Source organism: Trueperella bialowiezensis, from assembly GCF_900637955.1.
Taxonomy (GTDB): domain Bacteria; phylum Actinomycetota; class Actinomycetes; order Actinomycetales; family Actinomycetaceae; genus Trueperella; species Trueperella bialowiezensis.
The window spans coordinates 1726788-1784458 of record NZ_LR134476.1 but is presented as its reverse complement, the minus strand read 5'-3'; the positions used below and the strand labels follow the sequence as shown (position 1 = coordinate 1784458).

General features: G+C 56.9%; 46 protein-coding genes and 3 rRNA genes (2 of these 49 cut by a window edge). 22 read left to right on the top strand and 27 right to left on the bottom strand.

Annotation, left to right across the window (positions count from 1 at the left end; translation table 11 throughout):
• The 8 genes from EL234_RS08075 to EL234_RS08040 all read right to left on the bottom strand — a co-directional run.
• Positions 1-1418 carry the 5' portion of an acyl-CoA carboxylase subunit beta gene (locus EL234_RS08075; RefSeq protein ID WP_126416969.1) on the bottom strand. Its footprint begins 175 nt before the window's first position, so only the first 1418 of its 1593 coding nucleotides appear in the window; its start codon is at positions 1416-1418; its stop codon lies beyond the left edge, outside the window.
• Positions 1415-3214 (bottom strand): acetyl/propionyl/methylcrotonyl-CoA carboxylase subunit alpha, encoded by a 1800-nt coding sequence (locus EL234_RS08070; protein WP_277870826.1) that lies wholly within the window; start codon positions 3212-3214, stop codon positions 1415-1417. Before EL234_RS08070 ends, EL234_RS08075 begins: the two co-directional genes overlap by 4 nt.
• A complete protein-coding gene (locus tag EL234_RS08065; protein WP_126416968.1) occupies positions 3211-4119 on the bottom strand; it encodes a biotin--[acetyl-CoA-carboxylase] ligase in 909 nt (302 codons plus the stop codon). Before EL234_RS08065 ends, EL234_RS08070 begins: the two co-directional genes overlap by 4 nt.
• A 196-nt stretch (positions 4120-4315) precedes the next feature.
• Positions 4316-5350, bottom strand: coding sequence for an NAD(P)-dependent alcohol dehydrogenase (locus EL234_RS08060; RefSeq protein WP_126416967.1), 1035 nt, complete (start codon positions 5348-5350; stop codon positions 4316-4318).
• 345 nt (positions 5351-5695) lie between these two features.
• Positions 5696-6688: a malate dehydrogenase gene (locus EL234_RS08055; protein ID WP_126416966.1), complete on the bottom strand. Its 993-nt coding sequence runs from the start codon at positions 6686-6688 to the stop codon at positions 5696-5698.
• A gap of 152 nt (positions 6689-6840) precedes the next feature.
• Entirely contained in the window at positions 6841-8670 is a 1830-nt protein-coding gene (gene ilvD, locus EL234_RS08050; protein ID WP_126416965.1) for a dihydroxy-acid dehydratase, read from the bottom strand.
• Positions 8671-8773: 103 nt separating this feature from the next.
• Entirely contained in the window at positions 8774-9562 is a 789-nt protein-coding gene (locus EL234_RS08045) for a class I SAM-dependent methyltransferase (protein WP_164712443.1), read from the bottom strand.
• A gap of 144 nt (positions 9563-9706) precedes the next feature.
• A complete protein-coding gene (locus EL234_RS08040; RefSeq protein WP_126416963.1) occupies positions 9707-12391 on the bottom strand; it encodes a metallophosphoesterase family protein in 2685 nt (894 codons plus the stop codon).
• 215 nt (positions 12392-12606) lie between these two features.
• Between EL234_RS08040 and EL234_RS08035 the strand changes: the two genes are divergently transcribed.
• Positions 12607-13326, top strand: coding sequence for a hypothetical protein (locus EL234_RS08035; protein WP_164712441.1), 720 nt, complete (start codon positions 12607-12609; stop codon positions 13324-13326).
• A gap of 162 nt (positions 13327-13488) precedes the next feature.
• Here EL234_RS08035 and EL234_RS08030 read toward each other — a convergent pair whose 3' ends face one another.
• Both EL234_RS08030 and EL234_RS08025 read right to left on the bottom strand, forming a co-directional pair.
• Positions 13489-14064: an NADPH-dependent FMN reductase gene (locus tag EL234_RS08030; RefSeq protein ID WP_126416961.1), complete on the bottom strand. Its 576-nt coding sequence runs from the start codon at positions 14062-14064 to the stop codon at positions 13489-13491.
• Between the two features lie 132 nt (positions 14065-14196).
• A complete protein-coding gene (locus EL234_RS08025; RefSeq protein ID WP_126416960.1) occupies positions 14197-16047 on the bottom strand; it encodes a phosphoenolpyruvate carboxykinase (GTP) in 1851 nt (616 codons plus the stop codon).
• 515 nt (positions 16048-16562) lie between these two features.
• Between EL234_RS08025 and EL234_RS08020 the strand changes: the two genes are divergently transcribed.
• From EL234_RS08020 to rsgA, 9 genes are all read left to right on the top strand, one after another.
• Positions 16563-17705 (top strand): trans-sulfuration enzyme family protein, encoded by a 1143-nt coding sequence (locus tag EL234_RS08020; RefSeq protein WP_126416959.1) that lies wholly within the window; start codon positions 16563-16565, stop codon positions 17703-17705.
• Positions 17706-17753: 48 nt separating this feature from the next.
• The gene (locus EL234_RS08015; protein WP_126416958.1) at positions 17754-18587 is read left to right on the top strand and encodes a transporter substrate-binding domain-containing protein; all 834 of its coding nucleotides are present in this window, start codon (positions 17754-17756) and stop codon (positions 18585-18587) included.
• A 3-nt stretch (positions 18588-18590) separates the two neighbouring features.
• Entirely contained in the window at positions 18591-19262 is a 672-nt protein-coding gene (locus EL234_RS08010) for an amino acid ABC transporter permease (RefSeq protein ID WP_126416957.1), read from the top strand.
• The gene (locus EL234_RS08005) at positions 19262-20014 is read left to right on the top strand and encodes an amino acid ABC transporter ATP-binding protein (RefSeq protein WP_126416956.1); all 753 of its coding nucleotides are present in this window, start codon (positions 19262-19264) and stop codon (positions 20012-20014) included. Before EL234_RS08010 ends, EL234_RS08005 begins: the two co-directional genes overlap by 1 nt.
• Positions 20015-20421: 407 nt before the next feature.
• Complete coding sequence (locus EL234_RS08000; RefSeq protein WP_126416955.1) at positions 20422-21567, top strand: tetratricopeptide repeat protein; 1146 nt, start codon at positions 20422-20424, stop codon at positions 21565-21567.
• Between the two features lie 98 nt (positions 21568-21665).
• The gene (locus EL234_RS07995; RefSeq protein ID WP_407701387.1) at positions 21666-22565 is read left to right on the top strand and encodes an ABC transporter ATP-binding protein; all 900 of its coding nucleotides are present in this window, start codon (positions 21666-21668) and stop codon (positions 22563-22565) included.
• Entirely contained in the window at positions 22565-23332 is a 768-nt protein-coding gene (locus tag EL234_RS07990; RefSeq protein ID WP_126416953.1) for an ABC transporter permease, read from the top strand. The genes EL234_RS07995 and EL234_RS07990 overlap by 1 nt, the downstream gene beginning before the upstream one ends.
• Positions 23333-23415: 83 nt before the next feature.
• Positions 23416-24108 (top strand): ABC transporter, encoded by a 693-nt coding sequence (locus EL234_RS07985; protein WP_126416952.1) that lies wholly within the window; start codon positions 23416-23418, stop codon positions 24106-24108.
• An 8-nt stretch (positions 24109-24116) separates the two neighbouring features.
• Positions 24117-25172, top strand: coding sequence for a ribosome small subunit-dependent GTPase A (rsgA, locus tag EL234_RS07980; RefSeq protein WP_126416951.1), 1056 nt, complete (start codon positions 24117-24119; stop codon positions 25170-25172).
• A 255-nt stretch (positions 25173-25427) separates the two neighbouring features.
• Here rsgA and rrf read toward each other — a convergent pair.
• From rrf to gatC, 7 genes are all read right to left on the bottom strand, one after another.
• Positions 25428-25544, bottom strand: a 5S ribosomal RNA gene (rrf, locus tag EL234_RS07975).
• 71 nt (positions 25545-25615) lie between these two features.
• Positions 25616-28696, bottom strand: a 23S ribosomal RNA gene (locus EL234_RS07970).
• Positions 28697-28908: 212 nt separating this feature from the next.
• A 16S ribosomal RNA gene (locus EL234_RS07965) occupies positions 28909-30438 on the bottom strand.
• The 16S, 23S and 5S rRNA genes sit together here, the layout of an rRNA operon.
• A gap of 583 nt (positions 30439-31021) precedes the next feature.
• Entirely contained in the window at positions 31022-32410 is a 1389-nt protein-coding gene (locus tag EL234_RS07960) for an NAD(P)-dependent malic enzyme (protein WP_126416950.1), read from the bottom strand.
• A gap of 145 nt (positions 32411-32555) precedes the next feature.
• Entirely contained in the window at positions 32556-34049 is a 1494-nt protein-coding gene (gene gatB, locus EL234_RS07955; RefSeq protein WP_126416949.1) for an Asp-tRNA(Asn)/Glu-tRNA(Gln) amidotransferase subunit GatB, read from the bottom strand.
• Positions 34050-35558 (bottom strand): Asp-tRNA(Asn)/Glu-tRNA(Gln) amidotransferase subunit GatA, encoded by a 1509-nt coding sequence (gene gatA, locus EL234_RS07950; RefSeq protein WP_126416948.1) that lies wholly within the window; start codon positions 35556-35558, stop codon positions 34050-34052.
• A complete protein-coding gene (gene gatC, locus EL234_RS07945; protein ID WP_126416947.1) occupies positions 35555-35857 on the bottom strand; it encodes an Asp-tRNA(Asn)/Glu-tRNA(Gln) amidotransferase subunit GatC in 303 nt (100 codons plus the stop codon). The genes gatA and gatC overlap by 4 nt, the downstream gene beginning before the upstream one ends.
• Before the next feature lie 34 nt (positions 35858-35891).
• Here gatC and EL234_RS07940 point away from each other — a divergent pair, with 34 nt between their 5' ends.
• Positions 35892-37151, top strand: a complete 1260-nt coding sequence (locus EL234_RS07940; RefSeq protein WP_126416946.1) for a phospholipase D-like domain-containing protein — start codon at positions 35892-35894, stop codon at positions 37149-37151.
• A gap of 40 nt (positions 37152-37191) precedes the next feature.
• Here EL234_RS07940 and EL234_RS07935 read toward each other — a convergent pair whose 3' ends face one another.
• The 5 genes from EL234_RS07935 to EL234_RS07915 all read right to left on the bottom strand — a co-directional run bounded on the left by EL234_RS07935 (position 37192) and on the right by EL234_RS07915 (position 44175).
• Positions 37192-38370: a GIY-YIG nuclease family protein gene (locus EL234_RS07935; RefSeq protein WP_126416945.1), complete on the bottom strand. Its 1179-nt coding sequence runs from the start codon at positions 38368-38370 to the stop codon at positions 37192-37194.
• Positions 38367-40331 (bottom strand): DEAD/DEAH box helicase, encoded by a 1965-nt coding sequence (locus EL234_RS07930; protein ID WP_126416944.1) that lies wholly within the window; start codon positions 40329-40331, stop codon positions 38367-38369. Before EL234_RS07930 ends, EL234_RS07935 begins: the two co-directional genes overlap by 4 nt.
• The gene (locus EL234_RS07925; RefSeq protein WP_322787221.1) at positions 40328-42004 is read right to left on the bottom strand and encodes a class I SAM-dependent DNA methyltransferase; all 1677 of its coding nucleotides are present in this window, start codon (positions 42002-42004) and stop codon (positions 40328-40330) included. Before EL234_RS07925 ends, EL234_RS07930 begins: the two co-directional genes overlap by 4 nt.
• Before the next feature lie 983 nt (positions 42005-42987).
• A complete protein-coding gene (locus EL234_RS07920) occupies positions 42988-43938 on the bottom strand; it encodes a DUF7687 domain-containing protein (RefSeq protein ID WP_126416942.1) in 951 nt (316 codons plus the stop codon).
• Complete coding sequence (locus tag EL234_RS07915; protein ID WP_277870825.1) at positions 43939-44175, bottom strand: helix-turn-helix domain-containing protein; 237 nt, start codon at positions 44173-44175, stop codon at positions 43939-43941.
• A 97-nt stretch (positions 44176-44272) separates the two neighbouring features.
• On the opposite strand from EL234_RS07915, the gene EL234_RS07910 reads away from it, so the two are divergent.
• Positions 44273-45115, top strand: coding sequence for a DNA adenine methylase (locus EL234_RS07910; RefSeq protein WP_241968988.1), 843 nt, complete (start codon positions 44273-44275; stop codon positions 45113-45115).
• A gap of 150 nt (positions 45116-45265) precedes the next feature.
• On the opposite strand, the gene EL234_RS07905 is transcribed toward EL234_RS07910, so the two are convergent.
• The 4 genes from EL234_RS07905 to EL234_RS07890 are packed head-to-tail and all read right to left on the bottom strand — an operon-like array spanning position 45266 to position 48545.
• Complete coding sequence (locus tag EL234_RS07905; RefSeq protein WP_126416939.1) at positions 45266-45520, bottom strand: helix-turn-helix domain-containing protein; 255 nt, start codon at positions 45518-45520, stop codon at positions 45266-45268.
• Positions 45521-45522: 2 nt separating this feature from the next.
• Complete coding sequence (locus tag EL234_RS07900) at positions 45523-47169, bottom strand: DUF2326 domain-containing protein (RefSeq protein WP_126416938.1); 1647 nt, start codon at positions 47167-47169, stop codon at positions 45523-45525.
• Positions 47159-47389 (bottom strand): ABC-three component system middle component 7, encoded by a 231-nt coding sequence (locus EL234_RS07895; protein WP_126416937.1) that lies wholly within the window; start codon positions 47387-47389, stop codon positions 47159-47161. Before EL234_RS07895 ends, EL234_RS07900 begins: the two co-directional genes overlap by 11 nt.
• On the bottom strand, positions 47373-48545 hold the full coding sequence (locus tag EL234_RS07890) for an ABC-three component system protein (protein ID WP_322787220.1): 1173 nt from the start codon (positions 48543-48545) through the stop codon (positions 47373-47375). Before EL234_RS07890 ends, EL234_RS07895 begins: the two co-directional genes overlap by 17 nt.
• A gap of 690 nt (positions 48546-49235) precedes the next feature.
• On the opposite strand from EL234_RS07890, the gene EL234_RS07885 reads away from it, so the two are divergent.
• From EL234_RS07885 to EL234_RS07855, 7 genes are all read left to right on the top strand, one after another.
• Positions 49236-49757: a sigma-70 family RNA polymerase sigma factor gene (locus EL234_RS07885; protein WP_126416935.1), complete on the top strand. Its 522-nt coding sequence runs from the start codon at positions 49236-49238 to the stop codon at positions 49755-49757.
• Between the two features lie 60 nt (positions 49758-49817).
• The gene (locus EL234_RS07880; RefSeq protein WP_126416934.1) at positions 49818-50054 is read left to right on the top strand and encodes a hypothetical protein; all 237 of its coding nucleotides are present in this window, start codon (positions 49818-49820) and stop codon (positions 50052-50054) included.
• Positions 50051-50473: a hypothetical protein gene (locus EL234_RS07875; protein ID WP_126416933.1), complete on the top strand. Its 423-nt coding sequence runs from the start codon at positions 50051-50053 to the stop codon at positions 50471-50473. The genes EL234_RS07880 and EL234_RS07875 overlap by 4 nt, the downstream gene beginning before the upstream one ends.
• Positions 50466-51602 (top strand): DUF2800 domain-containing protein, encoded by a 1137-nt coding sequence (locus EL234_RS07870; protein ID WP_126416932.1) that lies wholly within the window; start codon positions 50466-50468, stop codon positions 51600-51602. Before EL234_RS07875 ends, EL234_RS07870 begins: the two co-directional genes overlap by 8 nt.
• A gap of 25 nt (positions 51603-51627) precedes the next feature.
• Positions 51628-52179 (top strand): DUF2815 family protein, encoded by a 552-nt coding sequence (locus EL234_RS07865; RefSeq protein WP_126416931.1) that lies wholly within the window; start codon positions 51628-51630, stop codon positions 52177-52179.
• Positions 52180-52194: 15 nt separating this feature from the next.
• On the top strand, positions 52195-52398 hold the full coding sequence (locus tag EL234_RS07860) for a hypothetical protein (protein ID WP_126416930.1): 204 nt from the start codon (positions 52195-52197) through the stop codon (positions 52396-52398).
• 82 nt (positions 52399-52480) lie between these two features.
• Positions 52481-54442 carry a DNA polymerase gene (locus tag EL234_RS07855; RefSeq protein ID WP_126416929.1) on the top strand — a complete coding sequence of 654 codons (1962 nt, stop codon included), beginning with the start codon at positions 52481-52483 and terminating at the stop codon, positions 54440-54442.
• On the opposite strand, the gene EL234_RS09360 is transcribed toward EL234_RS07855, so the two are convergent.
• Positions 54427-54576, bottom strand: coding sequence for a hypothetical protein (locus EL234_RS09360; RefSeq protein WP_164712438.1), 150 nt, complete (start codon positions 54574-54576; stop codon positions 54427-54429). The genes EL234_RS07855 and EL234_RS09360 overlap by 16 nt on opposite strands.
• Positions 54577-54758: 182 nt before the next feature.
• On the opposite strand from EL234_RS09360, the gene EL234_RS07850 reads away from it, so the two are divergent.
• The 3 genes in view from EL234_RS07850 to EL234_RS07840 are tightly spaced (at most 5 nt apart) and all read left to right on the top strand, a layout consistent with a single transcriptional unit that may run on beyond the window.
• Positions 54759-55520, top strand: coding sequence for a phage antirepressor (locus EL234_RS07850; protein ID WP_126416928.1), 762 nt, complete (start codon positions 54759-54761; stop codon positions 55518-55520).
• Between the two features lies 1 nt (position 55521).
• The gene (locus tag EL234_RS07845; RefSeq protein ID WP_126416927.1) at positions 55522-55953 is read left to right on the top strand and encodes a DUF7768 domain-containing protein; all 432 of its coding nucleotides are present in this window, start codon (positions 55522-55524) and stop codon (positions 55951-55953) included.
• 5 nt (positions 55954-55958) lie between these two features.
• Positions 55959-57671: the 5' portion of a phage/plasmid primase, P4 family gene (locus EL234_RS07840; protein WP_126417308.1), read on the top strand. 534 nt of this gene lie beyond the right edge of the window; the window shows 1713 of its 2247 coding nt (coding positions 1-1713); the start codon lies at positions 55959-55961; the stop codon falls past the right edge of the window.

Genomic DNA, 57671 nt, shown 5'->3' with positions numbered 1-57671 from the left:
GACAGCTCGGCACGCACCTGCGCCTCGTTGCCCTCCTCGCGGGCCTTGGCCAGTTCGCGGCGATGAATAATTGACACCGCGCCGTCGGCACCGAGCACAGCGATCTCTGCGCCCGGCCAGGCGTAGACGAGATCCCCGCCCAGCGACTTCGAACCCATGACGATGTAGGCACCGCCGTAGGCCTTGCGCAAAATGACGGTGATGAGCGGCACCGACGCCGTGGCATACGCCCAAATCAGCTTCGCGCCGCGGCGAATAATGCCGGCCTGCTCCTGCTGGGTACCCGGGCGGTATCCCGGCACGTCCACGAGCGTGACGACCGGAATGAAGAACGCGTCGCAGAACTGCACGAAACGCGCCGCCTTTTCGGAGGCGTCCACATCGAGCGTTCCGGCGTCGACCATCGGCTGGTTCGCCACGATCCCCACCGAACGGCCTTCGATGCAGGCAAAGCCCACCACAATATTGCGTGCGAAATACTCTTGGATTTGCACGAACTCGCCGTAATCGACGATCCCGGAGATCACGTCCACGATGTCATAGGGCACCTTCGTCTCGTCCGGCACGAGCGCACCCAGGTCCACCGGCGCTTCTTCGCCCATGTAGTCATAGCTCGGCACTGGATCATCTGCCGAGGAGGGCAGATAGGTCAGGAGCGTACGCGTGTAATCGAGCGCGTCTTCCTCATCTTCTGCCAGGTAGTGCGCCACGCCCGACTGGAAGTTGTGCACCTGCGCGCCACCCAGATCTGCGAACGAGACGTCCTCGCCCGTCGTCGCACGCACCACGTCCGGGCCCGTAACGAACATGTGCGAATTGTCCTTCGTCATGATGATGAAATCCGTGAGCGCCGGCGAATACACCGCGCCGCCCGCACACGGGCCCAGGATCAGCGAAATCTGCGGGATAACCCCCGAGGCCTGGCACGTCTTCTTAAAAATCCGGCCATACTGGCCAAGCGCCACCACGCCCTCCTGAATCCGGGCGCCGCCCGAATCCATAATCCCGATCACCGGGATGCGCAACATGAGCGCCTTATCAATCGTGGAAATGATCTTGTCGCCCTCAGCCTCACCGAGCGTTCCGCCCTGAACCGAGAAATCCTGCGCGTAGATCGCTACTTGGCGGCCGTCGATCTGGCCGAGCCCGCACGTGACCGCAGCACCCTGGAAGCCCTCAGCCACGTTCCCGCCCACGAACTGACCAATCTCCGTGAACGAGCCCGGATCAAGCAGTTCGTTAATGCGCTCGCGCGCCGTCATCTTGCCCTTGGCATGCTGGCGATCCTTCGCCTTCGCCTCCGCCTTGTCGGTCAGCGCATTTTGGTAAGTGATGAACCGGTCGCGGTCCACCTCGCGCGACGAGGTGTCAATCGTGAGCGCCTCGTCCGTGGGCGTCAAACTAAAATCCGACCTCATGAGTTGTCCTTTCCAGCTTCCGCGATCGTCAGTAGCGCGTCTCCCGCGGCCACGTTCGCACCTTCGCTTGTGGTGATCGTGTCAACGACGCCGTCAACGGGCGCATACACGTAGCTCTCCATCTTCATGGACTCCAGCACGACGAGCAGATCGCCCTCGCGCACCTGCGCGCCCGGTTCCACAACCACGCGCACAACAATCGCTTGAATCGGCGAGCGCACGTCACCGTTCGCCTCGCTGGTTCCTGCTATCTGTTCGCGAGTGCGGTGTGCGCGGCGCAACGGTTGCGGACGCCGCGCGGGCGCAGCCTGCCCACTGGCAAACATTCCCTTTGGCACGCGCAACTGAGAAAGCTTGCCATCCACCTCGATCAGGAAAGTCTCCTGCTCCGGGGTGGGCGCGGTTGGCGCGCCCGTCGTAGTAGCAGGTGCCTGCCGGGTCACGGCCATCGCCGGATCCTGCGCGGCTACCTCCTGCCAGTTCGGCAAAAACACTTCTTCAAACCAGCGAGTGGAATAGTCCACGTTCGCAAAACGCTCGGTAGCAATCAGGTCGCGATACATTGGCACCGGCGTGGCAATACCCTCCATCGCGAGCTCGGCAAGCGCACGCACCGACCGCGCAATCGCGATCTCGCGGCTCGGACCAGTCACGATCACTTTGGCAAGCATCGAATCGAAAGCCGACGTGACGACGTCGCCCTGCGAGACTCCCGCCTCGATCCGCACCCCGTGCCCGAGCGGCCAATGCAGCTTCGTAATCGTGCCTTCGCTGGGCATCATGTCGTTACGCGGATCTTCGCAAGTGATGCGGAACTCGAAAGAATGGCCCACCGGTTCGGGCACCGGGGACATCTGCTCGCCGCTCGCGATCCGGATCTGTTCGCGCACCAGGTCAATGCCGCTGACTTCTTCGGAAACCGTGTGCTCCACCTGGAGGCGCGGGTTGACCTCAAGGAAGAAGACATCACCGTGCTCGCCCGGCGCCACAAGAAACTCGCACGTGCCAAGGCCCACGAAATCGGCACCCTCGAACAGTGCGCGCGACCAGTCGGTGAGTTTACGTTCCTGCTCCTCGCTCAGCCCCGGCGCGGGTGCCTCTTCGATGAGCTTTTGATTGCGGCGCTGAATCGAGCAGTCACGAGTGGAAACCACTGCGAAGTTGCCATGCGAATCGCGCATGCACTGGGTTTCCACATGGCGGGAATTTTCGAGGAACTTCTCGACGAACACGCCCTGCGGATTCGGGCCAGCTGCCGCAAAGAAATGATCCAGATCGCCGTCCGAGCGGATGATCGTGATGCCACGGCCGCCACCGCCGTCGGCCTTCTTCGTGACGATCGGGTAACCCCACTGGGCAATAAACTCTTCGACTTCGGCGCGGCTTGTGATCGCCTCGGAGATGCCCGGCACGGGTGCAACGCCCGCGGCCTGGGCAAGCTGGCGTGCCGAAATCTTATCGCCAAGCGCGCGCAGCGTATGCGGGGACGGGCCAATCCACGTCAGTCCCGCGTCCGCAACAGCTTGTGCGAACTCTGGGCTTTCCGACAGGAAACCATATCCGGGATGGATTGCCGTCGCCTCCGTCTGCTTCGCCAGCGCAATGAGCTTGTCGCCGTTCATATACGTATCGGCATAGCTCGTGCCACCCAGTGCGTAAGCTTCGTCAGCGAAGCGGGTGAACGGGGTGCCAAAATCAGAATCCGCATAGCCAACAACGGCTGGGATTCCCATGTCTTTCGCCGTTCGGATCACGCGCATGGCGATCTCCGAACGATTAGCAATCAGAATTTTCACGGTTGGTCGTCCTTTTTGTTAGTGGTGGCTTGTGTGAGTACGTGTGCAGCTTTGGCAGCTGGCGCGGCTGGGTGCGTGTCGTCGTCGGCAAACATCGCAACATCGCCCGGTGAGATACGAGCGGGGGTTTCGCCTTCGAGCAGGAGGTCCGCCTCAGGCGTGAGACCTGTGAGGATGCCGGTGTGCCCGGCCACGGTCATCTCGGCGCCCTTGCCATAAAGATGTTCGTTAATTTCGGCAATGACGGGGGCGCGGTTTCCAGCTGTGGCAAAGGCGCTGACGCGTTCATCGAGTTCGGTGAGGTAACAATCGAGGAGCGCGTCAATCACAGATTGGGGTGCGGATTGGGCTTCGGCGGCAGCCAGCATCGTGTTCTCCGTGCTGGCGTTAGTCACGAGTGCGAGCGACGTACCGCCCGCAGGCAGTACGCCTTGTTGTTGGTAGATATTTACGCCGACCCCAACCACTGCACATAGTTCCCCGCGCTCGCTAGTGTGCTCTGGCAAGAACTCGCCGAGCACCCCCGCAATCTTGCCGGGTGCTCCGCCCGTGCTGATCACGAGGTCATTCGGGAACTTGACCTCGATACTAAAGCCGGTAAGTTTCGCGAGCGCGGCGCGCATTGCCGCAGCGCTGATCAAAGTAAGGAATCCGATTCGATCACGCATAAGTGGCGTATCGGGAAGGGTGAGGAAAGTTGAGGCTAGAAGCGACTGGCGTGCTGGTGATTCCCATATTCGGCCAAGGCGCCCGCGCCCCGCTGTTTGGCGATCGGCAACCACGGTGGTCAGATGCGCGGCGTCGGTGAGTGCGCGCACGGCATCCTGGGTAGAGGTGGTGGTCTCTACCCGGTGAACGGTGTAGCGCGCGTGTTTCGCACAGCTATCGGCAAGTGGTTTAGCCATGCGGTTACCCTAACGTAAGTTACGCTACGGTAGGGTAACTTCCCGCGTGTCGCGAGCCCCGACGCCCACTTTGGCCAGTTTTCACGCCGAAAACCGGCCCCTGTGAGGTTTATAACGGTTCCGTAACTTTAGGGCTCGGCGCCTCGAAAGAGACGCCGAGCCCTGCCGCATGAGCTTCTAGGCTCACTTCATGTGTTTACGGCACGCACACGGCGCGCCCGTCGATCTTGCCCTCATGCAACATCCGGTATGCCATGGGCGCCAGCTCGAGTGGGAACGGGGTGGTGCGAATCTCCAGCGGTTCGCGCTTGGCCATCTCCACGAGCTCCATGAGCTCAAGGCGTGTGCCCCACAACGAGTTGGAAAGCTCCATCTCCCACGGCACGATTCCGAAGCCGACCTTGGCATGCCCTGAACCAGCTCCTGCGAACACGACCGCAGATTGGATGCCACCACAGGCCACTGCAAGATCGGGCGTTGGTCCGTTGGCGACAAAGTCGAGAACGAGATCCGCGCCGCGCCCGCTGGACAATTCGAGAACTTTCTTCGCAGCGGCAGGCTCCGAGACGAGGGCGTGGTGAGCACCCACTTCCTTTGCGAACTGCAGCTTTGGCCCCTTGAGGTCAAGCGCGATCCCCTGTGCGTCGGACATGCGGCGCAGCAACTGGATCGCCACGTGACCAAGACCGCCGGCGCCGATCACCACGGCAGTCGATCCGGCGCGAAGCTTGTGCCGGAAACGCTTAATGATCGAGTACGGGGTAAGGCCGGCGTCGTTGAGCGGAGCCATCTTGATCGGGTCAAGATCTTCGATCGGCACGATGTGTTGCACCGAATCCACAGCCATATATTCAGCCATACCGCCCGGCTCGGCGAAGCCCGGCGAGGTCATGCCGCGGCGGCACAGGTTCTCATTTCCGCGTGCACATAAATCACACACACCACAGCCCCAGCAGCCGTAGACGAGTACGCGGTCGCCAACCTCGACGCCCTTCGTGCCCTCCCCCAGTTCCACAATCTCACCGGCGGACTCGTGGCCGAGAGTCATCGGCAACTCGTAACCGTAAGCTTCACGGAAGGTCTTTTCATCAAGGCTCATCACGAACTCGTCCGAATGACACAAGCCGGATGCGAGGACCTTGATGACCATGCCACCTGGCGGCGGAGTTGGGTCTTCCACGTCTACGTACTCCGGCGGTTTTCCAATCTCTCGATACTGAACTGCCTTCATGATTCTCCCTTCTAGCTATTGGTTCGCGCATCTTTGCTACGAGCCGGAGCAGCAGACCTCGTTGTCTCCTGCGACTCCTTTTACATCGTAGCTCTAAATCCGCGCGTTCGAGGGCGTTTTACCAGCAGACTCCCGTCTTTATAATGATTCTAAAAAGCGTTGCCGCGCTCGCTATTCCAGGCACTATTGCTGTAGTAGCAAACTTATTGCAGTGTGGCAGAAGACGTGCCGGCGCGAAAAGATAGCAGAGGCGGGGCAGAGGATATCCCCTCTGCCCCGCCTAGGATAGCTTGCAGCGAGTTACTGAGAACTCGGCCGCACGCGATTTACTTAAACAGACCGCGCTTACTTGATCAGGCCGAGTGCGCGAACCGCGTCGAGTTCTTCCTGCGCCGCCTTGATGTTGCGATCGATACCCACCTGGGTGGCCTCGGAAATCTCCAGACCTTCAACAACCTTCCACTCGCCGCCCTCGGCGATGGCCGGGAAGCCGAAGATGAGGCCTTCCGGTACGCCGTAGTGCGAGCCGTCAGAGTAGATGCCAGGCGTGGTCCAGTCACCTTCCGGCGTGCCATTCACCCAGTCAAACACGTGATCGATCGCGGCCGAAGCGGCTGACGCTGCCGACGAGGCTCCACGCGCTTCAATGATCGCCGCACCGCGCTTGGCAACGGTGGGTACGAAGTACTCGTTCACCCACGCGTCATCAACAAGGTCGGTTGCTGGCTTACCGTTGACGGTGGCCCACGAGATGTCCGGGTGCTGGTCAGCAGAGTGGTTGCCCCACACTGTCATCTTCTTGATGTCAGCAACGCGCGAGCCCGTCTTCTCAGCGAGCTGCGAGATTGCGCGGTTGTGGTCGAGGCGCATCATCGCGGTGAAGCGGTCGCGTGGCACGTCTGGCGCGTTCTGCATCGCGATCACGGCGTTCGTGTTGGCAGGGTTGCCGACGACGAGCACGCGAATGTCCTCAGCCGCGTGGTCGTTGATGGCCTTGCCTTGCGGGCCGAAAATACCACCATTTGCTTCGAGGAGATCGGCGCGCTCCATGCCCTTCGTGCGCGGGCGAGCCCCAACAAGCAGGCCCACCGAGGAGCCGTCGAAAGCCTTGTTGGCGTCGTCGTAAATGTTGACGGACTCAAGAAGCGGGAATGCCGAATCGTTGAGCTCCATCGCGGTGCCCTCGGCTGCCTTGAGCCCTTGCGGGATCTCAAGCAGGTTCAGACGTACAGGAACGTCATTTCCTAAAAGCGCACCTGACGCGATGCGGAATAGTAGCGCGTAACCGATGTTGCCCGCCGCACCCGTGACGGTAACGGTAACTGGAGACTTGGCCATGGATCTAAACTCCTTCGTTGGTCTTCACGCGCCGTTGCGCGCACGGTAGCAGTCTACTGGGATAGTCCGCTGCTTGTTCGCCTTTGGAACCGAAAGCGAACAAGCTTGCAGCGGACAGTATCTAAGCGGCGACATGCGCCGGCCCAGTTGGTCTAGTCGACCTTGCGTACCGCACCATACGACGCCGACGTGGCCATGGACGCATATGCGCGCAGGGCCTTCGACACCGTACGGTCACGCTTGGGGTACCAGGGAGCCGGACCCTTGGCAGCACGCCGGGCGTCCAGTTCCTCGTCGGACACATCGAGGTGCAGCTTGCGCTCGGGCACGTCGATGACGATGCGGTCGCCTTCTTCAATCAGGCCGATCGCACCGCCCGAGGCCGCTTCCGGCGAAATATGGCCGATCGACAGGCCCGAGGTACCACCCGAAAAACGCCCGTCTGTAATCAGCGCACACACCTTGCCCAGCCCAAGGCCCTTCAGGTAGGACGTCGGGTAAAGCATTTCTTGCATTCCCGGGCCGCCCTTGGGGCCTTCATAGCGGATGACGACGACGTCGCCAGGCACCACGGACTTCGACAAGATGAGCTCGATCGCCGCATCTTGGGATTCCACCACGCGGGCCCTGCCTTCAAAGTGGAACAGGTCTTCTTCAATGCCGGCCGTCTTGATGACGCATCCGTCTTCTGCGATGTTGCCATAGAGGACGCACAGGCCGCCGTCTTCGGTGTAGGCGTGCTCAACGCTGCGGATACAGCCGTCCACCGGATCGAGGTCGTGGGATTCGTAGCGTTTGTCTTGCGAGAACGCCACGGTGGTCCGCACGCCGCCAGGTGCGACGGCGAACAGATCCTTCGCCTCGTCGGTTGCCTTTCCGCTACGGATGTCCCAATCGTCCAGCCATTCCTCGAGTGAATCGGAGTGGATAGATCGGACGTCCTTTTCGAGCAGGCCGCCACGGTACAGTTCACCCAAGATCGCAGGGATTCCGCCGGCGCGGTGGAAGTCTTCCATGTGGTAGATGACCGAGTTCGGAGCGACCTTTGACAGGTTCGGGGTCTTCCGGGACAGCGCGTCGATGTCAGAAATGTCGAAATCGATCTCGCCTTCCTGGGCAGCCGCCAGAATATGCAGAACCGTGTTGGTTGACCCGCCCATGGCGATATCCATCGTCATCGCGTTTAAGAACGCGTTCCGGTTGGCGATGTTGCGCGGGAGAACCGATTCGTCGTCGTTATCGTAGTAGCGCTTGGCGAGGTCAACGATCATGTGCCCAGCCTCGATGAACAGCTGTTTGCGCCGCAGGGCCGTGGCCACGGTCGAGCCGTTGCCTGGCAGCGACAGGCCAAGAGCCTCGGTCAAGCAGTTCATCGAATTGGCGGTAAACATGCCCGAGCACGATCCACACGTGGGGCATGCCGCCTCTTCGATGGCGAGCAGCTGGGCGTCGGACACGTTCTCGTTGACCGATTCCGTCATCGCGTCGATGAGGTTCGTGTTGTGGTCCACCACGCCCTCAACCGCCTTACCGGATTCCATCGGTCCGCCAGAGACGAACACCACCGGAATATTCAGCCGCAGCGATGCCATGAGCATGCCGGGCGTAATCTTGTCACAGTTCGAAATACACACGAGCGCGTCGGCACGGTGGGCTTCCACCATGTACTCGACCGAGTCGGCAATAATTTCGCGCGAGGGCAGCGAGTAGAGCATGCCGTCGTGACCCATCGCGATCCCGTCGTCGACTGCGATCGTATTAAATTCTTTGCCGACGCCGCCGGCATCCTCAATCGCTTTAATGACGAGCTGGCCCATGTCTTTTAAGTGCACGTGGCCGGGCACGAACTGGGTAAACGAGTTAGCCACCGCAATAATCGGCTTCCCGAAATCCTCAGTTTTCATGCCAGTTGCGCGCCAGAGTGCGCGCGCCCCGGCCATGTTCCGGCCCTGGGTTGATGTTGCTGAACGAAGTTGAGGCATATCTTTCCTTCATACGTAAATGTGTTCGTTCAAGTCTACTCATCTGTTCCGGTGTTGGGCTGTGAGGTTCATCCTGTGAGCGTGGCCGCTTCAAGCTGGGCTTTTATTTCCCGCCGGGGGCGGTTTTTGCGGGTTGTCGCCGTGCGATCCAGGCGTGTACTTGGTAGGGAAGCCCGACGACGCCGTCGCCCGGCACCTTTAAATGTTCGGCGAGATACCAGGTGAGGTTTTTACGCATGCGAGCTCGCCCGGCGTCGTTGTTATTGATCCACGATGATCGGGTGGTGCCAAGGGCGTAAATCTGCTCGGGGCTCAGCTGGTCGATCCATACGGTGCGAAGCAGTTCGGGCTGGGTGAATGGGCGTTCCATGTGGCCGTGATGGCCGGGAATGCGCAGGTCGGGTGGGCGATCGGCGCGGTGGACGTCGCCAGAACGCATGATACGAGACAGGCGGTGCACCCACGCTTGGCGCACGTCTAACTGGTTGTAGAGTACTGCGACGAGCCCGCCTGGCCGGACCACGCGGGCGGCCTCTGCCGCGGCCGCCCGCTCATCAAGCCAATGCCACGACTGGCCATAGGTGAGCACGTCGACCGACTGATCTGCAACGGGCAACGATTCGCCGGGTGCCGCCAGCAGGCGCTCTGGTGGGAAGTCTGGAAGCGCCTTGGCAAAGGCGGCGCGCATGTCCGCCGCCGGTTCTACGGCCCACACGTGTGCCGAACGCTCAGCCAGTTGCGCGGTCAGCTTGCCGGTGCCTGCGCCGACGTCGAGCACCACCGAATCACGGTCAATGTTCAGAGAGTCGAGCACCGCCTCCGGGTAGTTTGGCCGCACGTCGATGTAGGCCTGCGCTGCAGCGCCTACCGAGGCGAACGGATTCGGCGTCATGCCCATCGCACCTCCCCTCCTGTTGACTATCGAGCGCAATCCTACCCGTAGACGCCGGTGGGGCCGGGAATACTCCCGGCCCCACCGTTACAGTTCGCCAGCGTACTCGACCAGCTCGCTAGCGCACTGTTTGATTCAGATCGCTCACGCCTGTGAGCCACCACGGCGGCGCGAGACCACAAGTAGCAGCCCGCCGATAGCCAGCAGAGCACTTGCCTCTGCCAGACCAGCTGCCGAACCGCCCGTGTTCGCCAAGACCGGCGAGTCCTTCGCCGAGGCTGCACGCGCCTTCTTCGGATCAGCCTTCTTCGGGTCAGCCTGAGCAGAACCAGCCTTCTTCGGATCAGCCTTGGCCGCTGCCACGACCGTTCCTGCCGGCTTGCCATCCGCAGCCGGCGCAACCTGCGCGCCCGGAGCCTGACCGCCCGGCAGCTCAATCACGTCCGGCACTGGCAACTTGTTCGGATCAAGGATGTTGCCCCTCGAGTCGAAGTACACCAGCTGCAGACCGCTTTCCATCGGGCGAGCCTCAACCCGTACGACGTCGTAAGCATCGTTGAGAATCGGGAACATGGCCACCGGCAGCATGCGCAGTACCGAATGTGGCAGTTCGCCAGAACGTAGCGGTTCGCCTTCGTAGCGCTTGAGCACGAGGTCAAGGTAGCCGTAGTTCTTACCGCCGTCGACGAGGTGCTTAACACCGTTCTCGTTCGTCACCCACATTTCAGGCACGTCGCGCTGAGCCATCCACACCGAATGCGTGTTAAACGCGAGCGGGATGTACGGCCCGTCCGGGTTGTTCGGATCCTTGATCATGCGCTCCCCGCGTAGCCCGTCCGACGCCACGCCCACATCCCAGTGATACGTGCCGATACCGTCGCCGTCCTCATCCACGTAGGAGGCTTGGAAGGTCTCGTCGTGCCCCGAGATCACGGCTGCCACATGGTACTTTTCCAGGAGCGGCTGCAAGTGACGCATTGGCGTGCCCGGCTGGGCATCCACGTGTTCGTGACCCATCGTCGTGCCGTGTACGCCGTTCGAGTAGGCCACGTGATGCCACTGCAGAATAATCACCTGACCAGCATCTCGCGCATCCTTGAGCTGCTCTTCAAGCCACTGGTATTGCGGGGTGCCCGGCATGAAGTTGGGCTGGTCCGGCTTTGTTGGATCAGCGCCTTCACCCCACCAGCCGGCTTCAACGGTCTTGGGGAAGTCTCGCTCGTACTGCTCGAACGTGAATCTGTTTTGGGTGTCCGTGCCGTACTGGTCGGGCGTCAACGTGGAATCGTCGCCGGTAATCCGCATCGCATCTGGCAGCGCATCGCCCGTCGTCTGGTCCGTGCCATTCGTCGAGTCCAAGGAGATCACCGTGATCGGCCCGTAATCCACCCGATGGTAGGCGTCCCGATGCTCCGGATTCGACGATCCGTGCGTATCAAAATGCCAGTTGTACTGGGCGCGAGCCCGGATCACAGGCGTGCAATCATCGGCCGAATTACAGTACCCGTACACCTCATGATTACCCAGCGACGTATTGACCGGAATCGAATCCAAAATCGCATTCTCGTCGCCCGCGAAGTAGCGGAACCACTCATCCCAGTGGGTCTGCCACGAGCCGCGCTCCACGATGTCACCCGCGATGATCAGCATGTCCGGGTTTGCCTGCTTGATCAGTTCGTTGTTGAACTTTTGCGCTTGGTCTTCGGTGAGCATGTAGCGAAGCTGCATTTCGCCGTCGCGCCTATTGTTGCCAAACTTGCGCACCCAGTCCGAATCGTTGGCATCCGGGCGCGGTTCCGAACCTTCAGCAAGCGGGCCTTTCACCCATTCACGGTAGGTGACACGCCCAACCTGATCGGTTTCCGTATCGGAGAACGCGATGAAGTGGATCGGCCGCGCAATCTCGGAGCCGATCGTTGGGAACGTCCGGAAATGCGACGTGTGCTCGTAGCCGTCTACCGTCACCGTGTAACGGTACTCAGCATCCGGCAGCAGATCCGCGATTCGCTGCGAGTACTTGTAGGCGTTCGCTGCTCGGATCCACGTGCCTTGCGGAACAGTCAACTGCGAACCACCCGTCACGGTACCCGGCTGGACCCGATCACCCTGCTTCAGCTCTGCTTCCTGATAGTTGGTCACTGGATTAGCGACGCCGTCAACCGCGAACGTCACACCTTCGGCTGGCAGCCCGGGGCCGGTCACTTTCACGGTGGCCTGCGTGCCCGTTTCGGAGAAGAAGTTGATCGTCATGCCATCCGACGACGGCTGCTGCAAGTACGGCAACACGCGGAATCCTGCCCGCGGGGCCGGCGGGACAGTCACACCATCAACCACCACCGGGTTCGGATTCGTCGACGACAGCGCCGGCGATTCCACCGATACCTTCGCGAGCACCTCAGGCTGAGCGGCCCGGGTCGAATACAGAGCTGGCCCGCCTTCTTCCGAAGCTTCACCGTCTGAGGCGTTTGGCTCTGCCGCGTTAGGCTCCGCTGCGTTTGGCTCGGCTGCGTTTGGCTCTGCCGAAGAGTTCGACGACGTCGTCTCCTCCCCTGCCGCATGAGCTTGCGCCGATGCTTCGACGCCAGCGGGTTGCGACGTCGCATCCTGCTGCGCTGCTTCGTCTTGTGCTGGCGCCGGGCTGTCCTGTGCAGGCACCGGGTTTTCAAGATCGGACTCCACACCGTCCAGACTTACAACGACGACGATCCCAGAATCAGCTGGGTCATTTGATGCCTGCCCATCATCTGCAGCGATCGCAGACGTAGGTGTAAACACTGCTGCCGCGGCAAGTGCGGCGACAGCCGTAGAAAATACTCGATAGCGAGACACTTTTCTCCCCTAAAACTCGAAACGGACGTGTGATACCACGTCTCTTTCGAGGCTACGGAGGGAAAGCAAACGCCAACTCCCTATCTTCAGACCGGCAGACGAATGTTGCGTAAACAGCTGGCACAGCACTCCGCTTCTCCCACGCCGGGGCAAAAGCTCTTGGTAGCATCGACACAGCATAGGAGCACAACGAGTAAGCCAGTAAAGGTAGGACAATGCGAGTTTTGCGCACACTAGCCAGATGTAGCGTGGCTGTTGCTGCGGCTTTTGCACTTGGAGGATGTGCAGATTCGCCAACACCACCCGAAGAAAGCGCCACCGATTCGTCAGATGCCCTGCCGTCAGAGCCCGAGCCGGCCACACCAGAAACATCAGATTCTCACACGCCGATGCCGCGCCCCGATGCTGGCACAGGGCTCGCCGCAGACGCACTATCAACAATCGACGACTTAGACTACGCGGCCTTCAACGTTGAGGTACGCTCCTCATTGCTCGGAGATCAGGATGCGCTCGCCTACTCGCTCGCCGCGAATTACGGCCAGGGCGACGAGGTCGAACTCGTGGCCGTCGATGGTCGGGAACCGAACCCGCACGATCCGTTGCCGTTGCTCCGCTCAGACATGCGACTACTCCTCGACAACACCGTGTTTACCAGCCCTGATAGCGCCGGATTAGCAAGCGGAACTGTTGCTGGCGGGCTAGAGATACCATCTGGTTCGCAGATCGCGACGCCCTGCGGGCAAGATGGCTCATGGCAGGTGGTGGCTGGTTCCGTTCAGTTCCACAGTGACCTCTCGGCCGTCAGATCAATTTCGTACTCGTTGGAAACTGACGATTTTGCACAGACCTCCTCGGCACCTGACGGCGTGTCTACATGTGAAGTGACGTGGACTGCTACTGCCGTGAATGGCCAGACGTTCAGCGATACGCCATAAACCACAGAAGTACCGCATGAAAAAAGGGGTGTGGCTCCGAAGAGCCACACCCCCGTATACGCCAGCCTTATTGGCGAGCAAGTTGTCTTTCCACGTTCCTAGCTGGGCTCAGTCTGAGTTAAGCCTGCTCCCACCTAGGTCCGCACTCACGGGCGCAGAGTGTTAGTCGCGCTTACGCGGGTTGTCCCGCACGAGCTTCTCAAACACGCCCAGGTACTTGGCAACGAAGTCACGGGTGTCATCGCTCTTGAAGCGCCCGTCATCGTCAAGCAGCGTGTTCGACTGACCAAGGAAAACTTCCGGCTGGCCGGTGATCGGCATCTCGAAGTAGCTCAGAGCCAGGCGCAGGTTCTTGTGCGCCGAGTAGCCACCCATGCGACCAACCGAGTGCGAGATGATTCCGGCCGGCAGGCCAACCCATGCCACGTCGCTGTTCGGCTTGGAACCGATGTCCACAGCGTTCTTGAGCACCGCCGGGATCGTGCGGTTGTTCTCCGAAGTCACGAAAAGCACGCCATCGGCGGCCTTCAACGTCTCGCGGAACTCGGTGTACTCCTCCGGCGTGGACACGTCAGTGTTGTCCGGGTCATCATAGTCAAAGTTGTAAAGTGGAAGATGACCAATCTCGACGATCTTGGCGTCGAAATCTTCCGGCATCAGCCGGATTGCTTCGTTGGCAATCTTACGAGCAAAGGAGCCGGTACGTAGGCTACCGACCAAAACAACAATTTTCTTCATGTCGAAACCTCCTCAGACTACTGTACATGAAGAAAAGGACCCGGCCAGTTATAGCGTGGCCGGGTCCTTTTCAGCTAAGCGCGTTACGAACGATCCGTGTCAGTCACGAGACGCCGTACGGCTTTGAAGCGATTAGTTCTCTTCGAACTTCTTCAGCACGTCGCGGTGAGCCTCCCAGATTTCCTCTGGCAGACCATCGAACTGCTCGAGGTGCTCCTCGCGGCGCTCCATCTCAGCCAGCCACTTCTTCTCATCGATGTAGAGCAGCTGATCGAGATCCTCCTGGGCGATGTCCATGCCCTCAAGGTTGAGCTCTTCCTGACGCGGCAGGATACCCACCGGGGTCTCCTGGCCTTCAGCGCGGCCTTCCTTGAGATCCATGAGCCACAGCAGTGCACGAAGGTTGTCGCGGTAGCCCGGCCAGATGTAGCGGCCGTCTTCGTCGCGCTGGAACCAGTTGACGTGAGCGAAGATCGGCGTTTCCTTCGCGGCGCCGATGATGCGCAGCCAGTGTGCAGCGTACTCGCCCTCCGGGTAGGCCATGAACGGACGCATCGACATCGGATCGTAGCGGAGCACGCCTTCCTTGCCTTCAGCAGCGAAGGTTGCTTCCGCACCGAGCGTGAGGCCGTCGTAAACGCCTTCCGGAATCGAACGGAGTGCGCGGATGAGCGGCTCGCGGTCGCGTGCACGACCACCGAAGATAATGGCGTCGATCGGCACGCCCTCGGGGCGCTCGAAGTCTTCAGCCACGTTCGGAACGTTCGCGAGCGTCGTCGTGAAGCGCGAGTTCGGGTGTGCCCAGGCGTCTTCCTTCGCACCGGAACGCTGGTTCTCCACCGGACGGTCCGCGATGCGGTTGCCCTTCCAGTCGATCCAGCCATCGACGTCGGCTGGCGGTTCAGGCGTGAGACCCTCCCACCAGACTTCCTGCGTCTTTTCGTTGTAGGCAACGTTGGTGAACAGAACCTTGGTGCCCGGAGCGATCGACTCCATGGCTGTCGGGTTCGTGACCTCGTTCGTGTCCTTAGCAACACCGAACGCACCGAACTCGGGGTTCATGCCGTAGAGCTTGCCATCTTCCGGGTTGACCCAGAGCCAGGCGATGTCGTCACCGTAGAAGTCAACCTGGTAGCGGTCACCAAGTGCATCCGGCGGAAGCATCATCGCAAGGTTGGTCTTGCCCGACGCCGACGGGAAGCCACCACAGATGTGGTAGCGGCGGCCGGTTTCCTTATCGGTAATACCGATGAGCATGAACTGCTCGGCGAGGAACTCCTTCGAGTCCCAGCCGTCGTAGCAGGCCTGACGCAGGCCGTGAGCAATCTTGCCCAGCAGCGCGTTACCACCGTAGGACGAACCAAAGTGGAGGATCGTGCGGCGGTCGGCGACGGTCGCGAACAGACGCTGGTCGTCGTCGGTACCCTGGCCGAGGTTCTCCAGATCGCCGGTCACGTGGACGGCGCGCACGAAGTGATCGGGCTCCTTGAGGTTGTTGACGTATTCAACGCCCACACGAGCCATGCGGATCATGTGGTGAACAACCGTGCGGGAATCGGTGAGCTCCACGCCCACTGCGTACTTCTCAAGCGGGTTGCCAACGGGCGACATGAGGTAAGGCAGGACGTACATGGTCTTGCCCTTGGACGCGCCGGTCATACGCTTGATCTGCACGTCCACGGTTTCTTGGGCGTCACGCCAGTTGTTGTAAACGCCCTTTTCCTTCGGATCCGACGTGGCGACGACGGTGCGCTCTTCGGAGCGTGCCGTGTCCTTCCAGTAGGAGCGCGAGTAGTACAGGCCGCCCTTAACAGGGAGAATTTCGCCTTCTTCAACGGACTCGGCGAGCAGACGGTCATCATCTGCCGCGTTGACTACCTCAATACGCTCAGGCTGGGTAATCTCGGCCCACTCTTTGACATATTCGCGGACGTGCGGGTTCGTAAGACCAGCCTCGTCCAGGATACCGTCGATATCCTTCATTGCTCCTTCTTTCTGCGTTTCACGCATTTGCGGTTTAATCTCGCAGTTATTATCATCTCCCGCCGCGCACTTTTGTTCAACTCAACTGACCCGCTTTTCCGCTGATTTAGCCCCGCGCGAATCATGGACGAAAGCCCCATCCGTCTTAAAGTTTGGACGGTATTCGAAACTCTCTTGATCTGAAGTTGACTTTTCAATTTCTATGTTGTGGAATGTTGCCCATGACGAACACGAAGCTGACCTCGACCGTTGCGACCGCCACCCGCGGCGCAATGATGTGTGCTTCCATGTTCTGTTTCCGAATGTGTGGCTAATTTTTCGCGCTTGAGCCCGGCTCGCGCACATAGCCGAATCGAAATTTTGTTTCCCGTTTACGGGATAACTGCACCCAAATCCTTTTCAGCCCGCAGGTGACGGGCACCTTCACAGGTGAATTGCACCTTTGTAGGTGAACTGTATCTACGGGCACCGATCTCTACATATTTCTACATTTCCATACTCAGAAAGGTATACCCATGCGTCGCAATTCCCGTCTTATTCACGGTTCCGGAAAATCTCCCGACCGCGGTATTGTTCCTGCTATTCAGCTATCGTCCACGTTCGCCCAGCCCACGGATGGCACGTTCGGCCCGCACGCCTACCAGCGCGGCTCGAATCCCACGCGCGCAGCGGCTGAGACCTTGCTCGCGGCTATCGAGGACGCCCGGCACGCGGCGGCATTCGCCACAGGTATGGCGGCGACGGCGTCGATCTTCTCGCTCGTCGACCCCGGCCAGCGGGTGCTGCTTTCGCGTAACCTCTACGGCGGAACGTACCGGTACGCCACCACCTACTTCCCCAAGTACGGGATCTCCTACGATTTCCTCGACGATCCCAACTCGCTGACCGCGGATGCGATCCCGGATGACACCGCGCTCATCTTCATTGAGACCCCCACGAATCCCGGGCTCGAGGTCATTGACATCGCGCGCGTCGCCGCCGCGGCAAAAGCTAAAGGAGTGCTGTTCGCCGTCGACAACACGTTCCTCACCGCACGTCTGCAGCGTCCGCTCGAACTGGGCGCGGACGTGTCCGTCTATTCGGCCACCAAGTATTTGGGTGGGCACGGCGATCTGCTCGCAGGTGCGGTTGTGACCAACGACGACGATCTGATCGAGCGCGTCCAGTTCCACCGCAACACGTACGGTTCGCCGCTTGCTCCCTTCGATTCCTACAGTCTGATTCGCGGGATTAAGACTCTCGATCTGCGTCTTGCGCGCCAGCAGGACAACACCTTGGCGGTTATTGATTTCCTGAGCAACCGGCCGGAGATCTCGCGGGTGAACTACGCCGGCTCGCGCTCGGCGCAGGAAGCCGAGATCCAGCGTAAGCAGGCTCGCGGCATCGGCGCAGTGCTCTCCTTTGAGCTTGCCCCCGACGTCGACCACGAGGCGTTCGTGTCAAACCTCGGCTTTATCGACTACGCGGTCTCCCTTGGCGGCGTGGAGTCCCTGATTTGCACGCCTGCCACGATGACCCACGAGTCGTTTACGGAAGCTGACCGCGCGAAAGCTGGAATCTCCGACACGCTCTTGCGTTTCGCCGTCGGGATTGAAGACATCGACGACATCATCGACACCCTGTCATCCGCTCTCGAGGCGGCAGCCCGTACCCGATAGCGCGCTGCCGACCAAGCACTTTAACAAGCACACAATGAAAGGTTACCCATGTCAAAGAAATCTCTTGCCGCATTCGGCGCACTAACTATCTCCCTTGCGCTCGCTGCCTGTTCAGGGGGCGGATCGAACGAAGGCACGGCCTCGCCAGAGGCTGGCAACACGCTTCTCGAGCAGGCGCGCGAAACCGGGAAAATCCGAGTCGGCACGGAAGGCGATTATCTTCCCTATGCCTACCATGACGATAACAATCAGCTGACCGGTATCGAGGTAGAGATCATGGAGCTGCTCGCCGATGATCTTGGCCTTGAGGTGGACTGGACGCCCGCTCCGTGGGATTCGTTGATCGCCGGCGTGGATGCCGATAAGTACGACGTCGTCATCGACTCGCTCGCGGTCACGGACGAACGCAAAGAAAAGTTTGACTTTTCCGATCCCTACACTCGTGCAATCGGTAAGGCGGCTGTGAAAGCCGATTCCCCGTTGCAGAGTTTGAGTGATCTTGATTCGTCGGTGAAGTCCGCGCAAACACCCACGTCGAATTGGGGCAAGATCGCAGCCGATGATTTCGGAATGGAACTCGTGGTCTCGGAGGGGTTGGTGCCGTCGTTGCAGCTGGTCGCTTCCGGGCGTGCTGACACGACGATTAACGACATCGTGGCTTTCCGGCTCTATCAAGAGCAAAACCCGGACGTCTCGCTCCGCCTGCTCGAGGGCGAAATCGAATCGCCTGGCTGCTGCTCCATCCTGGTCCGCAAGGGCGAACAGGAGTTTATCGACGAACTGAACGCAGCTATCGAAAAGCGAATCGCCGACGGGTCGATCGGCGAGATCACGAAGAAGTATGTGGGCGAGGATCTGTCTGCTCGCCAGAACGCGAAGTAAACCATGCAACGAGCTATCGAGATTTGGAGTGAATCATTCCCCACGCTACTTTCCGCCACGGTCAAGGTGACGATCCCTCTGGCAGTGGTGTCGTTTCTGCTGGCGTTTGCCATCGGGATCGTGGTGGCGATCGTGCGTTTCGAAAGGGTGCCGGTACTCAGCCAGCTGGGCGCCGTGTACGTGTGGATTTTCCGCGGCACTCCCCTTCTGGTGCAGCTCTTTATCGTGTTCTTCGGATTGGGGTCGGCCGGCATCCAGATCGATGCCTGGCCGGCCGCAATCTGCACACTCGCCGCAAACACAGGCGCGTATAATGCGGAGGCTTTGCGCGGCGGACTGACCTCCGTCCCTAAGGGGCAGTGGGAAGCCGGCAGGTCGCTTAACCTGACGCATGTGCAGATTTTGCGCTACGTCGTCGTCCCTCAGGGTTTCCGGGTGGCGATCCCTACGCTCACGTCCAATTTCATTGACTTGGTGAAAGGGACGTCGCTGGTTTCGTCGATCACGCTCGTCGACGTGTTCTTACAAGCCCAGTTCATTGCCTCGCGCAATTTCGAGCCGCTGCTCATGTACATCCAGGTGGCCGTCATCTACCTGGTGATCAGCACCCTGCTCACGTGGCTGCAGATGGCTCTCGAAAAGCGCACGTCCCGATTCATAGAAAGTGACGCCTAATGCTCCGACTACGCAATCTTTCGAAGACGTTCACGTCTAAGACGAACGACGACGTCGTCGCACTCGACTCGATCTCGCTCGACTTTCGTTCTGACGAGACGACGGTGGTGCTCGGCCCGTCCGGTTCTGGCAAGTCAACGCTGCTACGGTGTGTGAACCTGCTCGAGTTCCCTGACTCCGGCACACTCGAGTTCGCGGACGTCACCGTGGATTTCGGCGGGCGCGTCCCCGAGCAGACCAAACGCCGGGTGCGTGCGCATTCGGCGATGGTGTTCCAAGATTTCCAGCTCTTTCCACACTTGAAAGCACGCGAGAACGTGACGCTCGGCGTCGTGAAATCGAAGGGGCGCAGCAAGGACGAGGCCGACCAGCTTGCCGACGACCTGCTGGCCAAAGTAGGGCTCGCCGGGCGGGAGAGCGCCTACCCGTACCAGCTTTCGGGCGGGCAACGCCAGCGGGTGGCTATCGCCCGCGCGCTTGCCATGGAGCCGGACTTCCTGCTGTGCGACGAGCCGACCTCCGCGCTCGATCCGGAGCTGGCGGTGGAGGTACGCCGCGTGCTCGCTGACATCGCGTCTGCTGACACCGGGCTCATCGTCGTCACTCACGACATGGCCTTCGCCCGCCACAGCGCCGACCGCATCATCTTCCTCCAAGACGGGCGGGTGGATTACGACGGCGATCCCGCAGCATTCTTCGATGCGCCTACCGAGCGAATCGCTAAGTTCTTGGCTATTTTCGCTGCTTCGTGAAGATTATATAGCGCAATCCAAGTCGTGATGATATCCCAAAGCCCCTTTTGCCCAGTTACCTGCGTGCTACCTACTTAAGGGCGTTGGGGATTCTCTTAAAGTGCTCGGCAAGCGTAGCCGAGCACGCCCGAACTGTGATGCACCTCACAACGCGGTTAGTTGGGAAACCTAACACTTGGGTAGCTGGATGTGCTCTACTAGAAGCTGTCTCAATTATTTGGACTAGCTCTAGATTAGAGAGACTGAAAATGGAATCAAAACTACTCGTTGAAGGAGTAAACATGAAAAAGGCCGAAAAGATCGCAGCCAAGCTTGAAGCAAAGAAACTCGGGCAGTTCTCTGATCTCATGCACGCGTGGAATCATGGTGGAGGATTGAAGCCGGATCCGCGATGATTTGGTGACGCAGTGAATTATATTCAAAGCCATATTGAGGAGATGCGGGAGAAACTCGAATTTCTCCCGCATTCTCCCGCATTTTACGAGCGAAGCCTGCTCATCGCCGATGCTCATGGAGCACACCCATCACCAGGCAGGAAGTGGCGCAGTCTTTCCGCCCCGGTGATCAGTACGGACCTCGGTGTTAGAAAGTTCGACGAACTCAGCATCTTTTACGTTGAACACTGCCGCATTTCTGGCATAGATCCGGTGAGTGACGACAAGATTGCGGAGTGGATTTGTTTTTCCGGCAAGAGTTTTGGCATCTGCGCCGACGCTGCTCTCACCTTCTTTGGATCGTATGAAGCGGTGTCATTGGCTTCCGAAATGTGTTGGGAAGAACTGTTAAAAAGTGGCGATTACGACGACTTTATAGTTGCAGGCACCGTACTCGCGGCTATAGGGAGCGAAAAATCAAGAGAGTGTTTTGAGCTGGCTCAAGACCGCACTCGTGACCCAAGCGAGCGTTACTTAGCAGCACACCGTTTAGCTGCCGCTGAAATCAAGCGTTTTTCGCGAGTCGAACATGGATCCGTAATATTAAACTCAAGTTTTGAGAGCACCCATTTAACTCAGTCTGGCTCGCCCCTTGAAACCGCTCTGAAGTTAAATCTTGAAGCGCTCACAGTCCAAAAATCCGGTGCTCTAAAAAGTGCATTCCAGCTTCTTGAGCGAGCGTCCACCATCATCGAGGACGCGTTGGCCCGGCGTATCTTAAATGATGTTGAGTCATCTATGGCTGTTCGTTACTCCAGCCAAATCGCGATCAATGTAGCGCAACTCCACGTCACAGATGGGGACTACACCCAAGCCGTGGCGGTGCTGGAGAGTAACTGTGCTCGTATTGCAAAACGATCTCCAGAATATCTTCCGGAGGCCTACTCTGAGCTTTCTTGCGGTCTATACTATGCAGGACGTCACAGAGAGGCAATCAACATTGCAAACCAAGCATTTGGAAGACTCTTTCATATAGGCGCGTTAAAATCTATGGTTGCTCTCCGGGAGATCGTCGCCGCGTCGTATTATAAGTTAGACCAGCACGATGAAGCCGATGTGGTTGCACGTCTCATTGATACCGACCCCCTTGGTTTCCAATCATTCGGAGGCACACGCTGAATCAGAGCAGATTTACTCACAGAACTAACCGGCCAGTTCTCGAATTTAACAACGTTTCTCGAACGTTCAAGAACGGGAAGTTCCTCGCAGTTGACGGGGTGTCGGCGAGCGTGGACGCTGGCGACATCCACGCGATCATCGGCCCGAACGGGGCAGGCAAAACAACCCTGGTGAAGATGGCGGCGACGATCCTTAATCCGAGCTCGGGCAACGTCGTCGTTAATGGTTTCGATACTGTGAAGTCGCCGTCTGCCGCTCGAGGGAGTTTGGGGCTAGTCATTGGTGGTGAGCTCGGCTTTTATCCGCGTGCAACCGCGCGGCAAAATCTACGTTTCTTTGCAGATCTTGCTGGGGTTGCCCGCTCGCGGCTCACGTCAGAGATTGACCGGGTACTCGAGCTTGTGGCGCTTGCTGATCGGGCAGACGACAAGGTCAACACGTTCTCGCGTGGAATGGTGCAACGGCTCCACATTGCTCGGGCACTGCTCGGCGAACCGAATTTACTGATCATGGACGAGCCGACCAGCGGCCTCGATCCGGATATTGCCATGACGGTTCGCGCGATCATCAAGGATCTTGCCAACGCCGGGCATGCCGTGCTGCTGACCAGTCACACGATGTCGGAGATCGAGGACCTGTCATCACAGATTTCGGTGTTGGGTGCGGGGCGAATCTTTATGTCCGGAAACGTGGGCGAGATCAAGGAGCGAGCTGGCATATCAGTAACGTCGGTGGGCACGCTCCGGGTGTCAGACGCCCACGTCATCGATACGCTGGCTGACCTGCCAGAAATTAAAGACGTGAAGAAATCTCCAAAGGGCGCAAACTGGGCTGTCACATTGTTGTGGAAGGCGCCGATCACGCCGGCCCAGGCGCACGAGGCCGCGACGAGAGTCTTCGCTAACTCCCACGTAGCTGTGCCTGTTGACTTCGTGTCTCGGCTCCCAACCTTGGAAGAAGCCTACGTGTCGATGGCCAACGAACTGCGGCGGTCATAATGCTCCGCCAATTACGTCTCACCGGATTCCACGTCGCCGAATTTGCGAAGGTTCCTTACTTCGTGTTTCTCATGGTGACGTCAACCCTGTCAATGCTGGCCGTTCAAGCGATTGCTCTGTACGCGTGGGACGCCGACCCGTGGGTCGCATGGGTGCGCAGCGCAATCGTGGGCATGTGGACGACCACCACGGCGGCCGCCGGTATTCTCGGCTTCGAGCGCTTCAAAGGGACACTTGTTCATTTAGTGACTGCACGCATCAATGTGTTTCAACCGCTCACGGCAGTGGTATCAGCGGCGTCGCTTTTCGGCTTGCTGGCCTTCGGTGTTTCGTGGGCGGCATGGGACCTGGTCACGATTGGTTCCGACGTCGGGCACGGAGTCGCACCCGTATCCGCGGGCACGTTCCTATTATTCGTCTTCCTGTTGTGGTTGGCGTGCCTTGCCATTTCTTTTACGATAGCCGCCTTATTTGTGCTCACACCGAATGCGATCACATATGAAGAGTTGCTCGTCGTCCCCGTTTTCATTCTTTCCGGAATGCTGTTTACGTCCACCGAAGCTCCTGCGTTCATCGAGTCGTTGGGTTGGCTTATTCCTATTACCGAGCCCATTAGCGTTCTGTTAGGGAAAACTGATCCCAACGGCGTCGCGCTTGCAGCTGGTCAAACACTCCTGACGACAGCCTGCTGGCTCGTGCTGGCGTACTTTTTGGGGCGGGTTGCACTTCGACGTGCACGGGTAGCCGGAACTTTGGATGTGATCTAATGGGGTTCTTCGGGCGCATACAATCAACGTTTACCGTCTCACGTGCGTCGTCCATCGCGTTCGCTACTTTTGGGACGACGCTCGTGACCATCGTGATCTCTCCCCTGTTATCGATTACTTTCAACGTTCTCCTCGGCAGTGACCTCGGTGCTCCCGACCTGGCACGAACCGCGCATGCGGCAACCCTCGTAGGCATGGGACTCGGTGTGACCTCCGGAGTGGTATCTAAAGTGGCGACTGATCGTAACCTTGGCGTTTTTCAAGAGGTACACCAGTATCGACGGCTCGACGTCGCCTATTGGATAGGTTCAGCGTTGATGCCAATGGTGCTCGTGCTTCCCACGGGGCTGGCCTGCCTTGGCGCTATCGCCCTCGCCACCGGCGCTGCTGGGTTCGAATCTTTCGCTGTGCTCTCCGTGTTGACCTTGGGTGTTTTGACGGTCGGTGCTTTGTTGGGCGTATCCATGGCCGGCCTTGGAGTTGCAATGTCAGATCCTTATCAGGGCTCCAATATTGCTAGTGCGATTGTTCCGATTCTCGCCGGCGTAATTGTTCCTGCCGGGCTTTTCCCACAGTGGCTCAGTGCGGTGAGCTATGCGATTCCCTGTTCCGGAATCGTGCGAGCTTTAACGGATGTACTAGCGGGTGCGGGGTTCGACTGGTTTGCAATCCTCACCGATCTTAGCGTTAGTTTTGTGTGGGCGTGCGGCGGGCTGTCAATGGTTGGCGTTGCTATCCGCAAAATGCGCTCAGGTCTAAAATTCAATTCCCTGTGAGAATCGAGATGTCAGATATTTTAACCAGTCTTGGTTGGACTAGCGCTCACGCGTCGCAGTTTTCTGCGTTATGCCAGTTCTCAAGAATAAATGCCAGCCCCGGCAGAGTGGTGGCTGTTGATCGCGATAGCGTACAAATCGCCACAGAAGCTGGGAGAAGACGATTTCATCTCACTACAGATTCTCCGGGCGGGCATACTTGGCCGCCCGTCATCGGAGATTGGGTCGCAGTCGAGCAATCTAAAATCGCCTTCGTGCTACCCCGTAATACTTTTCTAGAGCGGCCTTCTTCCAAACGAGGACACGAAGGCCAACCGGTTGCCGCAAATATAGATGTGCTTCTCATCGTAGAACCGTTGCCACAGTTCTCCCTTTCAAGGGTAGAGAGGATGGCAGCCATTGCACGTTTTAGCGGGGTGGAAGCCTGGCTTATTGCTACCAAAGCCGATCTTGTCGGCGATGGTATCGTGGACCAAGTTAGGGGCGATGCTTGCAATGTCGTCGACAAGTTTTTCGTCACGTCAACAGGAGATCTACAGACTTTTGACTCCCTAAAACGGGAGCTGGCCTTCGGACGAAACGCAGTAGTATTCGGTCGATCCGGTGCTGGCAAATCGACCCTAATAAATATCATGACAGGCACTGATCTTCCCACCCAAGCAGTACGACAAGAAGATGGTAAAGGACGGCATACAACTACACGCCGAACGCTCACGGCCGCCAACGGTTTCATTCTTATCGATTCACCCGGAGTACGTGAGCTGGCCGCGGTAGAAGACCCAGCAGCAATCGAGGAAGTGTTTTCAGACATAGTAGAAGCAGCCGAGGACTGCTACTTTTCTGATTGCACACATTCCTCAGAGCCAGATTGCGCTGTCCTGGAGATGATCGCAAATGGCGTTATAGACCCGGAACGTCTAGAACGCTACCAACGGATGTTACGTGAAGCTCGACGCAATGATCCCGCATACGCGCAGCAACAACGACGTGATGAACGCCGTGCTTCAAAAAATGCATCGCGTGGTAGACGATGGGCTATGGCGCAGAAAAATCGGTTTAACTAGAGCTGTATCGCACATTAGCCATAGGTTTTCCCTGTTTTGAACGAACAGTCTCGGCGTTTCGCATTGGAGCCCTCTACATCCTGCGTTTTTGCTATATAAGCAGAAACAACAAGAAGCCGTGCCACTAGGCCACACCAGCCAGGCCTGCCCGGCTAAGCACGCATGGGTTGCCGATACTCAAGACACGAAAGTGGAGGGTGTGAGAAACCCTGGTATCCAAACCCAGGTTCTCTCACACCCTCCACAAAAAATAGTTGGTGGCGATGTCCTACTCTCCCACACCCTCTCAAGTGCAGTACCATCGGCGCTGGCAGGCTTAGCTTCCGGGTTCGGAAAGGGACCGGGCGTGACCCCACCGCTAAAACCACCACCAAAACCAAAAGGCAACCCACAGTGTGGGAGCCAAGAATCGTATAGTAGACGCGAACAACAATCAGCATATTGTTTGTAAGTTTTTGGTCTATTAGTACCAGTCAGCTGAGCCTATTACTAGGCTTACACGCCTGGCCTATCAACCCCATGATCTATAGGGGACCTCACAACACTAAAAGTGTCACGGAAACGTTATCTTGAAGCAGGCTTCCCACTTAGATGCTTTCAGCGGTTATCCTTCCCGAACGTAGCCAACCAGCCATGCACCTGGCGATACAACTGGCACACCAGAGGTTCGTCCATCCCGGTCCTCTCGTACTAGGGACGGCCCTCCTCACGTTTCCAACGCGCGCAGCGGATAGGGACCGAACTGTCTCACGACGTTCTGAACCCAGCTCGCGTACCGCTTTAATGGGCGAACAGCCCAACCCTTGGGACCTACTCCAGCCCCAGGATGCGACGAGCCGACATCGAGGTGCCAAACCATGCCGTCGATATGAACTCTTGGGCAGGATCAGCCTGTTATCCCCGGGGTACCTTTTATCCGTTGAGCGACGGCGCTTCCACAAGCCACCGCCGGATCACTAGTTCCAACTTTCGTTCCTGCTCGACCCGTCAGTCTCACAGTCAAGCCCCCTTGTGCACTTACACTCAACACCTGATTACCAACCAGGCTGAGGGAACCTTTGAGCGCCTCCGTTACCATTTAGGAGGCAACCGCCCCAGTTAAACTACCCACCAGGCACTGTCCCTGAACCAGATCATGGTCCAAGGTTAGACATCCAGCACGACCAGAGTGGTATTTCACCAATGACTCCACCCCAACTAGCGTTCGGGCTTCACAGTCTCCCACCTATCCTACACAAACCGTACCAAACACCAATACCAAGCTATAGTAAAGGTCCCGGGGTCTTTCCGTCCTGCTGCGCGAAACGAGCATCTTTACTCGTACTGCAATTTCACCGAGTTCGCGGTTGAGACAGCGGAGAAGTCGTTACGCCATTCGTGCAGGTCGGAACTTACCCGACAAGGAATTTCGCTACCTTAGGATGGTTATAGTTACCACCGCCGTTTACTGGGGCTTAAATTCTCAGCTTCACCCCCAAAAGGGGTTAACCGATCCTCTTAACCTTCCAGCACCGGGCAGGCGTCAGTCCGTATACATCCACTTACGTGTTCGCACAGACCTATGTTTTTGATAAACAGTCGCTTCTCCCTGGTTTCTGCGGCCATCACCCCTAGCCCGCAAAAGGGCTTCAAGGATCAGGCCCCCCTTCTCCCGAAGTTACGGGGGCATTTTGCCGAGTTCCTTAACCACGATTCACTCGAACTCCTTAGTATACTCTACCCAACTACCTGTGTCGGTTTCGGGTACGGGCGGCTCGAACCTCACGTCGAGGCTTTTCTAGGCACCACAGGATCACCCTACTTCCACCAAAAAACGGTGTCATCATCCAGCCTCACCCTTACATGTTTCCCGGATTTACCTAGAAAACGGGCTGCGCTGTTAAACGCGGCAAGCCATAAGCCACGCGGAAGCTACCACTGTGCGTCACCCCTGTTAACACGCTTGCCTACCACAAGATCAGGCCCCACACCCAACCACACCACCCACCCAAAGGTGAACGACATGGCCGAGGATGGTTAGTATCCCCTGCTTCAGCACGGACGGTTCTACGCCGGTACCAGAATAACAACTGGTTACCCATCGACTACGCCTGTCGGCCTCGCCTTAGGACCCGACTAACCCAGGGCGGAACAACCTGGCCCTGGAACCCTTAGTCATACGGAGGACAGGATTCCCACCTGTCAATCGCTACTCATGCCTGCATTCTCACTCGCACACAATCCACAAACACTCACATGCCTGCTTCACCTCATGCACGACGCTCCCCTACCCAACAAAAATGTTGCCACGGTTTCGGCGGTGTACTTAGCCCCGCTACATTATCGGCGCGAAATCACTTGACCAGTGAGCTATTACGCACTCTTTCAAGGATGGCTGCTTCTAAGCCAACCTCCTGGTTGTCACAGCAACTCCACATCCTTTCCCACTCAGCACACCCTTAGGGACCTTAACCGATGATCTGGGCTGTTTCCCTCTCGACTACGAAGCTTATCCCCCGCAGTCTCACTGCCACGCAAAACTTAAACCGGCATTCGGAGTTTGGCTGATCTCAGTACCCGAACAAGGGCCATCAACCATCCAGTCGCTCTACCACCAGCAAGCACACGCAACGCTGCACCTAAATGCATTTCGGGGAGAACCAGCTATCACGAAGTTTGATTGGCCTTTCACCCCTACCCACAGGTCATCCCCTCCATTTTCAACTGAAGTGGGTTCGGACCTCCACACGCTCTTACACGCGCTTCACCCTGCCCATGGGTAGATCACCTCGCTTCGGGTCTACAACATGCAACTACAACGCCCTATTCAGACTCGCTTTCGCTACGACTACCCCACACGGGTTAACCTCGCCACACATCATAACTCGCAGGCTCATTCTTCAAAAGGCACGCCACCACCCCCACAACGGAGGCTATGACGGATTGTAAGCGCCCGGTTTCAGGTACTATTTCACTCCCCTCCCGGGGTACTTTTCACCATTCCCTCACGGTACTCATACACTATCGGTCACGCAGAGTATTTAGGCTTACCCAGTGGTCTGGGCAGATTCACACGAGATTCCACGAGCCCCATGCTACTCGGGACAACCACCAAGAGACGAACAGATTTCACCTACAGGACTCTCACCTTCTACAGTCTGGCTTCCCAACCAGTTCAGCTATCCACCCGTTTTATCACTCTTCGACCACATGCCGGTATGATCAAGCAGCTCCCACAACCCCGAATGCGCAACGCCCGACAGCTATCACACACACCCGGTTTAACCTCATCCGCTTTCGCTCGCCACTACTCACAGAATATCTCTTCCTAAGGGTACTAAGATGTTTCACTTCCCCTCGTCACCCCCACCACCCTATACATTCAGATGATGGTAACCAGAAACAACTCCGGCCAGGTTCCCCCATTCGGAAACCCTCGGATCACAGCTCGTATGCCAACTCCCCGAGGAATATCGCAGGCTACAACGTCCTTCATCGGCCCCACGTGCCAAGGCATCCACCGAACGCCCATAAAACACTTACAAAAACCAAAAGATGCTCGCATCCACTATACAATTCTCAACCACCACACCAACACCACACCCACACCACCACAAACAGGCAGTACGAACACGGGCAGAAACAGGTGTTACCCCACACCCCAACAGCATGCCAGCCCAATATGCAGTCCCACTAAAAACCACCACAAACACAAACCCCCAACACAACGTCGAGGGCCACAACGGTGGCTCCCTAGAAAGGAGGTGATCCAGCCGCACCTTCCGGTACGGCTACCTTGTTACGACTTCGTCCCAATCGCCAGTCCCACCTTCGACCGCTCCCCCACAAACGTGTTAGGCCACGGGCTTCGGGTGTCACCAACTTTCGTGACGTGACGGGCGGTGTGTACAAGGCCCGAGAACGTATTCACCGCAGCGTAGCTGATCTGCGATTACTAGCGACTCCGACTTCATGAGGTCGAGTTGCAGACCCCAATCCGAACTGAGACAAGCTTTAAGTGATTAGCCCACCCTCACGGGATCGCAACACACTGTACCTGCCATTGTAGCATGCGTGAAGCCCAAGACATAAGGGGCATGATGATTTGACGTCATCCCCACCTTCCTCCGAGTTAACCCCGGCAGTCTCTCGTGAGTCCCCAACCAAAAATTGCTGGCAACACAAGACAAGGGTTGCGCTCGTTGCGGGACTTAACCCAACATCTCACGACACGAGCTGACGACAACCATGCACCACCTGTACACCAGTCCAAAGACTCCCCCATCTCTGAGAGATCCCAGTGCATGTCAAGCCTTGGTAAGGTTCTTCGCGTTGCATCGAATTAATCCGCATGCTCCGCCGCTTGTGCGGGCCCCCGTCAATTCCTTTGAGTTTTAGCCTTGCGGCCGTACTCCCCAGGCGGGGCACTTAATGCGTTAGCTACGGCGCAGAACCCATGGAAAAGGCCCCACACCTAGTGCCCAACGTTTACAGCATGGACTACCAGGGTATCTAATCCTGTTCGCTACCCACGCTTTCGCTCCTCAGCGTCAGTGGTGGCCCAGTAACCTGCCTTCGCCATCGGTGTTCCTCCTGATATCTGCGCATTCCACCGCTACACCAGGAATTCCAATTACCCCTACCACACTCTAGTCTGCCCGTACCCACTGCAATCCCAAAGTTAAGCCCCAGAATTTCACAGCAGGCGCAACAAACCGCCTACAAGCCCTTTACGCCCAATAATTCCGGACAACGCTCGCACCCTACGTATTACCGCGGCTGCTGGCACGTAGTTAGCCGGTGCTTCTTCTGCACATACCGTCACAAAAAGCTTCTTCTGTACTGAAAGGAGTTTACAACCCGAAAGCCTTCATCCCCCACGCGGCGTCGCTGCATCAGACTTCCGTCCATTGTGCAATATTCCCCACTGCTGCCTCCCGTAGGAGTCTGGGCCGTATCTCAGTCCCAATGTGGCCGGTCACCCTCTCAGGCCGGCTACCCGTCGACGCCTTGGTAGGCCATCACCCCACCAACAAGCTGATAGGCCGTGAGCCCATCCCCCACCAGAAAAACCCTTTCCAACCCCCACCATGCGGCAAGAGCAGAATATCCAGTATTAGACCCAGTTTCCCAAGCTTATCCCAAAGAAGAGGGCAGGTTACTCACGTATTACTCACCCGTTCGCCACTAATCCACCCAGCGCAAGCGCCAAGCATCATCGTTCGACTTGCATGTGTTAAGCACGCCGCCAGCGTTCGTCCTGAGCCAGGATCAAACTCTCCACAAAAACCAAACACCCCCACCAGCAAAAACCAGCAGAAGCATCCAATCCATAGAGAACCTGAAAACAGACTCCAAAAAATACCAAAACAAACTGGCAAAAAACATCCAGCAACCAACCAAACACCCACCCCAAAACAGAGCAGACACCCAGCCAGCCACCAGACAAAAACGATCCAACCAACCAAACACCCACCAGAACAAACCAGCAGACACCCAGCCAGCCAAACCAAAAACAACATAAAAAGCTGACACACTATTGAGATATCAAACAACACACTCTTCGGCGATGACCTGCGGTTTTACCTGCCTGCCCCCGCCGGAGCAACCTCTCTAACTTAGCTCGCCTCCCGCTTGACGTCAAGTCTTGCGATCGGTTTCACATTGTTAGTGAAGCCGTGCTTCGAGTTTCGTTCTTCGCTTTCGCGTTTCCCGATCTCTCGGCAACGGATTAGAACTTTACGAGGTTCGCGCGCCGAGCGTCAAATTGCTTCGCGGTGACACTCCACACACCCCAAGAAAACGGCGGTAATATGCGGAAACGCGCCGCGCGTTGCCGCGCGGCGCGTCCCGATAAGCGCTATTGAACGCTACTTCTTCTTCGATGCTGCGAAGGCGTCCCTGATGGCCTTAGCAACGGCCTGCGATAGACCGGGGTGGAATACGCCCGGGATGATGTAGGCAGGGTTCAGCTCTTCAGGGGCAACAGCATTCGCGATTGCGTTCGCTGCCACGACGAGCATCCCGTCCGTCACCTGCTCGGCCTGAATGTCGAGCATTCCGCGGAACAGGCCGGGGAACACGAGCACGTTGTTGATCTGATTCGGGTAGTCGGATCGGCCTGTGGCCACAACCTTGGCGTGCTTGGACGCGGCGGCCGGATCGACTTCCGGGGTCGGGTTTGCGAGCGCGAACACGATCGCGTCGTCGGCCATCGTGGCGATGTCCTCGCCGGTCAGGATGTTGCCGGCCGAGACGCCGATGAACACGTCCGCACCCTTGAGGGCGTCCTTGAGCGAGCCGTCAACCCCGCGCGGGTTCGTGTTTTGCGCCAGCCAGTTCCGGTCTGGATCGGCTTCTTCGCGGAACGATCCGAGCGTGCCAGCCCGGCCGGCCCCGATCACGTCCTTTGCGCCCTGGCTGAGCAGCAGACGAATGATCGCGTTGCCCGCAGCGCCCACGCCGGAGACTACGATCTTCACGTCCTCGATCTTCTTGTCCACAACCTTGAGTGCGTTAATCAAGGCCGCAAGTACGACGACGGCGGTGCCATGCTGGTCGTCGTGGAACACCGGGATGTCCAAGTCTTCCTTGAGGCGGCGTTCGATTTCGAAGCAGCGCGGTGCCGCGATGTCTTCCAGGTTGATACCGCCGAAGCCGGGAGCGATCGCTTTGACGATGGAGATGATTTCCTCGGTGTCTTTCGTGTCAAGGCAGATTGGGAAGGCGTCCACGTTCGCAAAATTCTTGAACAGTGCGGCTTTACCTTCCATGACGGGCATGGCCGCCGTCGGACCAATATCGCCCAGGCCGAGCACTGCCGTACCGTCGGTCACAACGGCTACCGTGTTGCGCTTGATCGTGAGTCGGCGCGCTTCTGCCGGGTCTTCCACAATCCGTTCACAAATTGCTGCCACGCCCGGCGTGTAGATCTTGGACAGATCCTGGCGTGTCTTCAGCGGACGCTTGAGCGAGACTTCAATTTTGCCGCCGAGGTGAACCTGAACCGTGGCGTCGTGAATGCCGTGCACGACGACGTCGTCGTGACTTTCCAGCTTCGCGCGCAAGGTCTTCGCGTGGTTGAGGTCGACAGTCAAACACGTGACGTCGAAGACGAGGCGGCCCTCTTCTGATTTGACCATGTCGAGCCCGGTGACCATTGCGCCGTTGTCGGAGACAACGCGGGTTGCTCGCGGAATTGCCTGGGCGTCGTAAGGCGTTTCGATCCGGAGCGTGACTGCGTAACTTGGGTATGCCATTGAAGTTGGATTCCTCCCTTTATTAATCCTTCCTATCCCATCATATCCGGGCTACTTGCTCTCGCACGTTTCAAAAATTGGGAAGCCCCGCCAGGTTGATCCCGGCGGGGCTTCCTATCAGCATCACGTGTGCCACAAAGGCGTGCTACTGGGCGGCTCGTTCCATGACGAGTTCGCGCACGCGTGCGGCGTCGGCTTGCCCGCGCGTTGCCTTCATGACTGCACCGACGATCGCGCCAGCGGCCTGTACTTTGCCGTTGCGGATCGATTCGAGCACGGACGGGTCGGCGGCGAGCGCGTCGTCGACGGCGGCCTGCAGCGCCGAATCGTCAGACACGACTTCCAGCCCGCGTGCTTCTACCACGGCGGCTGGGCTACCTTCGCCGGCGAGCACGCCGTCCAGCACCTGGCGGGCGAGCTTGTCGGTCAGCTTGCCGTCCTGGATGAGCTTGTCGAGTTCGGCGATGTGTGCGGGGGTCACCGGCACGTCAGCCAGCTCGAGGTTGGCGTCCTTCGCGTAGCGGGCCAGTTCGCCCATCCACCACTTGCGCGCACCGGCCGGGCTTGCCCCAGCGTCCACGGTTTCAGCGATGAGGTCGAGCGCATCTGCGTTGACGATGTCGCGCATCTCCATGTCAGACACGCCCCACTCCCCCTTGAGCCTGCGGCGCTTAGCGGCCGGCAGCTCGGGCAGGGAGGCACGGATTTCTTCCACCCATTCGCGCGGGGCGACGACGGGCACGAGGTCCGGTTCTGGGAAGTAGCGGTAGTCGTCCGCGTCAGACTTTGGCCGCCCCGACGACGTCGTTGAATCAGCTTCCTGCCAGTGGCGCGTTTCCTGCACAACCGTGCCACCGGCGTCGAGGACTGCGGCTTGGCGGCGCATCTCGTATTCGGTGGCCCGCTCGATGGCGCGGAAGGAGTTGACGTTCTTTGTTTCGGTGCGCGTGCCATACGGGGAATCGGGGCTCTTGCGCAGGGAAACGTTGACGTCGGCTCGCACATTACCCCGCTCCATGCGCGCCTCGGATACGCCGATGGCACGAACGATGTCGCGGATCGTACGTACGTAGGCGGCTGCCACCTCGGGAGCGCGCGCCCCGGCGCCCTCAATCGGCTTGGTGACGATCTCGACGAGCGGCACGCCCGCACGGTTGTAGTCAACCAGCGAGTAGTCGGCGCCCTGCAAGCGGCCCTCCCCGCCAATGTGCGTGTTCTTCCCGGCATCTTCTTCCAGGTGCGCTCGCTCGATGGGCACGCGGAAAATTTCGCCGTCGGACAGCTCCACGTCGAGGTAGCCGTCGTAGGCGATCGGCTCGTCGGACTGGGAGGTTTGGAAGTTCTTCGACAGGTCCGGATAGAAATAGTTCTTGCGCGCGAAGTGGCACGATTCGGCGATCTTGCAGTTGAGCGCGAGCCCGAGCCGGATGCCGTATTCGACGGCGGCCTTGTTCAACACCGGCAGCGCGCCCGGCAGGCCGAGCGAGACCGGCGTCGTGTATTCGTTGGGCTCGCCACCGAACTCGTTGGGGGCGGCGTCGAACATCTTCGTCTTCGTCGATAGTTCAACGTGCACTTCGAGGCCGAGAACAGGATCGTAGTTCTCGACGACGTCAGAATAGTCCATCAGTTCGTCCATTTATGCTTCCTCCCCAACTGTTATCGGGCACTCGCGCGCCGAGGTGTCCGTGCCTGCTTCGATCATGGCGGCTACCTTGTACATGCGGGCGTCCTCGTGTGCGGGCGCGAATACTTGTACACCCACCGGCAGGCCGTCAGACAGGCCGGCTGGCACGCTCATCGCCGGGATGCCGGCGAGGTTGGCCGGCGTCGTCGTCATGTCGTTCATGTACATCGCCATCAGGTCGTCGCTCTTCGATCCGAACTTGAACGCGGTGGTCGGAGCCGTGGGCGTGATGACGGCGTCTACCTGCGCGAACGCTTCGGCCAGATCGCGTTGGACGAGCGTGCGCACGCGCAGTGCCGAACCGTAGAACTGGTCGTAGTGACCAGAGCTGAGCGCATACGTGCCAAGAATGATCCGGCGCTTGACTTCCGGGCCGAACATCTTCCCGCGGGTTTCCTTCATCATCGTCTCAGCCGTGACTGGGCCGGTTTCCGGCTCCACCCGGTTGCCGTAGCGCACGCCATCAAAACGCGCCATGTTGGACGACACTTCGGCCGGCATGATGAGGTAGTAGGCCGCGATCGCGTATTCGAACGAGGGCAGCGAGATTTCTACGATCTTTGCTCCGCGTTCCTTCAGGGATGCGACGGTCGCTTCGAACACGGCGCTCACGCCCGGTTCGAATCCTTCACCGGCGAGTTCTTTGACGACGCCGAGGCGCAGCCCCGCGAGATCCTTCGCCTTCGCGCCGTCGTCGGCTGCTTCCAGCAAGCCGGTTGCCGGTTCGGGTAGCGAGGTGGAATCGAGCGGGTCGTGGCTGGAAATGATCTCTTGGAGCGCCGCGGCATCGGCGACCGTGCGGGCCACGGGGCCCACCTGGTCGAGTGAGGAGGCCATGGCCACCACGCCGTAGCGAGAGACGTTGCCGTACGTCGGCTTCGCACCCACCGTGCCGGTGAACGAGCCCGGCTGGCGGATCGAGCCGCCCGTGTCCGAGCCCAGCGCCCACGGCACCAGGTAGCCGGCGACGGCGGCCGCCGAGCCACCGCCCGAGCCGCCCGGGGTGAGGCCGTCGCCCCACGGGTTGACCGACGGGCCGAACGCCGAAGTTTCCGTGGACGAACCCATCGCGAACTCGTCCATGTTCGTGTGCCCCACGATCGGCAGGCGCGCGGCCTTAATGTTCTTCACCACCGTGGCGTCATAGGGTGCGATCCAGCCGTCGAGCATCTTCGACCCGCACGTCACCGGCGTGCCGTGCTCGCAAATGTTGTCTTTCAGCGCGATCGGCACGCCCGCAAACGGAGGCAGTTCCTTGCCGGCTGCCCGGTCGGCGTCGACCTGTTTTGCGACGGCGAGCGCTCCGGCGTCGTCGATAAAAAGGAAAGCGTTAAGCCGCTCGTTTTCGGCGTGAATCCGGTCGAGTGTGGCCTGGGTGAGGTCGACGGCCGTGATCTCGCCAGCGCGCAACTTGGCAGCGAGTTCGACGGCGGACAGCGTCAGCATGTTTTCTGCGGTCATGAATCCTCCCCTAGGATCTGCGGGACGGCGAACTTGCCGTCTTCGTGTGCGGGGGCCGACGCGAACACCTCGTCTAAGTCCACCGTGTCGTCAGCAACCACGTCCTCACGCCACACATTGTGTAGCGGAATGGGGTGCGATGTGGGTGGAATATCGGGGGTTGCAACTTCGGCAACCTTTTCCATCGCCTGCGAGATGGTCGTCAGCTCTGTTGCGAACTGTTCGATCTCCTCTTCTGTTAGGGCTATATGTGCCATGTCGCCGAGCTTGGCGACTTCGTCTTTGGATAATATCGACATGCTCAAAGTGTAACGCCTTCGGTAGTATGTGCACATGTCGCTAATACCTCGGCCAAATCGCGAGACGGCCCACCGTGCTCTGAAGTGGACGGTGGGCGGAATTTTGGCGGCTCAGGTTGCGGCTGTGGCTGCCGTGCTCGCCGTGGACGAACACCGTAAACGGCGCAACCCGCCAACCTCGGTTTTTCCAAAACTTGATCCGCGAACCGTGACCGTGGCTGATTCTGAGCTCACGTTGTACACGTACGGCGAGGATTTGTATGAGGCGATGCTCGAGGCGATCGAAGCGGCCCGCGAGGAGATCCTTTTTGAGATCTATATCATGAAAGCCGACCGGGTGGGTTACCAGTTCCGGGACGCCCTGATCGCAGCGGCCAAGCGTGGCGTGCAGGTGTACATCATTATCGACACGTTCGGCAACCTCAACCAGGATCCGCGTTTCCGCTACTTCCCGGACCATCCGAACTTGCACGTGATCCGTTTCCCTCTCATTCGTACGGGGATCTTCACTGGTCAGGGTAAGGATCGCGGGCTTGACCACCGCAAGATCCTAGTGGTTGACAAGGAAGTTGGCTTCGTGGGCGGCTACAACATTGGCGAACTGTATGCCAAGCAGTGGCGCGATACCCACCTGCGGATTAGCGGGCCTGCCACGTGGGAGTTGGAGAACGCGTTTGCGGACATGTGGGCGGTGTACCGTAAGAGCCATCATCCGACGATTCCGGATCGGGGGAAGAAGCAGTGGTCTGCCGAAGTGGTGGCCGTGCAGAACATTCCCGCGTTCAAGTCGTATCCCGTGCGGGCCATGTACCTATCCACCATTGACCGGGCGGATCGGAACGTGTGGATTTCGATGGGCTACTTCATCCCCGACTTCGCGATTTTGCATTCGCTGAAAGCGGCCGCCGCCCGTGGTGTGGACGTGCGGGTGCTCATCCCCGAGTATTCGAACCATATTGTGGCTGACTGGGTGGGCCGCCCCTACTACGACGAACTGCTTGAGGCTGGCGTGCGCATCTTCCTCTACAAGGAGGCGATGATCCACGCGAAGACGATGACGGTGGACGGCGTGTGGTCCACGGTGGGCACCACGAACATCGACCGCCTGTCCATGGCCGGGAACTTCGAGATCAACATGGAGATCTACAACGAAGCCTTCGCCGAGCTCATGGAGGAAGTGTTCGAACTTGATCTCAGCAACTCCGAAGAGCTCCTACGCGAAGAGTGGGCCAAGCGCGGGCGCCTGGCACGAATCACCGAGAGGATTCTAAAGCCGCTGGCGCCGCTGCTCTAAGAGATCTGCGGCTTCGCGCTGGTACGACGGCGTTTCTGCTTCAGCTTTCGATGAGGCGGCCGGCTGCCCTGTTGTAGTGGTAGTCGACGATGTCGCCTGATTCGATCATGCTGACAGCATCATCGATGGCGTCCAGCGGGACGACGAACCATTCGGACGGGTCGTAAGTGGCGCCGTCGTTGATCGCGTGGCGAATATCGAGGCGCACCTCCGCGAACACCCTGTGTAGCAGGTGTTCGATTGCTGAAGCTTTCACGTTGTAGACGCGGTAGGTTGCCACGATCTCAACGTCTGCCATAAGGAACGTAGGGTCGGAGGCTGCATCTTTCACGCGTTCTTCTACTGGTCCTCGCGAGAAGCCGATCTTGTGTAGATTCGGGATCGATGAGACCTCGGGATCTCGGCTTAGGGATCGGAGCACGTACACGTATCCGCCCAGTTCGTCGTCTTCCGAAATTCGTTCCAAGTCCATCGTGGGGTTGATGACGACGAAGCCTTCCTTTTCTTTCAACCGAATCGCGAGCGACTGCCGGTAGAGCGCGGATTCAGTGCCGTTTTCGAAGATCGCACGCAACCGCTGACGACGCCGAAGCTTACCTGCCGTAATCGAGGCTTCCGTTTCGCCTACCTCAGCGATGAAGACCATGACGCCTTGTAGGACGAAGAATCTACCCTCTTGGATTTGGTGAATGCCCGTGTAGGGCATGAGCTGGGAGGCACCGTCTTTAAGTTCGCGATGTTTCTGCTTGAACAGGTGCTCATATTCGGCGAAGTCTTCGGCGCGTATACGCTGGGCACGTTCGTCGATGTCGAATGTTCGCGAAGGCTCCGGGAGCGTGGAGGTGTCGAGGATACCGGTGTCATCGTCGAGTAGGCCGAAAGAGTCGTCTGCGAGAATGTCGTCTATCGAAGCGGGCGCTTCAGGTTCGCGAAGTAACCCAACGGTGTCGAGATGTGCGAGAGCCTCTTTCTTCTCTGGGTTTGCTCGAATGCCGAAAAGCCGTGCACCGAGTTTGCGTTCGGCGATATCACGCGTGGTTGAGCTAGGTTCGCGGCTTTCGCGCTCGTAGAACTCAACGATCTCGAGGAAAGAACGTTCCAGCCGGTCGTCGCTGGTGATTCTCTTTGGCTTCTCATCAACTTTTAGAAGTCCATCGGTGTCATCGGCGATGAGTTGATCGAGTTGGGCCGCGATGTTCTTTTCTACTTCGGAACTCATGCAAGCTCCCCTGCCTGTTGCTGCCTCTTGCGTTCTTGCACAGCTCGCTGCACAACGAGGAGTACTTCGCCGTAATACTTTTCGGTTGGATCATCGGAGCGCCGGTCCGGCTTTCGCCCGTTGATCTTGTGCCACGCTTGGACTTTCGGATATACAGCGAGCGCTTCTTCTAGGGAAATATCTACGCGGGTTGACGCGATGGAGTCCTGCACGATTCGCAGCACGCCGGTAGTGACGGATTTGGACATCACTTCGAAGGCGCGCTGGAAGGGGTTCACAGAATCGATGAGGTTGATGTTGAGCTCGTCGATATTGATGAATTTATCCGTCATCTTGATGAATCGCTGATCCCCGACCTCTCGCACTTCGCCGTTCTTAATCACCGAGTCGACGACGACCTGCTGGCGGACCTCTTCCACCTGAGCGTCATCGAGGTCCGGGTATGTTTCCCGGATGATCTTCGGGATCAGAACTTTGTTTGTTGTCTCCGGATCGACAGCACCCGCCACAGCACGCGCAAACGTGTTGTCCTGAAGGATTTTGGCTTTCAGATCGTTAAGATCTGTTTCCACGATCTGTTTCACGCGCTCCGAGCTTGGTTCTTTGAACCCAACGACGCGGAGCGTACCGGGCGCATCGTCTTCATCTTTGTCGGTCTTTGATTTGAACTTGAAGTTTGGTGCGAGCACCTGTTCCATGAGCAACGACGCCGTGATGGCTTTGAGCATGCTGTTCACGGCCACGGTGACGTCGTCACGCGTGGCGTCCGGTTCGGAGATAAGGTTCGTGAACTGCGCATGTTCCTTGCCCTCGCTGTCACGCGTTACTCGCCCGATAATCTGGATTACTTCGGTGAGCGAGGCGCGGTATCCGATGGTCAAAGCATGTTCTGCGAATGGCCAGTCGAAGCCTTCTTTGGCCATGCCAAGAGCGATGATGATATCCACTCCGTCACGTTCTTTGGCTGCCACGGATGTCAGATAGTGCAGGGTGTCGGCGCGTTTCTTTTGGTCGGTGTCGTCCACGAGGTCTGCCACTCGGAGGATGTCACCATTATCCGCTCGCTTGACGAGCATGATTCCGGTGTCTTCTTCGACTTCCACTACGTCGCCGATGACGTCCAGGATGAGCCCGACTTCCTCAATCTTGTCTTTCGTGGACTCACCGGAGTTGACGGACGGGATGTGAATGAGTGTTTTCTTATCGAGGTCGAGCACCTCATGGATGGCGTCAGTGTAACGACCTTGGTAGAAGTGGTGGCCAATGCCGAGACTCTTGAGGTGCTCGTAGCCGTTGAGTTGGTCGTAATAGTTGAACGTGACAGGCGTGAATTTCGCTTCGTCTTCGGGCAACAGCACGGGTACGGAATCGCCTCGGAAATACGAGCCGGTCATGGCGATGATGTGGGCGTCGGAGCCTTCCATGATGTCATGCAAAAGCGCGCCGAGTCTGCTCGATTCAACATCGGCGGAGACGTGGTGAAACTCGTCGATAGCCAGCACGGTTCCGTCGAAATCTTCTGGTGCGAGCCGTTCGAAGGCAAAGCGCAGCGTGGCATGCGTGCAGACGAGAGTCGTGTCAGTGCTATCAAGGAAACGCAGGAAGGCGTCCACTTTGCCGCTGTCGCTACCCGGCAGGCAGAGGTTATTGCGCGGTTCAATCTCCCAATCGGCGAAGAAACCGTGGCTGGTGAGATCCGTGGGCGCGAAGGATGCACCGATGGAACGCTCGGGCACAGCGACGATTACTTTCTTTCGGCCCTGGTTATAGAGCTTGTCGAGCCCAACGAACATGAGCGCGCGCGATTTACCCGACGCCGGTGGCGCCTTGATGAGGAGACGTTCGGCATCGCGTTTCTCCCACACGCGGGCCTGCATTTGCCGCATACCGAGTTCGTTGGTGTTGACGGACTCGCCGGTCTGAGCGTATGTGACGTCGACGACGTTCATCACTTTCGTCATTTCTTTGTCTTTCCTTCGGCTTGGCTCATCTCTTGGTACATCTCAAAGAGGAGGGCGAGGCGTTCCTCGTCGGTTTCGAATGGTTTCTTGCGGTAGATCCCATCCACGAGTGCGTCGACGCGCTCGTGTGCATCGCGCAGATTCTCGGGCATCAAATCGGGATCGTATAGTTCAGCTAGGGTTTTCTCGCTGTGGTATTCGCGCACGTCGAGTACCCGAAATGCAGCTTCGTCAAGCTTTTCCTTATCCTCATCGGTAAGTTCGGGTACTGGGAAATTGTTGTAAACGATGGTGTTCGAGTATCGAAGCCGAGTTTCAAGCTGGCCTCCCACGGCTCGCGTCCATGCCATATGCATCCGCGAGGTCAGGATGGCGAAGAGCCAAGGCTCAGCGTCATAGACGGCAAAAGCGGCATCGGAAATCACAGTTTCAGGACCCAGGTATCCCATCGGAATGTAGTCGCGTCGCTCAGATGACACCCGCGGAACAATAATCGCGTCCGTGGGTTTGTAAGCACGCTGTTTGAACTGATTTGGGTACTGCGCGAACTTGATGGTACTGGGCGCTTTGCTTTGAGCTCGAAACTCCGCCACTGCATCCAACCTCTTGGAAATTTCAGGAATTCTCTGCGCTCGCACTATTTCGTCGTCTTCAATCCACAAGCAGTAGCGGTCGACTCCATTTATAAATTCTGTTGCCCCCATATACTTTCGCACGTATTCGGCTGCTTCAGGGAATTCAGCCACAATATCGGAATACTCGCGCGGATTGAGCACCAGATGCCCTCCATCAGTCGGCTTTGAGCCGAATGCCATTGCAGGTAAGGCAGATGACAAAATCTTGCGGCTTGCACTAACGACGACTGTTGGGCCTGGAGTTAAGTAGGGGGAAATATTATCTACCGAGACGCGAAAATCATCGGTGTAAAGAAATTTCGGTTCAGAGCTGACGTTCCTAAGCGAAATCACTACTACCGTGACACCCGCGTTTTTCTTAGCATTGTTATCCCACTTAAACGATGTGTACGCATAGCCAATCTCAACACCTTGCTCGAAGAGATACGGAAACACCATTCCTACGTGCTCACCTTGGGCGACCGAGTTTGTGGTCACAAAGGCAACTTTCGCCCGCGACCCCTTTATGTATTGAGCACCTTTAAAAAGCCAAATTGTAACGTAATCAAGCTTTCTTGAGTGATGTTTCGCATCCAAAACTAGAGCAAATTCCTCCTTCTGCTCGGGACTTTGAAGATGATGCCCAAGGTAAGGAGGATTGCTAATAAGGTAAATCTCTGTTTCACCGTCGTTTGGGCACACCTCGTTCCAATCGATGCGTGCGGCATTGGCTGCCACCACGTTCCCCGATTCACGCAACGGGATCAGGGGAATCGAGATTCCGAACTTCTCGCGAAACTCCACGTTCATCTGGTGCTTAGCAATCCACAGAGACAGAATCGCTACTTCGACTGCGAAGTCGTCGATCTCGATGCCGTAAAAATTCTCGACGTTGATTCGTGATTCGGTGAAAATCGTGAGCTGGTTTTCCTGAAACTCATTCTCTAACCTCACGATCTGATCAAGGATCGCATGTTCGAGCCTGCGCAACTCCTTGTAGGCGATCACGAGAAAATTTCCGCTGCCAGCAGCCGGATCGGGAAAGCATACGGATTGGATACAAGGGCTAGCCTGAGGTTCTTGGCAAGTCGTGGCTTTGTGGTTACATCTAGAGCAAGCGTCAGTTCACTAGTGGCATTATCGTGCGCTTTTACCTCTATCCGAGTTCGGACGCATGCCTGCGTTACATAGGCATGCTCGGCGCCACCCTCGCTCTGACAACCATATGGGTCCCGCCAAATTGTGTTGGTAGCGCTAAAAGATATGTGGTTTTAGAGCTAGTTATTTGCATTCATTAGGTCGTCTATGTGTGAGACGCGCAGGAAGGACGATCTAAATCGTAGTAAACGATTTTCCGACAGTTGAAAACCAAATGGAACGTTACCTCATGTGTTTCAGCCACGAAAACCTTGCAGCACAGAAAAACCTCGAGTGAATGAGGGGTCTCGAGCTCGGAGCAAAAGGTCAACACTCGAGGATCGCAACACTTGAGCTTTCGCGGCTGCCATCCGGGATGCGCCGCAAGTACCTAGGTGATTCCGAATGCGGTTATCACGGGGACTTATCTGTTAACGCCGTACATGTACATTCTGTGGCAACGTGTGCCATTTCGGCACTCGAAACCACCCCAAGGCTGGCGAGTGCGCCGCCGTAGCGTCTTCTGAAGCAGGCATATAGCGCTGCAGCGCACCCGAAGAAGTTCACACCGCCTCGCCGTTCAATGTCGTGCTTCACGCCCCGGACTTGGCCGGGCATCCCCCGAGGGAAGCTGTACGCGTACTAACGACAGCAATGGTTTTATTCCGTTAATGATAGGACAGGCACGCTCGGCCGTCCCAGCCACTGGATTCTCCGACTTTGTGTCATGCAACTCGGAAAATGACTACAACAATCGATGTTCCTACGTTGGAAAGGGTTATATCCAATTAGTGATTCCACTCTGAAAGAGACTGGCCTTCTCCGATTTCTGCTCCACCTTGATGGATGTGCGGATAGCTTCGATGAACCTCACATTATCGAAGGAGATAACAGGGCTGACAGAATTAGGCAGAATCACTTGGCGCGGCAGTTGGCTCATCAGTTCTGGGGGCAGCTTTTTCAATTTTGAGCCATTCGTTGACTAGCGACGGGATCGCAGTAACAACTTCCGAGCCAATGATCAGATTTGAAATTGCTCCACGGTGCAAAAGGTCAATAATGCGACATAAGTAGCTCTTACCTTGATCCATCCAAGTTGAATAAGCATCCACAAAAAGAGTCAAAGAAAGTTGTGTGCCTGTTTCTCGTTCGACCACTTGACGCTCGAAACCATCGAGATCCGCGATATAGATTGCGTCACTGATTTTAGAGCCGAAAGTGGTGGTGTAGTAGTAGCACTTGAATTCCCAAAGAGCGATAGGATTTGTGCATGTCGGGAATGCACCGTCCATGCGGCGACTCATCGACCCCACCATGACTCCCTCTTCGGTGAATACAGGCAAACGACGCGGATCCTGATCGAAATCTCGCCCTTGCAAATAGTGAGAAATCAAAATGTTTGACGTGGCCGTAAGGAAGTCAATATCACGCTTCTCTCCCTTTTGCTTATTGAAGGGTGCTTCAGCAGGAACTCCATCAATCACTTTATAGAGTCGGGAGTTTTCCAAGCCTTGCTTGTTCGAAGTGAAGGTGTATCCGTCTGTGTAGGTTTCAACCACACTTTCAAACAACGCTTTTGCTTCTTCTGCCGTCTGCAAATGATCTGCAATGAAACCTTCGATCAAGTCGGCTCGGAATTTAAAATAATTGGCCAAGTGAATGGTAGAAAACTTTGTTTCAGGGTTGCTGGTTAGTTCATCGGCAGAAAGCCCAAGATTAGCTAGTCCGCGCCGGATGTCTTCTTCAGTATGCTTGAGGATTGTTTTGCGCCTGGAGTAACCGAGGTTCTCGGAGAGGGCACGTACGTAATGCCAAAATTCCTGGGGCATACGTAGCCATTGTGAATCTGCCTTCATTTATTCACGACCTCGTTCCTCTAGCAACTGGATAACTGATATCCCGAGTGCTTTGGCGAGTTCTTCTGCTTCTACAATGTCCAAACGCCGGGCTCCCGATTCGACGTTCGAAACCCAGGACTGCGGGACGCCGAGCGCACACGCAAGCTCAGCTTGCGTCATCCTCCTAACGGATCGCCAAGACCGAATCGCACCGGCAACCTGTAGCCTGCGAGCTTGTAGTGTGCGCTTATCCACAAGGCGAGCCTATATTCGGATATTTGATTATCTAAAATTCGGATATCCTGGTATCCTCTCAAACATGAGATCTACGCACGGAGCCCCGCCTCCCCAATTGCTGAAGTGGGTCGGCAACAAACAAAGAGTTGCTCGGCAAATCACGCAGTACTTTCCCCAGAATTTTGGTACATATTATGAGCCGTTTCTCGGCTCTGGCGCCGTGCTGGGGGCTGTTCGGCCCTCGTCAGGACACGGATCCGATGTCCTGGAGCCTCTCATAGAAATCTGGCAAGCGGTCGTTGAGAACCCCGAAGACCTAGTAGCCGCATATGATCGGTATCGTTCCCAGTTGGAGCAAGGAAAAGACAAGAAAGACGTGTACGAAACCGCCTTGGCTGAGTTCAATCGAACACGGCGAGGCAGTGAATTTATTTATTTGAGTCGTGCTTGCTACGGCGGTGTCATTCGTTTCCGGCAATCCGATGGCTATATGTCGACACCTGTTGGTGCCCACACTCCGATCTCGACGGAGGCATTCGAGAAACGTGTGTATGCATGGCGGGAATCTGTCAAAAACACCACCTTTACTTGTCGTAGTTATGAAGAAGCATTTGCAGACGCCGAATCTGGTGATTTAATTTACTGTGATCCGCCCTATGTAGATAGTCAAAAGATTCTGTATGGTGCCCAGCGTTTCATATTCGAAGAGCTGGTAGCCAGAATAGACGATGCTAAATCTCGGGGAATCCGAGTCGCACTATCCATCGACGGTTCCAAAAGAAGTGGATCTAAACAAGTATCTCTTAATATTCCCGAGGGTATTTTCGAAACGGAGGTTGACATCGCTGTAGGCGCCTCTATGCTAAGGCGTTTTCAACTTGACGGACAGAATACAGTAGGCGAGCATGTGACAGATCGACTTTTACTGACGTATGAGCCAGACCAGCTACTGTTCTGACTAAATGGTTTACCCCGATGCTTGCAATCGCTGAGCAAAATTCAAAGCCATCGCTGAGTAGCGCCGGTATTAACAGCACATTCGAGCTTTATTTACGGGTGTCGCACTCCATATTGCCTATCAGATTTGGCGAGGAAGGTGGTTAGTTTTCTAGTTAGTCTCTCTTTTCGGGTTGGAGGAGACAACTTCGCAGATGTCGGCGATGTCGCAGTCGAGGTACTGGCAGATTCGGAGAAGCGTGTCAGTGGTGACGTTTTCTCCCCTGGTCAGACGCGAAATGGAGGCAGCGGACACACCCGCTTCCCTACGTAGGTCTTCTTTCTTCCTCTTCTTGTCAATGAGGAGCTTCCAGAGTTTGGTGTAATCCAGGCGTAGGGTGAGTGGAGTTTTTTTCGGTGTTTCCATGTTTACTTCGTTCCCCATTCTCGACCAAAGAGTGCTTCTTCTCCTTCACCAAGTGCGATACGCGTGTGCTCTTTGATGAGTTGCTGGATGTCAGTGTGATAGCGGTCGATCTCGTCGATTGCTATGAATACCTGCTTGTCAGTGATGCTTGCGTAGCGCTGCAAGATCCGTTCGACGGTAGCTTTTTCTATATTAGCGATCATAAATGAGTCGTGAATGATGGCGGGTAGGGCTGATGTCTCCAGCAGGGCGATATCGAATGTGATCAGCCCTCGAAAGCCTGATCCTGTCCCGGAGTCATTGACGATTTGAAAACCGTATCTGTCGATCTCGCGCAGTGTTAGCTCAGGTGCGGTTCGTTTTTCGTTTGTGAGGTACCCGTCGATCTTGGCCATCGCTGTGTTCATCGTTTTCTGAACGCTGGCAAGGATGCTGGCAGAGTCTTCTTTGAGTTGGTTCTCCGCTTGTTTGAGCTCTGTCTGGAACTTGTCACGAGTCTGGTAATGGCGGTTAGCGGTAGTTAAGCGCCCTATTTCACTTTGGATGGCATGGTACGACTCAAGTGCTTTCACTCCCGGGGTCGGAGCCGTCGTAATTGCGGTCTGTTCGTTGTCGAGCCGATCGAGTTGGGTGTTAAGTGATTGGATTTCTTCACGGATTTCAAGGCTGGTTTCTTTGATCTGCTTTGTCAGAATCTTTTTAATATCACGGTGGAAAGACTCTATTTCTTTAATGTGTCGAAGGTCTGCCTCTGGGAAGAATTCGGTAAGTCCGTCGAACCTAGTTCTTCCCTTGAACTCGTTGGACAAGGTGTCTTCCGATTCTAGTGCGCGTAGTTGGTTAGTCAGACGTGTGCGTCGGCGCAGCAGTTTGCTCTTGGCTTTTTGAATTTCTGCAAGCTGTTCTGCTTCCTGCGCAGAAAGCTGAGTCTCTCGCCCTTCACTACTTGCAACGCGGAGTAGGTCGCGTTGCGACTCTAGCTCTTCAATGCGAGCAAGGTTGGCTTCTACTTCTTTTAAGTTTTTAGCAACGACAAGGTCGTAGTGTTTGGTCGCTGCTTTCGCCCCCTCTAAGGCGTTACGTGACTCTGACTCAATCTCGAGTGTTTCTTTCAAAGGCAAATATTCATCAAACAGGCCAAGGAGGCGCAGAATTCCTTGTTTGTGGGTGTCTGATCGGAATGTCGATAGAGGCAAGCTGGTTTCATAGTTCTTTCGCTGCCAGATTCTGAAGGATCCGCTAACTGCGTTGCGCCAGGTTAACCCGAGTTCTTCGATCCCGTATTGGCGCGCTAAGAGAGCGTTATATTCCTCTAAAGGCATCTCATACCACTGGTGAGTGTGTGGGTCTAGCGCTTTGATGACGTTCGATTTTTCTGTAGAGCGAGTGAATTTGCGTATGGTGTCACCGAACTTGAACGCGAATCGGAATTCGTGTGGCCCAACTTCGTCTAGCGCGTCTTTGGCTAGTCGGATGTAGTCGGTACCTCCAAATACAAAGTCCAAGATCATAAGCATGGTTGATTTGCCGATTGAGTTTGGATTGTTGTCGTTTTTCGTCAGACCAAGAACTATGTTGAGGCCAGGTTTGAAAGGAATCGGGCTCGGGCGGTTCTTCTTGAACGCGTCGCAATCAACTTCAATCAGCACGGTGCACCATTCCTGTCTGTTGGTCAAGCTCGATGCGTCCAAGGGCAAAGAGGCATGTCAAGGCGTCTACGTATTCATCAAGTGAGGGGCGGTTCGCCTTCGGGATCTTGGTATAGAGCTTTGCAGGCTGCAGCGTCTTGTTCCCTAGAGCCTTCAAAATCGGGGCAAAGAACACCAACGTAGATTCATTGAAAGGCACGACTTTACTTGGATACTTCATCAAACACCTGACAATTCTGCACGAAGAAAGCAGCGACGATGAGTGCACCTTGGGATCTGGTGGGAACATCGGCTTGTTTTGCGACCCAATCAACAAAGTCATTGAAAATCAACTGTTGGTCATCAGTGACTTCCACTGCGTCGTCATAAATCGCGCGTACCTTGGTTCTGATGCGTCGGTATGCGCGTTCTTCACCATCATCTAACGCAGTAAATAGGCTTCCCACTTTGTAGTAGTACGCCTCTGCCAGTGTTTTGATAGTTAAGCAAAGTGCGTAGTACTCCGGGCGGATCTTCCTGCTGACTGCGGTTGCTTCGAACTTATCAGGAGAGACCTCTTCCGGCGCATGAGGGTCGGGAGCTTCAGCAAGTGCTCGCACCACTCGGCCTAAATCCTGAGGTGCAGTACCAGCGGAAAAGACTTCATTGAGTTCTTGCACCGTCTCATAGGATCGATAGGCGGCCCTCAGCGGTTCCCAGCCTTCTGGTTCGGACAAGAGATCCGTCGCAGTCATCTTCTTGCTACGAGCACATTGTAAACAGACAAGTACACGGTAGGTTTTCGCTGATTTCGGACTTTGTGGAATCTCGAAAACGTCATACAGAGCCGTGGGGACACCGCCGTCTGTCTTCATCAAAGGATTCTTGCCGCATAAGGGACACACGTTCTGGGAAATGTCGATAAACCAACCATCCGCATCAACAATTTGATCCTTGCGCTTCTTATTGGGGCGCTTGCAGGCATAGAGGAACACCCTAGAAAGGAAGGCAGCCAAACCGTAATTCGCATAGTGTTCCTTCATCGCCGAACAGGTAGTCGTCGCTACTTGCGGATCGTTTTCCAAAAGCTGGACGAGTTGCGCTACCAAATCTGCGTCGAAGTCCTTCATCACTTTATCGCTGATTTCAACAAAAGCGTCTTCAGCATCGCTACTGCGGTCGGTTTGAGTGATTGCTTCAACAATTGATCGTGGAACATCGATGTTTTGCTTCATCAAGTTCGTCGCGAGCTTGGGGTCAACATAAATGTATTCGCCATTTGAATCCTCAGCGTCAATCCAGTCGATCAACATTGAGCACACTCGCTGCTGACCGAAGGTGCTCGGCAAAGCGCTCATGAGCGCAGCAGCGAAGGTTGCGAAGCAGATCTGTGCCATCACACCTCCCTCCTGGAAAACGATGGCAAAACGACGGCAAAACCGTGGCAAGGACTTCTCGCGCCACCTTCGGAAAGATCAGCAGTGGTAACGGGTCCAACGAAGCTGACGGAAAACCTTCTTCATTGTACTCGAAGCCTCTAACAAAAAGGTCGATCAGTACAGCAAAAAGACGAACAGGTAAAGCGCTTAAGGAGGTGACATGAGATGAGCAATAGGAATTCTAAACAGACATCATCGTCGGTAGCTAAGAAAGCTTCAAACGCGCTTCGAGATAAGCGGTCGTCTGCTCGCACGAAATCAATCGCGGCCTCAGCTCTAGCACAGGCCAGACCTAAGTCACGCAGGAAGTGACATCACTGGGTGCTGGGTTGCGGTGCACAGCAGCGCGGCATTCTTTTCTACCTTCCACGACTCCAGCTGGGCGTGGTCGTACCTACTTATTAGCAATTGCGAGACCCGGTTGGGTGCCCACGGGTCACTCCATCACTGCCGTGGTGGGGTGACCCGTTCTTTATGCCCAACCACTTCTAGGTCTCGCAATCGCTTTTAACACGATTCAACCGGTCTCGCTCCAAATCCGCTTAACGGCGGGAAGGAGCCGAGATGACAAAGAAAAATAATACCCCTCGTCCGTATGAAAGCCGTTGTAAAACTGATTCTCGAGGCCAGAAGCATTGGCATGTTTTTGTGCCATCTAAGCGCGGTTATGCATGGCTCGAACTGCCTGATCTACCTGATGATGAGGTCCGCAAGCAGATTCTTAATCCTGATTTTCTACCGGAGTGGAAGGTCGCATGGCTTGCTGCCGAATATGAGCAGTTCCGTGCGCAGGAGAATGCCCGTAAACGTAAGGATACGTCGTATTCGGATTGGCCGGTCGAGCCATGGGATAACGCGGAAGTTGAAGCACACGGCACGTCTTTGCCTGAGGTGTATGCGCTCCAGCAAGCCGAGCAGGCAGAGGCCGAAAAGGTCGTCGCTCAGATACTTCTCCCTCTAACCGACCAGCAGAAGAAGTATTTGACCTTGTCTTTGGGTGACGGTCTTTCGTATGCCGACATCGCCCGGCAAGAGAACCCGGATGCAAGTCAGTCGGAGATAAACAAGTTGGCTGACGGGGTTCGCCAGTGCGTTAACCGTGCCAAAAAAGCAATTCACAAACAGCACGGCTCAACCCGTCCGGATTCCACCTCTGTCGAGGACGTATAAGTGCAAGCCCCAAACGGTGGTTCGCACACCTAACTAGACCCTCGAGAAAGAGGTATTCACATGGTTACACGACACAAGTTACGAATCCGGGTCACTGACCAGCCGGATCCTGACGCGCTAGTGTCAGCCCGCACGGTCACGTTGCGTGAACGACTGCTGGCTCGCCTGCTAGGTCGAAAACAGCAAGTCACGGTGGTGGTGCCCGGACGACAAGTATCGAGTATTGAGGTCATCGAACCACGCGATGATCTAACAGCTTTGGCTGACGCGGTGAACGATGGTGGTGATGTGGCGTGAACATCACCGAATCAAACAAAGTGACTGTTGCTATTAACACCATTGTTCAAGGGTTGACTGCACTGTCAGCAGCCCTTGAAGAAGCGGCGTGGGAACGGTTTGAGGATCATGCAGGCATGCCTGGTGTGCGTCCGGTCGCGGCTTTACGGCTAGCCCAACCAGCACTGGTCGAAGCTACCACCGAGCCTGGACAGGAACTCAAGCAGACAGATTCACAGCCTGCTCCAGTTTCTGAGCCGGTACCTGAACAGGTGTCGTTGGAGCAAGTACGCGCGGTGCTCGCCAAGTTGTCGCAAGCGGGTCATACCGTGAAGGTTCGTGAACTGATCCAAGCAACCGGTGCGGACAAGCTGTCCAACGTGCCTGCGGAAAAGTATGGGTGGTTGTTGGGGCAGGCGGAGGCGATTGGTGATGCCTGACCAACACGCGCTGTTAAGTGCTTCTGGGGCACACCGCTGGTTGGCGTGTCCGCCGTCGGCCCGGCTGGAATCAGACCTGCCTGGGACGACATCGGATGCTGCCGAGCAGGGCACGGCCGCTCACGCCCTAGCGGAGTGGAAACTACGCCGTGCCCTGCATGATGGGCCCACTATCAAACCTGTCTCCGAGTGGATCGACACGGAGATGGAAGCGTTCACGGATGATTACGTGAGCTTCGTTCAAGAACGGCTCCGTCATGCCCGTGAAACGTGTGGGGATCCCACCGTGTTGATCGAGCAGCGGCTGGATTTCTCTCACGTGGTGCCGCGTGGTTTTGGTACCGGGGATGCGGTGATTATCGCCGAACCCACGCTCGAAGTCATTGATTTCAAATATGGACAGGGCGTGCTCGTTGAGGCAGAAAACAATCCGCAGTTGATGTTGTACGCACTCGGAGCGCTGCAAGCTTTCGGTGCCTTGTACGACATCAGTCAGGTCGCGGTGACGATTTATCAGCCTCGGCGAGCCAGCATCTCCACCTGGACGCTCTCTGTCACGGATCTGGAGGTGTGGGCGGAACAGGTAGTTAAACCAACCGCCAGCCTCGCTGCTGTAGGAGAGGGCGAGTTTACCTCGGGTGAATGGTGCCGGTTTTGCAAGCTCGCACCAACCTGCCGCGCACGTGCGGAGGCCAACCTCGCCATCGCCAAGCATGAGTTTGCTGCGCCAGCAGAACTTTCTGATGTGGAAATCGCTGACGTGCTCGCGAAAGTGCCGCAGCTCAAAGCCTGGGCTGCTGACGTGGAAGCCCACGCCCTCTCCCTCGCAATCAATCAAGGCAAACACTGGCCAGGTTTCAAGCTCGTAGAAGGCCGGTCGAACCGGAAATACACCAGCGAGCAAGCAGTTGCTCAAGTGGCTGAGGCTGCCGGTGTCACTGACATCTGGGAGCGGAAGCTGAAAACCATTACCGCACTGGAAAAACAGCTAGGTAAACAGCGCTTTGGCGAACTCTTTGGGGACGTGGTGGTCAAACCAGCAGGTAAACCCACCCTCGTCCCTGACTCAGATAAACGACCCGCCCTCACCACGAGGGACGCGGTCACCGAATTTACACAAACCAAGTAACAATCAAGAAAGAAGGTAAGACACGATGTCTACAACAAATCCGACCCGCGTGGTCACCGGCGAAGTACGCCTGTCATACGCGAACATTTTCGAAGCGAAATCGATCCAAGGTGGTAAGCCGAAGTATTCGGTGTCGCTGATCATCCCGAAACACGATACCGACACGTTAGCCAAGATCGAGCGCGCCGTCGACGCGGCAATCGAAGCGGGCATCGGCAAGTTCGGTGGCAAACGACCCAACAAAGCAGCTTTGAAGCTGCCGCTGCGTGATGGTGATGTCGAGCGTGATGACGAGGCCTATGCGAACGCTATGTTCGTCAACGCCAACTCCATCACCCCACCGCAGGTCGTCGACACCGACTTGCAACCGATTCTGGATCCGACCGAGGTGTACTCCGGCTGCTATGCGCGGGTCAGTATCAGCTTCTATGCGTTCAACACCAACGGCAACAAGGGAATCGCCTGCGGACTGGGCAATATCCAGAAACTCCGTGACGGTGAACCCCTTGGTGGTAACCGCGTCTCCGCTGAAGACGACTTCGGTGCCTTCGCTGCCACAGACGATTTTCTGAGCTAGATGGGAGCGCTGAATATGTCTGAGTGTTTTTCAGCAACGCTAGCTGCCAATAATGTCACGGTTATTTCGCTGGTTGGTGGGGCGGCCTTGGGATGGGTCGTCGCAACAATCCAAATCCGGGCTAGGAAATGGTGGAAAAACCGACGTCACGAAGCGGCAGACACCCTCGAGCCTGCTGCTGGCGTACCGGACGTGACCGGCGACTGGGTCGTCGACTAACCGTTATCACAGCGGATGGGAGGGAGCCTTCTTCAAACTATTGGAGTGGGCTTCCTCCCTGAAGGTCTTAGTTGGAGCTTTTATGCGTGAACTTTTCATCGATATCGAAACCTATAGCCCCGTCAATCTCGCTAAATCCGGGGTCTACCCGTATGCCGAACACAAAGATTTCGACATCCTCCTCTTCGGCTACTCCATCGACGGTAACCCGGTAGAGGTGGTCGATCTCGCCTCAGGCGAAGATCTGCCTGTCGAGGTGTTGGAGGCTGTGGTTGATCCGGGCGTGACAAAGTGGGCGTTCAACGCCGCCTTCGAACGGGTCTGCCTGTCGGCCTGGATCCACCGCCACCACCCAGAACTGCTTGCTGGGCGGCGTTTTCTTGATCCTGCCCAGTGGCACTGCACGATGGTGTGGTCTGCCTATCTGGGGTTACCGATGAGCCTAGACCAGGTAGCGACCGTACTGGACTTACCAGTACAGAAAGACCGGGGAGGAAAGAAACTGATCACCCAGTTTTGCACCCCAGCCAAGCCGAGCGTGCTCAATCACGCATCGGTGCGTAACCCGCCCTCGGCTGATCCGGACGCGTGGGAAGCATTCAAAGCCTATAACTGTCGGGATGTGGAAGTTGAGCTAGCTATCCACGAGCGGCTCGCCGCCTTCCCAATGCCAGATACTGAATGGGACACCTACGCCTTAGACCAGACGATTAATGACACTGGGATCCTGCTGGATCGCACACTCGTCGATCATGCAGTCGAATGCGATACCCAACACCGAGCCACCACGCTCGCGCGTGCCCAGCAACTCACCGGGTTGGATAATCCAAACTCGCCCATCCAACTCAAGGAATGGCTCGCCAGCAAAGGATGTCCGATGACCTCGCTGACCAAAGCAGAAGTCGCTACTGCCCTTGAAACCGCTACCGGCGACGTGCGCGAAGCCCTAGAACTACGAGGCGAACTGGCCAAATCCTCAGTCAAGAAATACGAGGCGATGCAACACGTAGCAGGACGTGATGGGCGCGGACGCGGACTCCTCCAGTTCTATGGTGCAGGCCGCACCGGAAGGTTCGCTGGACGCCTGGTGCAAGTCCAGAACCTGCCACGCAATTATCTGCCCGACCTTGCCCAGGCTCGCGGCCTCGTCCGAGATGGCCTGTTCGATGCACTCGAACTGCTGTATCCATCAGTACCCGACACACTGTCCCAACTGATCCGCACTGCATTCATCCCCACTCCCGGTCATAAGTTCGTCGTCGCTGATTTCTCGGCGATTGAAGCACGCGTGATTGCATGGCTGGCTGGCGAAACCACCACACTGCAAGCCTTCCGTGAGGGCAAAGACTTATATTGCGAAACCGCGAGCAGGATGTTCGGTGTACCGGTGGACAAACACGGCATCAACAGTGAGCTGCGGCAGAAAGGCAAAATCGCGGTTCTCGCCTGCGGGTACGGCGGCTCGGTGGGCGCGCTGAAAGCCATGGGAGCCTTGCGCATGGGCCTAGCCGAACACGAGCTACAACCCATCGTGAACGCCTGGCGAGCCGCCAACCCCAACATCGTCGATCTATGGGAACAAATCAACACTGCCGCTATTGAGGCGATCACCACTCGAACGCCCACTAGTGTTGGCTCGCTAACTTTCTCAGTGGAGTCTGGGATCTTGTTCATCGGGCTGCCTTCTAGGCGACGGCTCGCCTATGCGAAACCACGGCTAGGTGAAAACCGATTCGGTGGCACCTCAATCCTCTATGAAGGCCTTACCACTGGACGTAAATGGGGCGTGATGGAAACCTATGGTGGGAAACTGACCGAGAACATCGTCCAAGCCACCGCCAGAGACCTCCTCACTCACGGCATGCACCACGTCGCGAATGCTGGGCACAGGATTGTCATGCACGTCCACGACGAACTCGTCGTCGAAACCGCCACCGCCACCGTCGAAGAAATATGCTCCCTCATGGCCACCGCGCCTGATTGGGCTGACGGGTTGCCGCTAGCTGCAGATGGGTATGAGTGCGAGTTCTACCGGAAAGACTGATCCACATAGCCTTCGATGAACAGGTAGAGGTCGCGGGCTTGTGGTCGTGGGTCTGCCTGGAGTTGGTATGACCATTCGAAGATCATCTCGTCGTCCATGAACTCCAGCATCGTTCTCATTGTTGCGTGATCCATGCTGCCGATTGTTGTGGTCTGTGGTGTTTTTGTCGGCTGGGTAAACCCGGTTCAAAAAGTGACCTAAGTTACCCCGTCCGGATTGGAGGGCTGTCAGGGGCGTATAGCTGAGAGCCTCACGCAAACCGCAGTGGGCGGTGTGCGGACATAGTCAGTTCTGGCTCTCAGAAAAGGAGCCGATCATGGCTAGCACGCTTCAAGCGTTTAGTAATGATGCGTTCGGTACGGTTCGCACGATAGAGCACGATGGCAAGGTCTATTTCTGTGGCCGCGATGTGGCCACCGCCCTCGGATATGTGAACACTAAGGACGCTTTAGCTCGTCACTGCAAGGGGGTCGTGAAACACTACCCCCTTCAAACCGCTGGTGGTATCCAGCAGGTGCGGTTTATTACCGAAGGTGACCTGTATCGGCTGGTTGCTTCGTCGCAGCTGCCAGCGGCTCAGCAATTCGAGTCCTGGGTTTTCGATGAGGTGTTGCCGTCGATTCGCCGTCACGGCTTGTATGCCATTGACGAGATTTTGGATAACGACGAGCTACTCGAACAGGCGCTCGTGCGGCTACGTGGTGAGCGAGCAAAACGGTTAGCAGCCGAACAAGCACTGCTGGAGGCGGCACCGAAAGTGTCGTATTACGACATTGTGTTGCAGTCGGATTCGTTGCTGACGACCACAGAGATTGCGAAAGACTACGGGCTGAGTGCTAAGCGGTTGAATCGGATTCTTGCCGATGAGGGTGTGCAGTTTCGCCAGTCTGGTCGCTGGTTCCTCTACGCCCAATACGCAGAGCAGGGTTACACGCAGTCGAAAACCCATGAATATGACGAGGGCAAAACCCGAACTCACATGTACTGGACTCAAAAAGGTCGCCTGTTTATCTACGACTTGCTGAAAAACCAGCGTGGCCTGCTGCCGGTGATCGAACAAGAAAACGGCGGTAATTAACATGCACGCCACTCTTACAGGATTATCGCCACGCAATATCGAAGGCTATGCGGATCCGACCGTGTTTCAAGCACTAAAGAATATCCAGCGCACGGCCTATGGTTACCGGCCATTGACCTACATCTGCTCACCGTATTCGGGTGATGCTGAAGCCAACGTCAACCTGGCGCGAGAGTTCTGCTCTCATGCGGTAAAGAGACGCAAGATCCCGCTCGCCCCGCACTTGCTGTTTCCCCAGTTCATGAACGACGCCGATCCCGAGCAGCGTGATCTGGCGATGTTCTTTAACCGGATTTTGCTGTCGAAGTGCGAAGAAGTCTGGGTGTACACGGGGCACGTGTCAGCGGGCATGCGTCTCGAGATCGAGTGGGCGCACCATCTTGAGATACCGATTTTCTATTTTGACCAGGCTTTTGAGGAGGTCAGCCTGTGAAGACGATGACGATGTTTACCGCCAATGTGACGGGTCAAGAAAACAACGCCTACTACCCGAACAAACACGCTGTCACGAGTGCCGGTGAGTTAGAGAAAGTGGCCAGGCTGGATCACGTGGTCGCCGAATACCAAGGCGGGCGACGCTCTTCGACGAACTTCGTGGCCTCGGATTGCGTGGTCATGGACGTTGATAACTCTCACACCGATCACTCAGACGAGTGGGTCACCCCAGACGGGCTGGCTGACCGGTTACCGGGTGTGGCTTTCATGACTGCCACGTCCCGCAATGACATGAGACCGAAGGGTGTGTTATCGGCGAGGCCGCGTTTTCACGTCTACTTCCCGATAGCAGCGGTGACGGACGCCAATCAGTATGCGGGGTTAAAGCGTCGTCTAGCCGCCAGGTATTCCTTTTTCGATACGCAGGCTTTGGATGCGGGTCGGTTCATCTACGGGCACCTGGCCCCTGAGGTCACCGCCTATGAGGGCGAAATGTTGCTTGATGCGTGGTTGGATGCCGCTGATGAACGTGACGTGTTCGCCGCGTTTGATGCCTCCACTCAGGCGATTGGGGAAGGTTCCCGCAATGCCACCTTGTCGAGGTTCGCCGGGCGGGTACTGATCCGCTACGGGCAGAGCGCGCAGGCTCGGGACTTGTTCGACCAGAAAGCGTCCCTGTGCGAGCCGCCCTTATCCGCCTCGGAGTTGGAGTCGATCTGGAGCTCGGCATGCCGGTTTGCTACCAAGGTGGCAGCTGATCCTGGTTACCTCTCGCCCGAGGCGTATGCGGAGCTGACGAGCCTGCGACCTGATGATTTCACTGATGTGGGGCAAGCGACGGTACTGGCCGGAGAATACGCGGATCGGATCTGCTATTCACCAGCTACAGCGTGGATGGCTTACGACGGTGGTGTGTGGGAGGAGAACGAGCCGAAAGTCCAACACGTTGTTCAAGAACTCACTTCTCGCCAACTTGAGCAAGCACACGCCGAACTCGACCACATTACAGCACGCGCTGGCGATCTTGGTGTCACAGCGATGCTGGTTGCGATGAGTAAGGCCAAAGCACTAGCGGCCTTCAACCCAGATCAGAAACGAGTCTACGACGAGATGGTCGCAGCCCAAGAATGGGTGAAGTTCATTTACAAATGCCGCTCAGATCGCGCAATCCTAGCTGTCATGCGGCAGGCCCGCCCGCTCGCGCTGATCAACCCCGAGGTTCTTGACGCCGATCCTTATCTGCTCAACACGCCCACGGCAACCTACGACCTACGTGACGGAGACAAGCACGACCATGACCCGGGCGACAGGTTGACCAAACAAACCGCCGTCGACCCATCCACCACCGGGATGAACATGTGGCTGGAATCCCTGGAGGTCACATTCGGTGGAGATAAAGAACTGATCGGATACGTGCAACGCGTGTGCGGGCTCGCTGCTATCGGCAAGGTACTAATCGAAGCACTCATTATTGCTTACGGGGATGGCAATAACGGTAAATCCACGTTCTGGAACACCATCGCACGTGTTCTCGGCTCGTATTCAGAAACCATCTCGGCCGAAGTGCTGATCGCAGGGAAGAAAAACAACGCTAAGCACGAAATGGCTGAAACCAGAGCCAGACGTTTGCTGATTGCTGGCGAGAACGACGAGGGCGTGCGCTTGTCGACCTCATCAACCAAACAGTTAGCGTCGACCGACAAAATCGCCGCAGAG

What these genes read in the sequence shown, in the direction of transcription:
- EL234_RS07855 (WP_126416929.1), top strand. Translation starts at nt 52,481, where the DNA reads ATGCGTGAACTTTTCATCGATATCGAAACCTATAGCCCCGTCAATCTC.
- EL234_RS07930 (WP_126416944.1), bottom strand. Translation starts at nt 40,331, where the DNA reads ATGACGAAAGTGATGAACGTCGTCGACGTCACATACGCTCAGACCGGC.
- EL234_RS07860 (WP_126416930.1), top strand. Translation starts at nt 52,195, where the DNA reads ATGTCTGAGTGTTTTTCAGCAACGCTAGCTGCCAATAATGTCACGGTT.
- EL234_RS08065 (WP_126416968.1), bottom strand. Translation starts at nt 4,119, where the DNA reads ATGGCTAAACCACTTGCCGATAGCTGTGCGAAACACGCGCGCTACACC.
- EL234_RS08055 (WP_126416966.1), bottom strand. Translation starts at nt 6,688, where the DNA reads ATGGCCAAGTCTCCAGTTACCGTTACCGTCACGGGTGCGGCGGGCAAC.
- EL234_RS07935 (WP_126416945.1), bottom strand. Translation starts at nt 38,370, where the DNA reads ATGAGTTCCGAAGTAGAAAAGAACATCGCGGCCCAACTCGATCAACTC.
- EL234_RS07960 (WP_126416950.1), bottom strand. Translation starts at nt 32,410, where the DNA reads ATGGCATACCCAAGTTACGCAGTCACGCTCCGGATCGAAACGCCTTAC.
- EL234_RS07905 (WP_126416939.1), bottom strand. Translation starts at nt 45,520, where the DNA reads ATGGAAACACCGAAAAAAACTCCACTCACCCTACGCCTGGATTACACC.
- EL234_RS07890 (WP_322787220.1), bottom strand. Translation starts at nt 48,545, where the DNA reads ATGGCACAGATCTGCTTCGCAACCTTCGCTGCTGCGCTCATGAGCGCT.
- EL234_RS07990 (WP_126416953.1), top strand. Translation starts at nt 22,565, where the DNA reads ATGCTCCGCCAATTACGTCTCACCGGATTCCACGTCGCCGAATTTGCG.
- gatA (WP_126416948.1), bottom strand. Translation starts at nt 35,558, where the DNA reads ATGACCGCAGAAAACATGCTGACGCTGTCCGCCGTCGAACTCGCTGCC.
- EL234_RS07845 (WP_126416927.1), top strand. Translation starts at nt 55,522, where the DNA reads ATGCACGCCACTCTTACAGGATTATCGCCACGCAATATCGAAGGCTAT.
- EL234_RS08005 (WP_126416956.1), top strand. Translation starts at nt 19,262, where the DNA reads ATGCTCCGACTACGCAATCTTTCGAAGACGTTCACGTCTAAGACGAAC.
- EL234_RS09360 (WP_164712438.1), bottom strand. Translation starts at nt 54,576, where the DNA reads ATGGATCACGCAACAATGAGAACGATGCTGGAGTTCATGGACGACGAG.
- EL234_RS08015 (WP_126416958.1), top strand. Translation starts at nt 17,754, where the DNA reads ATGTCAAAGAAATCTCTTGCCGCATTCGGCGCACTAACTATCTCCCTT.
- EL234_RS07850 (WP_126416928.1), top strand. Translation starts at nt 54,759, where the DNA reads ATGGCTAGCACGCTTCAAGCGTTTAGTAATGATGCGTTCGGTACGGTT.
- EL234_RS08020 (WP_126416959.1), top strand. Translation starts at nt 16,563, where the DNA reads ATGCGTCGCAATTCCCGTCTTATTCACGGTTCCGGAAAATCTCCCGAC.
- EL234_RS08045 (WP_164712443.1), bottom strand. Translation starts at nt 9,562, where the DNA reads ATGACGCCGAATCCGTTCGCCTCGGTAGGCGCTGCAGCGCAGGCCTAC.
- rsgA (WP_126416951.1), top strand. Translation starts at nt 24,117, where the DNA reads ATGTCAGATATTTTAACCAGTCTTGGTTGGACTAGCGCTCACGCGTCG.
- EL234_RS07895 (WP_126416937.1), bottom strand. Translation starts at nt 47,389, where the DNA reads ATGAAGTATCCAAGTAAAGTCGTGCCTTTCAATGAATCTACGTTGGTG.
- EL234_RS08035 (WP_164712441.1), top strand. Translation starts at nt 12,607, where the DNA reads ATGCGAGTTTTGCGCACACTAGCCAGATGTAGCGTGGCTGTTGCTGCG.
- EL234_RS08010 (WP_126416957.1), top strand. Translation starts at nt 18,591, where the DNA reads ATGCAACGAGCTATCGAGATTTGGAGTGAATCATTCCCCACGCTACTT.
- EL234_RS07920 (WP_126416942.1), bottom strand. Translation starts at nt 43,938, where the DNA reads ATGAAGGCAGATTCACAATGGCTACGTATGCCCCAGGAATTTTGGCAT.
- EL234_RS07940 (WP_126416946.1), top strand. Translation starts at nt 35,892, where the DNA reads ATGTCGCTAATACCTCGGCCAAATCGCGAGACGGCCCACCGTGCTCTG.
- EL234_RS08060 (WP_126416967.1), bottom strand. Translation starts at nt 5,350, where the DNA reads ATGAAGGCAGTTCAGTATCGAGAGATTGGAAAACCGCCGGAGTACGTA.
- EL234_RS07880 (WP_126416934.1), top strand. Translation starts at nt 49,818, where the DNA reads ATGGTTACACGACACAAGTTACGAATCCGGGTCACTGACCAGCCGGAT.
- gatC (WP_126416947.1), bottom strand. Translation starts at nt 35,857, where the DNA reads ATGTCGATATTATCCAAAGACGAAGTCGCCAAGCTCGGCGACATGGCA.
- gatB (WP_126416949.1), bottom strand. Translation starts at nt 34,049, where the DNA reads ATGGACGAACTGATGGACTATTCTGACGTCGTCGAGAACTACGATCCT.
- EL234_RS07870 (WP_126416932.1), top strand. Translation starts at nt 50,466, where the DNA reads ATGCCTGACCAACACGCGCTGTTAAGTGCTTCTGGGGCACACCGCTGG.
- EL234_RS07865 (WP_126416931.1), top strand. Translation starts at nt 51,628, where the DNA reads ATGTCTACAACAAATCCGACCCGCGTGGTCACCGGCGAAGTACGCCTG.
- ilvD (WP_126416965.1), bottom strand. Translation starts at nt 8,670, where the DNA reads ATGCCTCAACTTCGTTCAGCAACATCAACCCAGGGCCGGAACATGGCC.
- EL234_RS08030 (WP_126416961.1), bottom strand. Translation starts at nt 14,064, where the DNA reads ATGAAGAAAATTGTTGTTTTGGTCGGTAGCCTACGTACCGGCTCCTTT.
- EL234_RS08025 (WP_126416960.1), bottom strand. Translation starts at nt 16,047, where the DNA reads ATGAAGGATATCGACGGTATCCTGGACGAGGCTGGTCTTACGAACCCG.